Consider the following 57,671-nt stretch of genomic DNA (forward strand, 5'->3'; position numbering starts at 1 on the left):
GTTTGTTGAGCTTCTTTTTTCGCTTTTACTCTGGCAATAGCTGCAGCAACAGCAGCTTTGCGCGGATCGACTTCTTCAGCTTCAGCGCTTTCAACAGAGGTTTCAACCGTTGTTGTTTCCGCTTGAGCTTGTTGTGCTTTTTTGGCTTTTACACGAGCCAACGCCGCCGCAACAGCAGCTTTGCGCGGATCGACTTCTTCGGCTTCAGTGCTTTCAACAGAGGCTTCAGCCGTTGTTGTTTCCGCTTGAGCTTGTTGTGCTTTTTTGGCTTTTACACGAGCTAATGCTGCGGCAACAGCAGCTTTGCGCGGATCGACTTCTTCGGCTTCAGTGCTTTCGACAGAGGCTTCAACCGTTGTTGTTGCTTGAGTTTGTTGAGCTTTTTTGGCTTTTACACGAGCCAACGCCGCGGCAACAGCAGCTTTGCGCGGATCAGCGTCTTCGCTGTCACTTACTATATTATTATTTGAGGCTTCTAATGCTTTTTGCTGCGCTAATTTAGCTGCTTGTTTGGCTCTGACTTCTTCTTTTCGTTTTCTACGTGCGGCGATAGCGGCTGTGTTATCGGGCTCTTCACCGGCCTTCACAGAAATAATTTTACCGATATTCTGTTTTTCTTTTACGCGAGAGAGCGCAGATTGAACTTCGTTATGTTCATTATCATCAAGTTTAACGGCAGCACGTTGATGTCTTGCTTCACGTTCAAGTTTCTCACGCTCCATACGTAATTTTTTTGCTTCAAAACGCGCTTTAGCTTCAGCAGCACGTTTGGCTTCTGCATCAATTTCACGTATCTCAGCCTTTTCTTGCCGATAGTATTGAACTAGCGGGATATTACTTGGACAAACAAACGCACAAGCACCACATTCAATACAATCAAATAAATTATGTTGTTGTGCCTTCTCATGCTCTTTACCTTTACTGAACCAGTAAAGTTGTTGAGGTAATAAACCACTAGGGCAGGCATCTACACAATGACCACAGCGGATACATGCCTCTTCAAGGTTATCTGTATCCATTTCTTCAACTGAAGGGATTAGTAGGCAGTTAGTTATCTTGACAACTGGGGCATTTAAGTCAGGTAAGGTAAAGCCCATTAATGGTCCCCCCATAATCACCATTTGTTCAGAGCCTGCAACAAAACCAGCTTGTTTCAACAATGAATAAATAGGGGTCCCTAAACGTACCCAGAAGTTACCGGGTGTTTTGGCTCCATTACCAGTGACCGTGACAACACGTTCAATTAAAGGCTCATCATCAATAATGGCACGTTTGATGGCAACCACAGTACCAACGTTTTGCATCAAAACACCAATATCAGATGAACGACCACCTGATGGCACTTCTTTACCCGTTAAGATCTTGGTCAGTTGTTTAGCACCGCCAGAGGGATATTTTGTGGGAATGACACGAATAAAAATTCGTTTCTCATCAGGTACGGCATTTAATGCCTGTTTCAATGCTTCAATAGCTTCAGGTTTGTTATCTTCAATACCAATTAACACTTCATCAGGACAGAGAAGGTGAAGTAATACCTGACAACCAGCAATCACTTCATCAGCATGCTCTTGCATTAAGCGATCATCTGCCGTGATATAAGGTTCACATTCTGCTGCATTGACAATCAGCGTGTTAACTAGATCACCACCGCCTTTTAATTTTGAAGCCGTTGGAAATCCAGCTCCGCCTAATCCAGCAATACCCGCTTCATGGATACGAGAGAGTAACGTCTCTTTACTTTGTGATTGGTAATCAGTAAGAGGGAATTGTTCACGCCATTCATCTTTACCGTCAGATTGAATTCTTACGGCAATTTCAGGTAACCCTGAAGGGTGAGCGCTTGGAAAGGGTTCTATAGCAGTGACAGTACCAGAGATAGACGCATGAACAGGGAGTGTTCTGCCAACACCTTTAGTCAAAGGCTGGCCTTTTAAAACATGTTCACCCACGCTAACACAAAGTTGGCCTGGTACACCTAAGTGTTGATGAATAGGGACAATCACTTCATCAGGCAATTGTGCTATACGCATTGGTGTGCGACTTGACTGTAATTTCATTTCAGGAGGATGAATACCGCCTTTAAAATCCCAGATTTTATCTTTTTTAAATAACGAAAAGAGATTAAACATGAGCATTATCCTCCGTCTTTAATGACGGTTCATCTTCAGGTGTTTCTTCAGGCTCTGCTGGAATATTCTTAACAGGGATGGTATTTAAATCCCATTTCCAATTTGAAGTTGTTACTTTGACTGGTACTAAGGTAATGCAGTCAGTAGGACAAGGTGGAACACATAAGTCACATCCAGTACATAAGTCTTCAATAACTGTATGCATTGCGCGCGTTGCACCTACAATGGCATCAACAGGACAAGCTTGAATACACTTAGTACATCCAATGCAATTATCTTCATCAATTAAGGCGACTTTTCTAACGGGATTTAATGCTTCTTCGTCACCATCTAGCGGTTGAGGTTCAACACCCATTAATTCTGCGATTTTTAACATCACTTGTTCGCCACCCGGCGCACAACGGTTAATCATCTCACCATTGTTTGCAACTGCGTCGGCATAAGGGCGACAACCAGGATGTCCACATTGCCCACATTGACTCTGTGGCAAAATAGCATCTATTTTTTCAACAATAGGATCTTCTTCCACTTTAAAGCGACGCGCGGAATAGCCCAAAATTAGCCCAAAGATAAGACCTAGCGCACCAAGTACACCAATTGCTATCCATAAAGAATTCATTACAGTTTCACCAAACCACTAAAACCCATAAAGGCGAGAGACATTAAACCTGCGGTAATTAAACCAATTGATGCACCTTTAAATGGAGCAGGGACATTTGCCACTGCTAATCTTTCTCTAATGGCGGCAAATAATACCATCACAAGAGAAAAACCTACTGCTGCACCAAAACCATAAACTGCCGACTGCATAAACGTATGTGCTTGATTGATATTTAATAACGCAACACCTAAGACAGCACAGTTTGTAGTAATTAAAGGTAAGAAGATCCCCAGTAAGCGATAGAGTGTTGGGCTTGTTTTTCTTACAACCATTTCAGTGAATTGTACAACTACTGCAATAACTAAAATAAAGCTCAGTGTGCGTAAATAAAGTAAGTCCAAAGGAACTAAAATAAAGTTATCCATCAGCCATGAACTAATAGAGGCGAGAGTCATAACAAAGGTCGTCGCAAATCCCATACCGATCGCGGTTTCTAATTTTTTTGATACACCCATAAATGGGCATAAACCTAGGAATTTGACGAGTACAAAGTTATTCACCAATACGGTGCCGACGAATAGAAGCAAGTAATCAGTCATTGTTATGCCAAAATTGTTAAACAGAGAAACAAAAAGCCTCCTGAAATAAAGAGGCTAAACAAGCGTATATAATATCAAGGGTGAAGATATGAAGTTATCGAACTTGTGTGAAAGTTTCACGAACACGTTTAGAGTACTTGATATAAGGCACAAAGCAGACAGTCGAGAAAACAGACCATAGAAGAGATTTTAACGCTGTTTGATCATCTACAGGCGCAAAGCCAAAGCTTTTGATCGCTAATAGTAAGTTGATAAGCAACCATAAAATAAATAAACGTGGAAAATTTTTAGCACGATAAAAAAACTGGCGTAGTAGATATACCGTAAAACCAAACATTACCCACGAGGTTAACGCAGAGAGATACCAACTTGATATTAAATGGAAAGGAAGCTGGTGGAGGAGCGAAAAATCTGCAAAATATTTAAGAACGTAGAGAACAGACATCAAACCTGAGCCAACAATTGATAAGATCATATAAGCCAATGGCGCAAGTAGCCATCCAGTTATAGGCGCCTTTCCTGAAAGGTTATTCTGCGTGTTTGCTTTGAGATCAAATTTCATTAATTAATTATTCCTACTCGTATGTATAGAACTAAACGGGATATTATCACAAACTTTGTTATTATTTATTTAGCTACAAAAGTGAAAGTGATTTTTATTAATAAAAAAGCAGATAAAAATAGGATAGGGTTATGGCAATTAAACTCAATGTTGGGATTATCGGATATGGCTATGCAAGTAAAACCTTTCATGCTCCGCTAATAACAACAACCGAAGGTTTAAATCTTAGTGCAATTTCAAGCTCTGATGAAAATAAAGTTAAACAAGATTTTCCTCACATTACCGTTTATGCAGACCCCAAAGCACTTATTAATGATCCCTCAATAGACTTAATCATTATTCCAACGCCGAATAATACTCACTATTCACTGGCTTCACAGGCTCTAGAAAAAGGTAAACATGTTATTGTTGATAAACCGTTTACATTGACACTGGAAGAAGCTGAAAAATTAACTCAGCAAGCAACAGATGCCGGTAAACTCCTCTCTGTTTTTCATAATCGTCGTTGGGATTCTGGTTTCTTAACCGTTAAAAAAATTTTAGCTGATAAAACACTCGGTGATATCAGTGCCTATGAAGCGCATTTTGATCGGTTTCGCCCAACCGTACGTCAACGTTGGAGAGAAGATGCCGGAATCGGTGGCGGGCTTTGGTATGATTTAGCGCCTCATGTTCTTGATCAAGCCGTTTGCCTATTTGGTGAGCCTAAAGCAATTACTGCAGATATTGCTCAATTACGTCCTAATGCAAAAAATGCCGATTATTTTCATGCATTACTAGAATATGACAATCTTAGAGTCGTTCTTCATGCTTCTATGTTAGTTGCGTCTCCAACACCTATTTTTGCTATTCATGGGACAAAAGGAAGTTATGTTAAGTATGGTTTAGATACTCAAGAAGATGCTTTAAAAGCCGGTTATCTTCCAAATCAAACTTATAATTGGGGAATGGATAGTCAAGATGGTGAATTAACAACACTGTCAGAGTCTGGTGAATTAGAAACAACCACACTCACTACACTTTCTGGTGATTATCCTGCTTATTATCAACAAATTTATCGTGCAATTACATTAGGTGAAGAAAACCCTGTTACGCCAATACAAGCAACGGCGATTATGCGTTTGATTGAAGCGGGCGAAATTTCAAATCGGTTAAAACAAACTATTACGCTATAAACTAAAGGGAGCGCTAAATCTAATGTCTTGGTGGCAAAAATTAAAACTTGATCCTTTTCTCATGATAATGATTTGTGTGGTGACACTCGCAACGCTACTACCCGCACAAGGGGATATTAAAGTCCTATTTCAATATCTAACAACAGGCGCCATTGCACTGCTTTTCTTTTTGCATGGTGCAAAGCTTTCTAGAGAGGCAATACTGGCAGGGCTTGGGCATTGGCGATTACATTTAACTGTCTTTGCTAGCACTTTTATTCTTTTCCCTATTTTGGGGCTAGGGTTACAAGTGATTGTGCCTGAATGGATGTCACCGACAGTCTATATGGGTTTTTTATACCTTTGTGCTCTTCCTGCAACTGTTCAATCAGCCATTGCTTTTACTTCTGTGGCTGGGGGAAATGTAGCCGCAGCTATTTGTAGTGCATCAGCATCGAGTATTTTAGGCGTTTTTCTTTCACCTGTGCTGGTGGGTTTTTTAATGCAAACGCAAGGCTCAGCAGATGATTTTGATACTGCTGGAGCAATCCAGTCGATTTTACTGCAATTAATGGTGCCTTTTATTATTGGTCACTTATCTCGCCCTTTAATTGGTCGTTGGGTTGATAATCATAAAAAATTAGTCAATAGAACGGATCGCTCGTCTATTCTGCTGGTGGTCTATGTGGCATTTAGTGAAGCGGTGGTTGAAGGAATTTGGCATAAAATCGACGGTTGGTCACTATTAACGATTGCGATAGTGAGTTGTATCTTGCTAGCAATTGTCATTTTTGTGAATGTATACAGTGCAAGGTTGCTTGGTTTTAATAAAGCGGATGAGATCACCATTGTTTTTTGTGGCTCCAAAAAGAGTTTAGCAAATGGTGTACCAATGGCGAACGTGCTATTTCCTGCGGCTACGGTGGGGATAATGTTATTGCCATTAATGATATTTCATCAGATCCAATTAATGGTTTGTGCTGTATTAGCACAGCGTTACGCTAATCGAAATAAAGAAGCTGAAAATAAGTGATTAAATTTTAGTTTTAAAGGAATTCTTACAAAAGCATCGATTTAATAAATAATCGGTGCTTTTTTGTTATTGTAGTTTTTCTTGATTATTTTCTTCAGACAAGGAGATCCGCTTTGATTTAAAAGGAAGGGGTAAACCAAGAACAGTATAAATTAAAAAGACGAATCCCATATTTAAATAATCTTCTTTATTATTTTTTACAATAATATTTGGCGCACATTCACTAGGTTCTAACTGTGCATTAATATTATACTTTCCCTGATACAGCTCGCTGAGTATTGTCTTTGCTTTCTCAAAATCTTTATGATTAACCAATAATTTTACACCGCCAATTGCTTGAGCATAGACTTGGTTATTCCAAACAATATTCTCATCTAAAAGAATAGCATCAATACCTTCAGATTGGAGAAGTCCTGCTTCAATTGATGCATCAATCGGTGATAAGTATTGAGCTAATAATTTATAATGGCCTCTTGTTGGGTGAATGTTCCACATAGTTCTTCCTTAATGATAAATAACCCCTTGTGAAAATTAATTTTAGTCTAAGAGTCATTAATAATCCCATCTATTTTTAATGAATATAAAAAAACCATCTGATTAACAGATGGCTTTGATGGGAAAATCATTAAATATTAACGTGAGCTTACTTTTTTAATTAATGCATCACGTTCAGTTTGGCTAATAAACGCCATTTTCAAACCATTAATTTGAGTTTGGCGAATTTGCTCTGGTGTTAATCCCGCCGCAGGTGCTGCAACGTTATATTCATGTTTTAATTCAATGCCTTCAACCGCAGGATCGTCTGTATTAAGCGATGCAATAATACCATGCTCTAAGAAGGTTTTTAGAGGATGTTCTGCTAATGAATTGATAGTGCTGGTTTGAATATTCGAGGTTAAGCAAGACTCAATACCAATTTGATGCTCTGCAAGGTAATCCATTAAACGAGGATCTTCAATAGCCTTAACACCATGACCGATACGACTTGCGCCTAATTCTTTAATTGCGTGCCAGATGCTTTCAGCACCCGCAGCTTCACCAGCATGAACTGTAATATTCCATCCTGTGTCACGAGCACGATTAAAATGAGGTTGGAATAAGTGACCTGGAAAACCTAATTCATCACCCGCTAAATCAAGTGCGGTAATTCTATCCTGATGTTTCAATAATCCATTTAATTCTTGTTGGCAAGCATCTTCACCAAAAGTACGGCTTAAAATGCCGATTAAACGAATATCTACATCGTGGGATTGCAGTGCGCTTTGTACACCATCAACAATAGCTTCCACGACACCTTCAACTGGTAACTGGTGTTTCATTGCCATGTAATAAGGTGAGAATCGTAGCTCAGCGTAATCAATACCCGCATTAACCACATCCACCACGTTTTCATAAGCAACACGATGACACGCATCTAAGTCTGCTAAAACTGCCACTCCCCAATCTAATTTTTGTAAGAAGCTCACAAGACTTGGCTCATTTTTTGTAATTTGTACATGAGGACGCAAAGCTTCTAATTCATAAGCGGGAAGCGCAATATTGTGTTTTTTTGCTAAATCTAAAATAGTTTGTGGGCGGATATTACCATCTAAATGACGATGTAAATCGGTTAAAGGCAACTGTGTGTCAATCACGTGTTATTTTCCTTTTTAATAGAAATAATGAAAATCTATCGTTTATAGTGATTTTCTTATAATTGGGTAAATATAAATGAGTTGCAGATTATTATGACTGATTTTTATTTTATTCACTAACAAATAAACATAAATTGGTTATTTCTGAAGCTAAAAACGACTGTTTTCTCAGTGTTAAGTTAAAAAGTAAAAAATAAAAAATAGGGCTGTCTATTTATTAACTACAATATTCAATGTAATTGACGTGTATTATCAAACTAACTGATACATTGATTTTTAATCTAAAAATAGACTTGTCATTATAACTGAAATATCCTATCAATTGTTTTGATAGATCTATAAAAGATAGATGAACAGAAAAAACAGTCAAGATATCGATTTTTTTTGCTTCATTATTCAATAGATTACCTGTTTTATATTTTTTATTAGCTGAAATATTTAAAATATTTTCTCATAAAAATATAATATTAAAATTTAGTTATATTTAAATTTATCTTGCTTTAATTAATTAAAATTAAAATTAAAATTAAAATTAAAATTAAAATTAAAATAAACAATAAAATATCCATATTATTAAATGAGTGATAAAGAAAATAGAATTAAAGCTATAATGTTTTCTCGTTAAATGAAATAATTTAATTGAATGAAGTCATTTAATTATGATTTTTTAATAAAAACCTATTATTTAAAATTAAGGCTAATAATTATGAATGAGAATTCTGATTTAAATTTTGAAAAAAGAAATAATAAAATTAAAAATTTGCTGGCTTAAAGCTTACTTCCTCCTTCATCAGAAAATCATCTTACTTATGGTTCACAAGTTGTCACTGGCGATGGGACAATTGCATTGGATTTAGTTGTTGTTATTGATACAAGTGGTTCAATGTCTGATGAATCCTCTGATTTAAGCAAAGAAGTTGATGCTGCAATACAAGAGGCATCAGAAAAATGCCCATCAAAACTTCGGGTAACATTTTTAGGTATAGAAGGTACATGGGATGACACTAAATTTGATCAATCAGCCAGTGATTATTTAAAAGCATTGGGTGTTCCTGACAATCGTTTACAGGCAAGAAAGCCGTTTAAAGAGGCTGATGGTCGTGACCATGCGGGTAATAAAGAGGATTTATGCCGTGCGGTGATTGATTTAAATAAGCACTTTGATTGGCGTGATGGTGCGCGTCGTGCCATTTTTGTGTTGGGCGATGAAGGCATGGAAGGTGGTGGCGGTGTTCTTACTAATGCTGCTGTGATAAAGAATAATGAAGCGATTGCTGTTGCCCAGCACGAAAAAGTGAAAGTGTATACCTGCCAAGGCACGCCTGACGATAAAATGACTAATTTAGATCGCTTCCCAAGTGTTGCTGATAGAGACAATATCACAAAAGAGTATGTACGCTTAGCGAAGAAAACAGGAGGGCGTTCTTATATCTACACAACAGGTATTGCTAAGTTTTCATTAGTATTGCAAGAGATCCTCTGTGATAGCTTAATACCGCCTAATATTCCTAAACCTCATGAGAAAGATACCAATTGTAGCCACGTCTGTGAGCAATTAACCTCGATTATTTCAACAGTAAATACACTTGCAGGAATAATTAATAAAACCATTGATTCTTGCTGTAAAGATGAATGGGGCAATCACCACCTCCCGGCTAAAGATTGTGATTGTTAATTAAAGATAGAATAAAAAAACACCCCAGAGCTATTCACAATGGGGTGTTCTATTTACGCTTCTAATAGAAACTTAATTAATGGACTTATTCTGCTGGTTGCTGCTCAGGAATTAAGATTTCTTGTTCTTCGATAATCGCTGGATCTTCAGTCATCTCTTCTTGATAACCTTCTTCTGAATAATCAGAATCATCGTAATCGTAAGATGATGCACCCATGCCGAATAACATGGCAGCTAAACCTAACATTTGAGGAGCTTGGGTCACTTCCATAAATTCATCAAAAGTATAAGTTTTACCATTCATGGTAAATTTATCAGCAGCATAGTTCAGTTTCAGGCTTAATGCTTTACCGTCTTGTGCAAGTAGCATTAGTGGTAATGCATCTTTCTCATCTTGAGAAATTTGATTGATATTTTGCTGTAATTCAGTTTTTAACTGTTCAATATCAGCCGCTGTTGCTGTTTCTATTTCTTTTTTCTCTTCATCGGTTAATGCTGTTTCTTGGTAACGAGCCGCATCAAGGTATTGAGTGGTGTTACGGAACTCAGCTAACATTGGAAGAGATAAATCAATATTGAAATCGATGTTTTTAAACAGATAGTTAAACAACTCTGCTGGTGATTTCTCTTGGCTTTCTAATACTTTAACGTTAAATGCATTTAAGTCTAAGTTAAAGTTTAGTTTACTTGCACCGTTTTTATTGGTTAAAGATGCTTCATCGATACGGAAAACTAAGCCTTTCTCCAGTACATCACGAACGGCTTTTTCTACTATTTCTGAATTATCGTAATGGTATTTATTCCAAGGTAATAACGAGTTGTTATAAACTTTGGTTAACAGCAACATTGCATCAGTATCAGCTTTATCAATGGAATAGCCGAATTTACCTGCACCAAATTCGAGTCCAGCAACATTCAGTGACTTAAAGTAATAAGTTTGAGAAATGTTAAAGAGCTTATCTTTGATATCACTTTTGGTTGTCAGAGAAAAATCTTTCAGTGAGAAATCAGATGCTTTGTCTTTACTCGTATGCGCGATTTCAGCAAAGCTTAATAACTGTTCATTAAATAAGTATTGATCGTTATTAACTTTTGTTCCTGAAACAGAACCCGCGATATTTTTAATTGTGAAAGTTTCTTCACCTTCTTTAGTCACAACAACTTGATCACCTTTTACGGCGGTAGTGAAGTTGGTTGCGTTTTTGTCTGATGAGAATTCAACAGTAATAGGTGTCGTTTTAACTGTGCCATCGTTTTCAGCAAAATCGATAGGATTTAGTTTAGCTTCACCTGATACTGCACCATCAAAAGCCAAAGATGTATGCATATCAAAAAGAGATTTATCTTTAGTCAGCTTGAATAATTCTTTAGTTGTATCATTGTTGACCAACGTATTATTCACGGCTGCTAATTTTGGTGCTAAATTAAATTTAGCCAAATCAGAAAGAGGGAATGGACCGTGATCAATATCAGTAGTAAAGATAATTTCTTCTACTTTTTTATCCTGGTCTTCAACGACTTCACTAGCATCTTTTGAAATCACGACAGCAAAGTCTGCATTAGAGGTGAACACCCCTTTTTTATAGTCACGAATTTCAAGTTTAATATCAGCGCCAAATTGAGCATTTTTAGCAAGTTGCGCTAACTGGACATTAGCTAGTTTCGTTTCTTCCTGTAAGCGACTTTCAATTTTGCTGCCCATGTACCACGAGGCACCAGTCCAAACAACACCCAGTGCGACGATAACACCAACAGCGACAAGCGATTTCTTCATAATTCTAGTCCATCCTCTGTGTACATCTGGCGATGTACGTTATAAAGGCTGTTTTGTAACCCTTAAACAACCCGATAAATTGGTGATAAAATTTACTAAATTTAAATATAGATAATCCACATATATACATCTCCACCTATATTAACTGTAAATATAGATTTAGTGGAATAAAATCGCAATCAGAACTTACTTAGTTACTCGCTAACATAATGAGTTTAAAGCAAAATAGATATGATTTATAAGATAATTCAAATAATCATTAAAACTCTCTTTTTTTACTCATTTTTTGATTTAGCCAATATTTAATTGTGATGTGATTCTATTTATGATGAATAATAAAGTCTCATAATAAGTATGGATATAAATATGAAAGCTTAAATAATAACATTGGCAATAAAATAAGATTGCTAACCGTACTTTTCCCAAAAAATCAACAGATTTCATTCTGTTATAAATTTCATAAGCTCGCTTTAGCTCTCATATTTATTATTCTGTTTATGGCATGATACTGGTATCCGAGTTATTTACTAGAAAGTGATTCGGAATTAATCAATTATTCTGTGTACTTAAGGAGATTGAAATGGCAGCCACTCGCATTGAAAAAGACTCAATGGGACAAATCGAAGTACCAGCTGACCAGTTATGGGGAGCTCAAACGCAGCGTTCTCTTGAACACTTCCGTATTTCAGTTGAGAAAATGCCTGTTGCACTTATCCATGCGCTTGCTATCACGAAGAAAGCAGCCGCAGGTGTTAACATGGATTTAGGTTTATTACCAAAAGAGCGCGCTGATGCAATTATCGCAGCCGCAGATGAAGTGCTTGCAGGTAAACACCCAACTGAATTCCCATTAGCAATCTGGCAGACCGGTTCTGGCACTCAATCAAACATGAATATGAATGAAGTGTTAGCTAACCGTGGTAGTGAGATACTTGGTGGTATCCGTGGCATGGAGCGCAAAATCCATCCGAATGATGATGTTAATAAAAGTCAAAGTTCAAATGATGTGTTCCCAACTGCCATGCATGTCGCTGCTGTTATTGCATTACGTCAGGATTTACTGCCAGAATTAAAATCACTGCTGAAAGTATTCAAAGAGAAAGCAGAAGCTTTCCATGACATCGTTAAAATTGGTCGTACTCACCTGCAAGATGCGACACCACTGACATTAGGCCAAGAGATATCTGGTTGGGCTGCTATGCTTGAGCACAACATCAAACATATCGATGATTCTGTTCCTCATGTTTGCGAGTTAGCACTAGGTGGTACAGCTGTTGGAACAGGTTTAAATACGCACCCCGAATATGCTGTTCGTGTGGCTAAACGTATCGCTGAATTATCAGGTCAACCATTTGTAACGGCACCTAATAAATTTGAAGCGTTAGCAACTTGTGATGCATTAGTTCATTCACATGGTGCATTAAAAGGTTTGGCTTCTTCATTAATGAAGATTGCTAATGACGTGCGTTGGTTAGCATCTGGCCCTCGTTGTGGTATTGGCGAAATTGCTATTCCAGAAAATGAGCCAGGCAGTTCAATCATGCCAGGTAAAGTTAACCCAACACAGTGTGAAGCATTAACAATGTTATGTGCTCAAGTAATGGGTAATGACGTTGCTATTAATATTGGTGGTGCGTCAGGTAACTTTGAACTGAACGTTTATCGTCCAATGATCATCGATAACTTCTTACAATCAGTCCGTTTACTGGCTGATGGTATGCGTAGTTTCAATGAGCATTGTGCAATTGGTATTGAACCAAACCGTGAACGTATCAATAAACTACTGCATGAATCATTAATGCTAGTGACTGCATTAAATACGCATATTGGCTACGATAAAGCAGCTGAAATTGCGAAGAAAGCGCATAAAGAAGGCTTAACGCTGAAAGAGTCTGCGCTGAAACTGAACTACCTTACATCGGAAGAATTCGATAGCTGGGTTCGTCCAGAAGATATGGTTGGTAGCATGAAAAAATAAGTGTCTTTAACACTTATTTATACCGATATTAAATCCCGCTTTTATGGCGGGATTTTTAGATCGTTTTGGGATAACAATAATGAATGAAGAAATTATTTTTACTGCAACCGAAGTAAATTGTTACGTTGAAGATGATGTCACTATTATTGGAATAGGGGATGATCCTGTTTCACCTGAGCACTTTGTTATTCTTTCAAGATTTGATGAGGAAGACGAAGATGTTGATAATTCAATCGGTTTAATGACACATTTATCTGATATAGAAGCTATTAATAGCCTTGAATGTATTACATTAACACGAGAGAAAATTATTTTCGTGTTAAAAAATAATCCCGTGATCTCCATTGATTTGAAAATCGAAAATAATCAATTTGCTCACCTTAATGATTATCTTATACAAATTCTTAAAGGAAGTTCAATTAAGCTCATTAACTAACTTTTTAATTGGTTATACTTCAAGATATAAATGCATTCTTGGAATAATCAGTTGTAATTTCTTAGCTTTAGGGCGATGGCGAATTTGAATGTTATCAGCATCATAATCAGGGAGTTCGCCAATTATCGGTTTAAAATCGCTCTCTTTATCAATATAGAAAGCCAACAAAGGTAATGGACAAGCATATTGTACTTGTTTTTGAAGCTCCGAATACCAAACACGAGCAATAGGTTGTACTTTTACGGGGCGCTTTATTTTTAATTTTGCATTTTCAGGTAATTTGGAAAGAGTGATTATCTCCTTATCAATACGTTCTGCCCATTGTTCACTGGTATATGGTGGAACCGCACGATTAGCTTCACGACTTTTCTCTAATTGAGCCAGTACATCATTGCGCGTTAAATTTTTAATAATATTTTTATTTGCCCAACCAAAACGTACAGTATCAGGATCAGACAACAAGGTGAGGGTGCGATAAGCATTTAGCGTAATTAGACCTTTTAACTGATTATGAACAAAATCAAAACGCTCTTCTTTAGAAATCCCTGATTCTTTAGTCACGATATCAGAAAGCTGTTTTTTTAATGAGTTAATACGCCCAATGTCTTCTTTTACTGACTTAAACTCAATATTGCTGGTACTAAAGCAGAGCACACCTGGTAAACGAATTGCACGCTTACTGCTGATATGTGGTGCATTATCATAAATAAACAGGTTGGCCATTAGTTTTAAGGTAAGTTCAAGAGCTTCTTCATTATAACTAGGTGACACTGTCACGCGAATAACATCATCATGTTCTTCTTCTTTAGTTACATCGGGTAATTCAAATACAGCAGAAGGTAATAATGTTAGTTTTCGCAGCTTTTCTGTCAGATTATTTATCTCGAATTCTAACTGCTTAAAACAGAGATTAAATTGTTCTATTAAATCATATTTATTCATCTCAATACTCTTATTTAGTTACAACATACAATTAGCCTTTATTTAAAACAATACATCAGCTTCAGTGGAAAGTACATCGTTTAACAGGGGAGAAATAACAAAAATGCGCTATACTGTGTTTATATACAGTATAGCGCAAAAAGGGCATTTTTTATAATGTTTTTCTTAGAAAGAGAGTTTATGAGTGTTTAGTATGCTGAAATTGTCTTTATTTTGTTCTTTCATTGTGTTTTGTACATCATATTGTTGTGCTATAGCATCACATTCTGGCTTTGATGATGGGCAGCTTTCAGTAAATGCATTCACCATAGAAGCGAAGAAGACCATTGATACGATTTAATTAGAGTCATATTTATTCATCCTTTTCAAAATAGGTACGTTAATATATTAAGAAAAGAGTGAAAAACTGACAATTTTAAAGATAATGATGCTTCTTTTGCATTTTATAACAACAGATTTTGTTTATTGAGCAACCTTATTAAGATGAAGTGCAATTAATAAGGCCGCTAACATTAAAACCGCAATAAATAACCCAACACCTAGCCAACCAAAACTTACCCAGAATAAACCACCGACTGTACCAGCAAGGCTTGATCCAGCATAGTAGGTAAAGAGATAAAGTGAAGAAGCCTGAGCACGTCCTCGTTTTGCACGACGCCCAATCCAACTACTTGCTACTGCATGAGCTGCGAAAAAACCCGTTGTTAAGATAAGCATACCGACGAAAATAACAGGCAACGATTCAATTAAGGTAATCAATATGCCTATTAACATCATCGAGATACCTGCAATAAATACTTTACCTAAACCATATTTAGTGGTTAGTAATCCTGCTTTAGATGCACTATAAGTGCCACTTAAATATACTATAGAAATCAAACCTACCGTTGTTTGGCTTAATGAATAGGGGGCGTCTAATAAACGATAGCCAATGTAGTTAAATAAAGTGACAAATCCGCCCATTAATAAACCACCTTCAATAAATAACAGGGGTAATCCTTTATCTCTAAAATGCAGTTTTGTGGTAATAAGAAGGTTGCGTGGTTTTAATGCAGTTGGTCTAAAGTGTTTTGAAGCTGGTAATATCTTCCAGAAAGTAATTGCTGCAAAAAGGGCAAAAATACCGAGAATAACGACAGATAAACGCCAAGAGTAATAATCACTTAATACCCCAGTAATAACACGACCACTCATACCACCAATAGAGTTACCGCTAATATATAAGCCCATTGATAGCGCTAAATAGGCAGGATGGATCTCTTCGCTTAAATAAGTCATCGCCACTGCAGCAACACCACTCAACGAAAGCCCCACTAAGGCACGAGTAATTAAGATGCCAGTCCAACTATTCATTGTTGCACTCAATAATGTAAAAAATGCGGCACAAAACAATGCAATAACCATGACATTTTTACGCCCAAAAGCGTCTGAAAGTGGGCCAGTGATTAATAAACCACATGCCATTAATGCGGTTGAAAGTGAGAGCGCTAGACTGCTGGTTGCGGGGCTGACAGAAAATTCGTTAGATAACACTGGCAATATGGGCTGCACAAAATAGAGTAAGGCAAATGTCGCTAAACCAACCATAAAAAATGACACTGTCACTTTTATATACAGTGCATCATCACGTTGAATATAGTGTTTAGGGTTAGATTGGCGATGAGCTGGCTTTTCTATACACGATGTATCGTCTGAAATATCAGTGCCTAAGCTCATGCTTTTACTGTCTATTTCGTGAGTATCCATATTGATTAAACTTCCATTACTTAAATTTGATTTATGTCAATGTTAGAAATATTTGATTTTTTTGTCTAATATATTAATTATTAGAAATAAGACTTTTAAAGTATCAATGCTAAAGTGAGAGACATATGAACATTGAATTGAGGCATTTACGTTATTTTATCGCTGTAGCGGAAGAGCTTCATTTTGGTAAAGCTGCAGAAAGATTGAATATTTCTCAACCACCGCTGAGTCAACAAATACAAGCACTTGAAAGTGAAATAGGCGCCAGGCTTTTAGAACGAACTAATCGTTCTGTTGCACTAACACCAGCAGGGCAAATGTTTTTAAAAGAGTCTTATCAAATTATGGCGCAGGTCAACGCAGCTGCAACACGTGCAGCTAGAATGGAAAAAGGTGAGTTAGGTGAAATATCTATAGGTTTTACATCAACGACACCTTTTATGCACTTAGTAACGTTGAGTTTAAGGCAATTTAGAGAAAATTATCCTGAAGTCGGTATTCATATGCATCAGATGAATACAAAGCAACAAATTTCACCATTGCTTACAGGGCGTATTGATCTGGGTATTATGCGAAACACCACATTACCCGAAAATTTGCACCACCAGCTATTGTTTCGAGAGCCTTTCATTTTAGCTGTTTATGAAGGGCACCCATTACTTGCTTACAAGGAAACAGGCGTTAATATTCAAGATATTGGGCAGTATCCTTTTGTTTTTTTTGAACGAGATGTAGGTACAGCTCTTTATGATGAAATTATTCAATTACTGAGTTTGTCAGGAATTACGCCAACTATTGCACAAGAAGCCGGTGAAGCCATGACGATTTTAGGGTTAGTTGCAGCAGGATTAGGTATCTCAATTGTGACTAAATCTTTTACTCGAATGAAAGTTGATGGTGTGCATTATTTGCACTTCGCTAATTCACAGGCATTTTCTGAAGTTTGGTTGGTTTCACATAAGAAACGGACAATACCCGCAGCGGCGAATCGATTAACGCAATTGTTGTTAAAAAATATCTTAGAACACCAAATATCTTGATTTATCTGTGTTTTTGATCACGCTTTTTATGTAAGTATTGTACAATTATCACAAATTGACGACATAATCGGTAATGAATTATTTAGAGCCTCGAATTAATTATGGCTTCTTAATTAAGGATGACACTCAATGGGGAACCAACCTAGCCACATCGATCACGTGAAACAGTTTAATCTTGGCACAGTCTTTCGTTTGATTGATGAACATGGCCCCATTTCTCGTATTTCACTGTCAAAAAAAGCAGAACTAGCTCCTGCAAGTATTACCAAAATTACGCGAGAATTAGTTGAGGCACATCTTATTCATGAAACAGAGTTTCCAGATGTGGGATTTCGTGGCCGACCTGCAGTAGGATTAAAATTAGAAAGCCAAGGGTGGCAATTTCTCTGTATCCGAGTCAATAAAGGTAATTTACTTTTTAGTTTAAGAGAGCTAGACAGTAAACTTGTTACTGAAGATACGTTTGATTTTCCTAAAGAGAACAGTGATAACTTTCTTACTCACTTTTTACTTGCTATTGATAAATTTTTCGAACGCTATCAATCACATGTTGAAAGATTGACCGCCATTAGTATTACAATGAATGCGATTATTGATCCCATTAGTGGGGTTATTCATAGTTCCCCTTATTACGATATTAAAGATGTTCCTCTTGCCGATAAGATCCATGAAAAAACAGGTGTTTCTGTTTTCTTACAGCATAGTGTCACTGCATGGACAATGGCCGAATCTTTATATGGCGCGGCAAAAAATAATTCAGATGTTTTGCAAATTGTCATTGACGACATTGTAGGTGCTGGCGTAATTAGTAACGGGAGGACATTACATTCTCACAGTCACAGTGCGGTTGAAATTGGGCACACTAAAGTTATCGACTCTGAAAATAGTTGTTATTGTGGGGCGAAGGGATGTTTAGAAACTGAAATTGCTATTCCTCAATTAATTAAAAAAGCGCAATTATTAGCGCAAGAGGATCCTACCTCGTTGCTAAACAAATATCCTATTACTATTGAAACATTGTGTGATGCAATATTAGTTGGAGATAAACAAGCTCTTGAAGTCGTGCATTTAGTTGCGCAGCGATTAAGTTTTATTCTTTCCGTGATGATTAATATCTTTAATCCACAAAAAATATTAATTGGTTCGCCTCTTTGTCGAGCTAAATCCATTCTTTTTCCATTGATTTTAAATCATGTTCAAAATCAGTCCATGCCTCGTTACGTACAATCATTAATTATTGAAGAAACAGAATTAAGAAATAAAGGTACTTTACCCGCAGCCTCATTAGTTAAAGAAGCTTTATACAACGGTTCTTTGTTAATAGAGTTGATGCAAGGCTAAATGAAGTGCAAAAAATCGTAACAGAAGTGTTTTTCAAGCGTAAATACCTCAATTGATCATTAACGAATTCTCTATTTTCGAGCAATTAACTAAAAAATTGAGCTATCTCAAGCCATCAGAAACAGTGTTACCCTAAACTCTAATCTCTGTCATTTTTTATGAACCTGATTTATCTGTCATAACGGAAGTAAATTATATGTTAACACGCTTTTTTGTTACGGGGACAGATACCAACGTGGGTAAAACTGTTGTGACCCGAGCACTTCTTCAGTCATTAAATCGTGGCGGGTCAACGGCAGTGGGTTATAAGCCTATTGCAACAGAATTACATGAAACAGCTGATGGTGAGCGTAATCGTGATGCAATGATTATTCATAATTCATCGCCAGTTGAAGTTCGCTACGACGAAATTAATCCTATTTTACTTGATAATTGTTATGTTAGCGAAAATGAAATTGATTTTAATAAGATTTCAAATGAGCTCGATAATTTAAGTAAAAAAGCAGAGTGTGTTGTTATCGAAGGTAATGGCGGTTGGCGTTATCTACTCGATGATAATACCTTTTATTCTGATTGGGTGGTAAAAGAACAAATTCCAGTCGTTTTGGTTGTTGGTATTCAACCAGGCTGTGTTAATCACTCAATATTAACAGCACAATCTATTATCAACGATGGTTTGAAATTAGTCGGTTGGGTTGCTAACAGAATAAATCCAGGATTACCTTATTATGCGAAAATTGTGGAAAGGCTGTCTCAGCATATTCCTGCACCGCTGATTGGTGAAATCCCGTATTTATTACGTCCTGAAGAACGTGATCTCTCTTGTTACCTTGATTTAAGTCAGTTAGAAATCGCTGTACCTGCTTAAGAGAGAATATAAATAAGTAACGAAGTGGATTGAGTTGCCTGTTTTTTAACGGAGCCAAACTTGTTACTTTTAAACGCCTGATGAGTAAATCCATTGGGTGTTTTTGTTTTTTCTAAACTTTGCTTAAAACTGGAATAATGATGAAAAAATGACAAAGTTAAAGCAAATATGGAACAACAAACCGAATAAAATAATTTTAAATCAGCAAGATACTCATTTATATTGAGTGATAAAGAAAAGGGCGCAATTATTAGCGCCCTTTTTTAAGTTAGCGGTGAATTAATGGCGAGTATAGATGATCTTCTTAGTGTCATTCTCGCAAGTGCCTACCACTTTACCCTCTGTTTGTGCAACTTGGTCGTTTTCAACGACAGTTAAAGTAAAGTTAGCAGCGGGCACACCGTTATTAACGATTTTTTGTTGAATAGATTCAACGACTTCATCACAACCTGCATTTGCTGCTAAAGGGGCAAATGCTACGAGGGTTGCTATTACTGCAAAGATATATTTCTTCATATTACATTTTCCTTGTTTTACAACGCAAAACATCACTGTTTTACACGATTTTCTTGTGGATTAACAGGGCGCCCAGTATTACTGTCTAAACAACGGCGGGTTTCAGGCTCCCAATAAGCGTAGATATTTGCACTTTTCAGACAAGCATCTCGCTCATCAATGGCTTTATCTACTTTATTAAATTCAATTTTTTCTCGCTGATTGACTTGGGTACGAAGTTCACGCTTTTGATCCCAGTCTTCTTTCAGTTGTCGAGCTTGTTCTTTATCTAAGACATTGTCATAGCCATTACCATTAATGGTTACATTGGTAGAGGCGGCAATAGAAGAAAAAGAAGACACAGATAAACCAAGAAATAAGGTGAACAATAAAGTTCTTACCGTTGGTTTCTTAGTTAGTGTATTGATCATAGTTGCTATCCTCTAAAGTTATGTCGCTATTACTGTCAATGACTATTATATCTTAATAATTATAGTTGATGCCTTAATAAAAAATGAGTTTTCAGTGCGTTTAGTTTTGACGATGAACACTTAATCCGGCAAATGATTGGCTAACAGGCATCATTTCTAAGGTATTAATATTAACATGAGCAGGTAACGTTGCTGTCCAATACACGGCTTCTGCAACATCTTCAGGAGTTAATGCGTTTGCATTTGCATACGTTTGTTCAACTTTATCACTATCACCTTTAAAGCGAACTAATGAGAACTCCGTACCACCAACAAGGCCAGGTTCAATATCGGTCACGCGGACTTTTTTACCTTGGAGATCAGCACGTAATCCTAAACTAAATTGCTTAACAAACGCTTTAGTGGCGCCATAAACATTACCACCCATATAAGGCCAAGAAGCTGCTGTTGAGCTGATATTAATAACATGGCCTTTATTTCTTTCTACCATAAAAGGAAGAATAGCACGGGTGACATGAACCAGACCTTTATTATTTGTCTCGATCATCGTATCCCAATCATCGAGACTGGCTTTATCGGCGGTATTTAAACCCAACGCTAAACCAGCGTTATTCACTAACACATCGATTTCACGCCATTTCTCAGGCAATTGAGTGTAAACCTCACTGACAGATTTTTTATCTGTCACATCTAACTGTAATGGATAAAATTGCTCACCTAGCTCTTTATGCAAGTTATTCAGTTTATCTAAACGACGAGCAGTACCAATAACTTTGTGTCCATGGCTGATAAAATGACGAGCAATAGCTTCACCAAAGCCAGCAGAGGCACCCGTGATAAAAATAATCATTTAATTACCCTCGATAGTTATAATAATTGAAAGTAAAAGGCTATCACTAAAAAGAGTCAAGTTTAAAAGTAAGGATTGTGATAAATCAGCCTAAAACAAGGTTCTTTTATGATGTGAAAGATTTTTATCTTTAATAGTAACCTGTATTTTTGTTTTTAACTGACAGGACATGAGGTAATTATTTAGTCGATTTTTTATTAAAAATAAAGGAGGCAAAGCGCATGCTTTGTATCACGGAAAAACAAATAAACTAAGTAAAAACATAATGATAATAATAATGATACTGCCAATGACGGCAATTACCAATGTGGGTGATAAAAGAAAAAAGAAGTAACACAAAATAAGGGTCACTACGATATAAATCAAATCGCTAAACGACTTATATAGAACGACGACAGTTTTTTTCAATTGAGAGAGGAACGATTTATTCATATCACACAAAAATAAATGCTGATTATCTTAATGTTACAAGTTACTAGACTGAGCTGAAAAATATAAACCCAGTCTAGCAGAATAGGGAACTAACGGTTATTTTTTACCAACTTGATGACCAATAACGCCACCTAAGACGCCGCCACCAATAGTACCCAATGCGCTACCATCAGTTAAAATCGCACCACCGATAGCACCAGCACCGGCTCCAATTGCTGTATTACGGTCGCGTTTTGTCATGCTAGAACAACCCGCAAGAGAAAAAAGCAGAACAGAAGCGACACATAGTGTTCCAATCTTTTTTAACGTGATATTCATTTTTATAAACTCCAAAATAAAGGACAATATAAAGATATCGCTATCGTATTTATACGAGCATCAGAATATTCGGGAACATAAGGAGGGAAAAGTCTTAAAGTGAGTCATTATTGATAACACATATTTTAAATGCATTTTATAAAAATAAATTTTATTATCTCTAGTATTATTTGATGTTCAGAATAAAGCATCAATGTATTATGTCATTTACATGAGTTAACATAATAATATGATATTGATAAATAAAGTAAAAATACTCTCTTCACAGTTTGCATCGGGCTATTTTGGTGTTGTATTAGGGATGATTGGTACAGGAATGGCATGGCGCTATGCCGATAAAGAGCATAATTATCCAGCTTATATTGGTGAAATATTTATTGGTGTAGGTTGTTTGGTTTGGTTAACACTTACGCTATTTTTGTTTAGTAAGTGGCTATTTCATCGACAAAGTATTCTTGAAGAAATTAAACATCCTGTTACAAGTGGATTTACTAGCTTATTTCCCGCAACGACAGTTTTAGTATCGATCGGATTAAGTCCATATTTATCCTTATTTTCTCTGGTGTTATTTAGTGTTGGAGCAATTGCTCAGCTTGGGTATTCTAGTTGGCTTGTTGGTTATCAATGGAAGGGTGAATATCCTAAAATGGCGACCACACCAGTCTTATATTTACCAACTGTCGCTAATAACTTTATCTGTGCCATGGCATGTGGTGCATTTGGTTTTAATGATTTGGGTATTTTATTTTTTGGGCTGGCGTATTTTCGTGGCTAAGTTTAGAACCCGCTATTTTAAAAAGAATACGCAGTGAAGGATTAATGGATGAAAAATTACGGCTATCATTTGGTATTCAATTAGCACCCGCCTTGGTTGCCTGTAGTGCTTATTTGGCTATTAATGACAATCATATTGATTTCTTCGCAAAAATGTTATTAGGTTATGGACTATTACAACTCTTATTTATGATGAGATTAATTCCTTGGTTTGTAAAACAACCGTTTTCATTGCCATTTTGGAGTTTCTCTTTCGGTGTTTCAGCATTAGCAAAAGCCTCATTAAATATGAGTATGACATCTAATAGCCATTTTATGCAGTTATTATCAATAGCTTTATTTGTTTTTGCTAATACTATTATTTTATTACTTATTTTTCATTCATTATTATGGATTTTTAAAGGATTAAAACAATTATACAATCCTTCTAAAGTGGTATGAATATTATATAAAAAAGAGAAGAGCCTAAATGAAAAGCTAGGCTCTTTTTGTTTAATACTGAAAATAATTAAAAAAGCAAGTTAGAAAGCTAATATTATCACGCATTATCCCAATAAATAGCATCAAACGGATATGTAGGTAACGACAACGCTGTTGCAAGTTGCTTAGATAATGTTGTTTTTCCTGCTCTAGCGGGCCCATAATACAAATCTTCATTTCTTTTTCAATAAGTTGCTTTAAGATAGAAATAGCATAAAGGGAAATAGAGCCAATAACGATGAAAAGAAAGTTAATTAAAAGAAATAAACGCTGGCTGATGGAGAAATATCATCTTTCACAACAACTATTTGCACCATTATCGGTTATTTTAAAAGACAATAAATTAGAGTCACAAGCAAATCGATATTACCGCTTATGGCGACGTGGCTTAATCAAAGAAGATTGGCGCCATGCCATTTTTGATAGAGATGTTGTGACAGTACCTCAACTACGCCTTGATGGCCGGGTTATTTATTACGAGAGAATTTATAACAAAGAGTTAGTACCATTAGAATATCAAGATCAATGGAAAGCATTTTGAAATAGATAAAGCTAACTTATTGCTAACTATTTATAGATTAGAAAGGAGCGAGAAGGGAGATTTGGGTTAAATATGAATAAAGTAAAACAACAATACTACCAGCAACAGCAAGCTCTTATTGATGATATACAAAAGGGTATTGCTTTAAATAGAGACTTATTAGTATTAAGGGAGTTACTTTTATCCTATAAGTACAATGGAATGACTCAAAATATAATGCAAGATTGTTTAAATCAATTAAGAGCTATAGAAGATGAAAATACTATTTTAGACTTACTCGATTTTGTCGAAGGTTTCTGTTCCTTAGATTGGAAAATATATCCCTGAAGGTTAAGAGTTGATTGTTGATCTTATTTTTCCGATTAAGGAACCATTTGCAATGGCAATTATGGCATTAACGTGGATAAAGTTGATCCTACCAGCGTTTTATAACCAGTTAGTTAATCAACACATAAATAAGCATTAATCTACATTGCTGTAGGTTAATGCTTTTTAGTGTTTCTTTTTAAGAATTAAAATGCTTGGCGGAAAATCTCAATGATCTCTTTTTCATTACCTTTACGAGGATTAGAGAATGCATTACCGTCTTTAAGTGCCATTTCAGCCATATATGGGAAATCAGACTCTTTCACACCTAACTCACCTAAATGTTGCGGAATACCAATATCCGCAGAGAGGCGAGCGATAGCTGCAATAGCACGTTCAGCTGCATCCATTATGGATAATCCTGTGATATTTTCCCCCATAAATTCAGCAATATCTGCAAATTTTTCTGGATTAGCAATCAGGTTATAACGTAATACATGTGGTAATAGCACCGCATTAGCTACGCCATGAGGCATATCATATAAACCACCTAATTGGTGAGCCATTGCATGAACGTAACCAAGGTTAGCGTTATTAAATGCCATTCCTGCTAAAAGTGAAGCATAAGCCATATTTTCACGGGCTTTTAGGTTTGTACCCAAGGCTACCGCTTGACGCAAGTTACGAGAAATCAAACGGATTGCTTGAATAGCTGATGCATCGGTGACAGGGTTAGCATCTTTAGAGATATAAGCTTCAACCGCATGAGTTAACGCATCCATACCTGTTGCCGCAGTCAGTCCAGCAGGTTTACCGATCATTAACAGAGGATCGTTAATAGAAACAGAAGGGAGGTTGCGCCAGCTCACAATAACGAATTTGACTTTAGTTTTGGTATTAGTCAGAACACAGTGACGAGTGACTTCACTCGCTGTGCCAGCAGTGGTATTTACGGCAATAATAGGTGGCAGAGGATTTGTTAGTGTTTCAATGCCTGCATAATTGTAAAGATCACCTTCATGAGTGGCTGCAATACCGATACCTTTACCACAGTCATGTGGACTACCACCACCCACTGTAATTATCATGTCACATTGTTCCTTGCGGAACATTGCAAGACCTTCGAGTACATTAGTGTCTTTTGGGTTAGGTTCTGTGCCATCAAATACGACAACATCAATACCCGCTTCTTTTAGATAACCAATAGTTTTATCTACGGCGCCATCTTTTAATGCTCGTAGACCTTTATCCGTTACCAGCAGGGCTTTTTTACCCCCCAATAATTTGCAACGTTCGCCAACAACAGAGATAGCACCTGGACCAAAAAAGTTAACATTCGGTACCAAGTAATCAAACATACGATAGCTCATGATAAACCTTCCAATATCAGATTATTATTCAGATAAATTAAAGTATTAGAACATTTTCACTGCATTAGTTATTAAGTCAAGAGAGGTGCTTATCAATAAGATGAATCGATTCATTTAACCTTGGTTCATTTGATATAAGTCAACAGGATATGCTTTCTTTGAAAAAGGCGAATTCGATCTAATATCTGCTAGATTTTCTAAATATCTTGGAAAAAAAAGAAATATAAGCAGTAATATTAGAAACTTTAAGCTAAAACCAAATAACTTGAGGTACTTGAGGTATAAGTGAAAAGGAATGCTGAGACGATAAAATAAACACCCGCAAGCAGGTGTTTTATTATGTTATATTTGGTAAGCGTAGTTTATTCGTCGAAGTACCAATATCCTTGATTGATAAATTCGGTTAATTCTGCAACAAAGGCTGGAACCATCAGTGCATCACCGAGTTCATTGGCCCCAACTTCCGTAAACTGGCACAGCGCATCTGCGCCTTTCGTTTCTTTGGTAGCCCAAGCTTCTGTATTTACAAAAAAATTATCTTCGATGCGTAGGACACGCAGTCCGCTTAATCGGATCAGTTTTTCACCATCATTCAGTGCATTCAATACTTCTTCTGGCTGATATGGCGGTTCAGCGGGAGCAATATCCAGCTCATGGCGTGGTGTGGTTGCAAAACGACCTAACCATTGTTCAAAATCACTAGGCTTATTGATCATCTCAATCATCATGGCACGCAGGCGTTCAACTTCGTGAGCTTCCATTTTTCCTGCATTGTCGCGTACTGCCAGATTAGGATCGCCATAATTTATTCCACCTAGATCTTGTTCCAGTGCGTAGTCTGCAAAACTGCTCAGCAAATCACGACCATTTGGTCCACGAAAGCCGACAGAATAGTTCATGGTATCTTCGAAAGTGAAGCCATCATGAGGGAATCCAGGTGGAATATATAGAATATCTCCTGGTGCCATTTCTACATCAATAATTGGTTCAAATGGATCAACATGCAGTAATGCAGGATGCGGGCAGAACTGACGCATTGGCAGGGCATCACCTACACGCCAGCGGCGACGACCCATTCCTTGAATGATGAAAACATCATAGTTATCAATATGTGGTCCGACACCACCTCCGGGTACTGAATAGGAGATCATCAGATCATCAAGACGCCATTCAGGTAATACGCGAAATGGTTTCACCAACTCAGCGGACGGCATATGCCAATGGTTGACCGCCTGTACCAGCAGTGACCATCCTTCTTCACCTAATTCGCTGTAGTCTTCAAACGGTCCATGGCTTGCCTGCCATTTGTTGTCAGTGAGGCTGACAAGACGACTGTCAACTTCTGGTTCCATTGCCAAACCGGCTAATTCATCTGGAGTGATAGGATCGACAAAATTAGGAAATGCATTTTTTAATACAACAGGTTTTTTTTGCCAGTATTTTTCTAAAAATTCAGGCCAATTAAGATTCAATTTGTTAACCATGTGACCACATCTGTATAAAGGAATAAGCTGGTAATTATAGAAGTAATGCGCGGTCATATTTTTGTTTGGCATCAAATGCCAGTCAATAACACTAGCGATGGAAGTTTGATTTAGAAAATGAAAAAATCAAAGGTCATTGGATTGCTCCCTGATAAGCCATTTCCCCATGACCATCAGCAACTAATATGCTTGATGGTCGGAGACAAAGGATAGCTAAAACAATTCGTCATCAAAATGTGTAGTCTTCATGAGCTTTCTTTAGGGTAGCACAAGCTAACTGAATTGTTTTTTCTTGTGTTTTTGAACCGAAATTTTTAATGTCATTTTCGATATCTCTATGTAAGACATTTTCAACTGGATAAAGATCAAAGATATAAGTTCTTATTTCTTTAAGCCATGACACGATATCTTCATTTTTAAGATGCTCATTTTTATCAATAGCAGCCATAAAATTTTCATACTGTTGATAGAGATGTTTATATGTGTATGATGCTTGATAGTTGTCCATAGAATATCCTTTATTTGATTAACACAATCAACCAGCCTAAAACAGAGATTTTAGTGCCTACCCGTATTTAGATACTAAGGTTCGCATAATGTGTGACGCTATGTTACAAAAGGGTTCTGAGCCATTCCGGTAGAATGGTGTTGGGGTTTACCGGAATGGTGAGGGTTCGTCTTTATATATAGCGTGCATTGTGCGAATCAGTCTATTCACTAAATATTAATTCAACAATATTGATTGTCTGCTCTATTTTTTCACTCTCAGATATTTGTTGTTTTTTAGTTGCTTTTTCTATTTCACTTAAATAATGCTTATACTTCATATCTATTGTTTTAAATCCTTGAGATACAGAACTTATTTTAGCTGGCTTTGTAGCCATTTTTATTATTTCATCAAGTACCATGTCGAGATATTCATGCATATTTTCAACTAATCTATGCGCTGCCATTGGAGTTGTTCCTGTATGTATAATTTTATTTCTTGCTCTATAAATCCTTTTAATTTGCCAAGTGAGTCTTTTATCATGCCTTTTGATTGCATCTAGTATATTTAATGGATTTAAAACCAATTTTTCAATATGTAAGAACCTTTGCTCTAAAAGAGGATAATTATTAAGTTCTTCTTTAAACTTTTTAATAAATTCTTGTTTTTCACTTGAAGCCAATGCCATTAACAGTGATTTTGCCATGTTATTATTTTCATTAAACGGTTTTATTAGTTTTGTAAATTTACTTTTATTCCACCGATTTAAGTCATGACTTAAAGATCTTACTAAACCTTCCATGTAAACAATATTTAAAAAAGGTGTTATTGTATTTATTATATGATCAATTGTGTTATCCTTTTCTTTTTTTAATTCATCAGGAACTAATGATTCAATAGCAACCCATAAATTTAATATTTGGTTTTCTACTGAATTTGTTCGTAGTGCCATTGAATGTAGTTGTACACATCTAATAAATTTCTGAAAGGACCCTGAAGACATGCTAAAACCGTCAGCAAACTCATCAAATTTTTTACCTGCCGCTGTCATTTTAAGATCTCTACATAAATGCATAGGGTTTATCGTTACGCTGATAACCTTATGATTTCCATCACCATATGATATGTAGTTTTCAAGTTCCCATGAAGGTTCTTGTTTATGATGATATATAGATAGTAAAGTTGCTGCTAGTTTAAGCATATCTTCGGCTGATTTTCTAGCACTATAATAATCAAAAGATTTATCTTTTACACTGACTATAACTCTCTCATTATTCACATTGAAAAAAATATCATTTTTCAATTCTTCTGGAATGCGTTCTAATACTTCGATATCTAAATGTTTAATACTTTTCTTGATATTTAAAAAAGACTTATCTACTTTAAAATACACTATAAATTCAATTTCATCATTAGGAATTTTTTTTAAAAATTGTTTAATTTCATCATTAGATTCTATTTTTTTTTCATAAAAATGCTCAATCATAATCTCAGTTAAGTACTCTTTGCTTACACCTCGAAGTGTCAAGTGTGTCACTAACAATCTAGTGAATTCTCTTATACTATCAGGATTGTATTCTGAATAAATACATGAAATTAATTCTTCTTTTAATTTATTCTCATATTTATTATTTTTTAATTGCAAATTTAATAGTTCTAATACTGTTTTTTTATCATTTATTCCGCGCGATGTACTTTTTAATTGTTCTATAAATGTATTTAATGGTAATGTTAATAAACTTGTTGCAATTTTATCTTTTTTTAAACTCTCTATTAATTCATCAATTATATGGGTTATATGAGCCTGATTTATACAACCATTTTCAATATCATCTATTGTCATTAAAGCTTCAAAACAAAGAGATGGTACATGCATAATTGAAGGTTTGTATGTGCTATGAGTATAGTCAAACAATAACTCTTCTAGTAACTGAACAAAATATGATAAGGATTTTAAGTTTTCAGGGTTTACCCACTTACTTTGAGCTCTATATTGCATTGCGTTAAATACCTATTTATAACTATTTTCACAAAAACCCCCGTCATGTACTACGGGGGTAGTCTCAGGTTTATATCAAGGTTTTCACACGAATGACTAAAAAACAACCACAATGATTAATCATTTACAACAAAAACCTTTACTAAATTTAATATAACATATTCTTATGTATTAGGTGGCGTTAGGCATCATATTTCTAATTTTCGAACATAAATAGTAAGTAAAAATATATAATAATAAGAAAAGGCGACTCAAAGGGGATTTATGGCAACGCTCAATATAAAAGCGACTTTTCAGTGCGATATCGAAAAGTTATGGCGAGTGATTACCTCGACAGAAAATTATCAATGGCGAAGTGATTTACTCAGTATTGAAGTGATAAACGATCATAAATTTATTGAACATACCAAAGATGGCTTTGCGACCACATTTACGGTAACAGCTAAAGTACCATATCAACGATGGGCGTTTGATATGGAGAATGACAATATCAAAGGTCATTGGATTGGTGTTTTTACTTCTGATAATGGCGTCACTGAAATCGACTTTACGGAAGTCGTGATATCTAAAAAGATATTATTAAAACCGTTTGTGAAGTGGTATTTGAAGAAAAGACAAAGAACCTATATTCGAGACTTAGAAAAAGCATTGGCAAATAAGCCTTAAGTTAAGAATGAATCAACACAATCAACCAGACCAAATCAGAGATTTCAGCACCTTCCCATATTTAGATACCAAAGTTCGCATAATGTATATTATGTTAAATTGACTATGGTAATAAATAACTTCATATCCCAGCGTCACTTCTCAGTAAATCAACAAATACAACAGCAAAGCCGAGCGCCTACTCAGTTTTGCTGTTTCGAACTACTCGTTAACTATCACTCGTAACTTAACACCTGTAACGTCATCGATGTAGGCTTCAGTTGAACCCAGAATAATGAGTTGCTCACGTGTCATAACTTTTTTTGAAACCGCGGGTTGTACCACAGAGATACCCAATTGGAAGGTTGAATATCTTGCAACTCTTGCAAAATGAATTAGATCTTCATACTTACCCTTGTCTATTCTTGATGCTAACCCTTTGGCAAGACGTCTCTTTTCTCTCTCTATAAGACGAAGAATAAGTTGTTCTTTATTAGAAAACCATCTGATACTTTTAACTGCTTGCCCCACAACTTGATATATATCATCCACTCTAGCTCCTGGTTTTGCCACCCCGCCCGTTTTAGAACAATACTTACAATGGTACAAATGAATAACTAACTCCGTGTCATTGATATTTCTAATTGCAACAATATCAGCCACTTCACCTGAACCATCATCATCAAATATAAAATCGTAATCATGATAAATTTTTTTAATAGTATAATATTGTATGGATTGGGCTAGTTTTGCTGGTGTCTGTGACTCAACAGATATATCCACACCTGTCCATTTCCAGTCTTCAACATTATCAATCGAGTACAAATATTCATAATCCTCATGAGGAAGGACTCTCAAGCCACCATCGATAAATGAAGTGTCTTCCAAAAATAGAATTGGAGGGTACTCATTAAAAAAATCTGTTAGTAGCAAGCTCTGCTCACCGAATTTTATCTTCAAATTATCGTTTGAATTAAATCGAACCTCTCCTTTGGCTGTGAATGTTCCTGTAATGCTAGAGATAAAATCTTTTGTCTTCAGATCCAGAGTAAACGATTTTTTATCCAAGGGCTGGGTATTGGCTAATAAAAGTTCGCAATATAAAAGACTCTCTTCCCATTTATTGGAGGTTATAATTATTTTTTGTTCGTTTTTTCTCAGTATTTCATTTGGCCATTCAACAGTTATTATTTTTAAACTCGGTAATTCATCAATTTCATCCATGCGCATTGCAGTAGTAAGCACCGTATTTGTATCAATGGTGTTATCTAGTATTTTTGCTGCCAATTTATCACACCATAATACCCATTTCTCTATAGAATCACTGTCCATCGACCATATTTTCCCTTTATGGGAACCACCAATAGTTACTAAAACTCCATCTTCATAACCTTTCCCAAATATATTAGACTTTGTGGCTCTTTTAGCTTCAACGTCTGGGATTTGCTCGTTGATTTCTGTTCCCGTGTGCATGGTGTAACGTAAACCTTTTCTATTTTTATTCAAGCCTACATTCTGTAACTTAAGTCTTTTTAGACCATGGAAAGTTCTAAATATTCTTTCACCTTGAATGCGTGTTGCATTTGGAGCAATAATTTTAACCAATTTTGTCACTAATCCATCTTTAGCTGATGAATGGATGAACAATAAGTTTCTTTTTTTGTTGTAATAAGCGATATACAAATCCCAAGACTCATCGAATAACTCCCTTGAATCTGTCCATCCGACAGGTGTAAAAGATTTTACTGAAAATACAAGCAAGTTCTCTTCATCATTAATGTTAGAATCAAAAATATTAAATTTATTATTTTTGCTATTTAAAATTTTTTCAGGATACCAGTTGGATAACTGCATATTATAAATCACAGTACTGATATTTGGCGTCAAACCTAGCTCAAGTAATTTACCTGGATTTGAAAATCTAGATTTAAATAATTCATAATCTTTTTCATCTTGTATTTTTCGTGAGCTGATATCACTTATAAGACTATTCCAGTCAGAATCTTCTCTGTATAGTTCATCCAGACTTTCACCAACATCAACATTAGCTATATTAGCAACAAATTTAGCATCGCCAACGCCTACTGTATTTCGTGTAAATCGGCCTGTGAATTGAAGCATAACATTTATGCTCTTATGTGGATCATGAATTGCAGAGATCTTTAGTTGTGGTAAATCAAAACCTTCCCCAAGCATATTTACACAGACAATGACTCGATGCTTACAAGATTTTATATCTTCGATTACATTCTTTCGCTTCTTAGTAGTATTGTTTATGATAATTGGTTTTAAATCAGAGTGTTTTTCATAATAAGCGAAAACCTCTTTTGCTCGAGGTATTGTAGAAGCCCGCGCCATGATTATATGATTAAGTCCATTAGCAAGATCTTTTCGTAGCAAACTTATGGCTTTTTCCGCGATTGCTTTATCTGCGTTTTCTTCAATAAACTCTCTTACAGGATGAAACTCTATAGGTTTAAAATACTTATCTTCCTGAGCCTTTTTTAAGGGGTAATTAAAAATTATTTTCCCCTCTATCCTTGAACCATCAGTTCTAAATGGAGTTGCTGTGAATTGAAAAATTTTATTCCTTTGAAATTGTTTTTTTACCCTCGCCCAAGTGACTGCTGTTACATGATGCGCCTCATCAACAATAAGATGTGAGCATTCTTTAGTTAATTTTGAAATCCCATCGTCAGAAAAATGACTTAGAGCAGTGGCAGAAGCAACAATAACATTCGCATTAATGATTTCATTTAACTCCTCATCTTCCTTTATTCCATGGTTGATCATTGCAACTTTAGGATTCTCGGTAGAAGAATTAATTAGACCAAATTTACGTGGGAGTTCATATTCCAATAATTTTTTTGAGATTTGAGTTCTTAATGCATCTGATGGTACAACAACAAGAGTTTTATTGAATTTACCCGCAATGATTATTGAAAGAATGGTTTCTGTTTTCCCTGTCCCTGTGGGCATAACGATTGTTGCTGAGGATTTACTATCAGATCGCTCATGTCCTAACGCTGCATAAATTCCACCAATCTGAGGCGGGCGTAATCCTTTTTTATTACCATCCGCGCTCTCCTCCTTAAATATAAAGTCATTATTCTTCCAAGTATTTAGTATCTTCTGGGGAGTTAAATCACTTTCCGTTAATGGAATCCATGAAATAGTGCTTCTTCCAACTTTCCTTACATATGGCTTAACCATAATATAATTTCCTTGTGATATGTTGAAAATATTGATTAGTTCTTAATCAGTAAGGTGGATAGTTAATCACTTTTCTGTTCTTTTATATAAGATCTTTAATGGTTGAAATATTCTAATTTATCCTGTTTACAATGATAGTATTACACAATTCCGTATATTAAGTATTAATCCCCCATGATATTGCAAATACCTCACTTAAGGTTACCAGCGACAATGAGAAGAATACCAGCTAAACATCTTTATAAATTGAAGCTGTATTAAAATTTAGTGGAAATTGCTCGTTTGTGTTCACTATTTCTGGAAATACCCTAAATTCCAATCTAATTAATGAATCATCACTAAAAGAATAAGTTTCAAATATGTATTATAAATACTGAAAAAAAGAATATTTACTTAAGTGTAACTATATTATCACCTTACTAGTCGGATTTGTTTAATTCTATTATTACCCCTCTAAAAAACACAAAAAAATACGCCTGTGTCAGTTAGTTCCTATGTTCAACCTAGTTTAACTCCATTACGCTAACATTATATTTAATGTGAATATAAATATTTACAAATAGAAATTGAATATTTTTATTTATACTATGCGAGGATGAATATGAGAATTGCACTACCCTTAATATTGAGTTCAGTACTCTTGCTCTCTGGTTGTTCGGCTTTTCTTTATAGCTTAGGCAACAATCCAGAGATGTCACTGAGTAATATAAAATTGATGGAAAATACAACAAAACTGACAGTGCCAACTATACCGCCAGGAACCAGAGATGGTGAATATTTACGTTATTATCCGGATGGGAAACTTAAATATAAATCATGGGTAACCAAAGGTTGTTTTGATCGTTACGTCAATGCTTATAATGATAACGGTAAATTAAAAATGGTCATACCGCTGAAGAATTGTGAAGTTAACGGTGTAGTGAAAAGTTATCAGGCTAACGGCAACATATACAGTGAAATAGCTATGCGTGATGGCTTACCGTATGGTGCCTTCAAATATTATCATAATACACCTAAAAATAATGTTAATTTGCAGGGATATATGGAGAATAGCGCTCTTATTGGTGTCATAACTCAATATGATGAAAACGGAAAAGTAATTAATAAAGGTCAAGTATTAGATGGTAAGATTAAAATCTTAAAATAACCTGATGTGAGTTACCGGCTTTTGTTATTTCTGAAAGTCGGTTTTTGTTTCATTATTCAAATACGCGTTATTTCTTTTTTATATTAAAGTAGAACATCAACGCTTTATAACCTTTCTCGGTGATAGTTACTTCTCTATATCCTTGATGTCGTGTTAACCATGCTTGAGCTTCTGCATAATGAAAAAAAGCCGTACCAATTTTCCCACCTAAATGAAAACGACGTTCACTCCAATCCAAGCATGGACAGCAAATATTGCGTGAATGCTTTGCTTGAAATTCAATACCTATATTTTTAAATCGCTCAACACCTAGCGTTGTAATAGCATGGCCATCTTCTGTTATCCATTTTTGCTGACAAAGTGAATCATAAATATTAACGGCTACTTCACCTGCTAAATGATTATAACAAGTTCTTGCTTTCCTTAGATTTTTCGGTGTTGTAATTTTTGCTTGTGAAATATTTTCAGTTGAAAAATTCATTAAATTTTCAATAACTTTTGCAATATCATCGTTAGCTAATCGGAAATAACGGTATTTACCTTGGGATATCACAGAAATCAGACCAGCATTCAGTAATTTGGACAAATGACTACTGGCTGTAGAGGCAGAAATATCAGCTACAACCCCCAGTTCAGTAGCTGTCCACGCCCTTCCATCCATCAATGCACAAAGTATTTTGACTCTAGAAATATCAGATATTGCCGCACCCACAGCGGCTATTGCTGACTCTACAGTGTGTTGATATTCTGATTTCATCTTTGATTTAGCCATTTAAAACTTAAGCTCTTTGGTAGCATGTATGCCATTAATGGTGTAATAGCGTTATTGTAGCAAGGTCGGGAGTCTATTTAATTACAGACTTTCTGCATCAAATGAATATTCACGTGCCAAAGAAGCAATGCTAATTTTGTAAAAATCGAAAATAGACTCTCGACCTTCTTGTTGCGCATTTTTATGTAAAATATTTTTCTTCCATTGCAAAACAGCTTCTTCATTTTCCCACCAAGAAAGTGACAATAATTTTCCTTCGGTTGATAAACTTTGAAACCGCTCTATTGAAATAAATCCCTCAATATCCGTTAGTAATGGCTTTAAACCAGCCGCTAAAGATAAATAACGATCCTGTTTTCCTGGTTTAATTTTGACTTCAAATATCACGGCAATCATTAGTGTTCTCCTTTATTTGGTGATGATAAGTATATTGATTAAAAATAGACAACACTTCGATATTTGTTGAAATGAGAGCAATATCTATTTTAAAAATAAAGTAGAAAGAGACTATGACCATCTTCTGATAAAACTAAATCTTCTGATGCAGTTGACACAATTTATTCCCATAAGAGGAATAGTAAATATAATAGTTTTTCATTTTATACTTTTTTGTTCCTTCTCTCAGTCGCGATATCAAATGCCAAACTCCGTAAATTAGGGGTATGGTTTATTAATGCGCGATGCGTTGATGCTTGGCTAATAAAAGCAAAACTTTCCCCCCAAGGGTGTTGATAACGGTCACGTACGATAGGTGCGCGCCAATATTGCAATAACCCTTCCAAAGGCAAATGATCGTCTCCGACGGTTAATGCCTGAGTGACTAAGTGTGGAAACTCACGTTTGATCTCTTTCGCTTGTAAGTACCAGCGTTCTCTTCCATAAATGGCAGCTTTTAATGTGATATTATTATCACTTAAATACCATACTTGGGGCACGGCTTGTTCATCTGCGTTAATTCCTGAAACTGCATCAGTAAAGCGTTTAGCACACTGTAAATTTTGTACCAACGCTTCTCTTACTCGTTGATTTTGTGCTGAACTGATCGATGTTTTATAAGGGCCTAAGCGATAATGCTCCCAACATGCTTCATCATAGATATCAAAATCACTTAACGTTCTGCCGTAGCTATCTATTACCACAGGATCAGGTGGCAATAATTGGTATACAAAAGGACAACCGCAAACATCATCAGAGGAAAACCCATGAAGATAGCGGCTTCCTGCGTAATAACCCGTTTCCATCATGGATAATGCTTGAAATGTACCGTGCCAAGGTGGGCCAAAAGCATACCATTTAGCCACTAATGCTCTATTTTCTGGCGTGGTATGGCGTAACCAATAGCGTATTGCGAGATTAGATGCAGATTGTGCAATAAAAATAAAAGGCTGGTTCTCACCAAAAATAGTTTTCAGTCGATTAATTTCTCTATCAATAGCATCCACCAGCAATCGATGATCAGCTCGCCAGTCATGGGCAAGGAAAAACAGATCTTGCCCTTCACGATAACCTAATGCTGTTTCAAGCACATCTTTAAGCTCTTGAGTGACAAGTGTGCTCACTAAATAAGGAACAATCGAAAATGCGTGCAATTGCTCGGTGGCTAATACGCGAGGTGAATACTGAGCGTTGGGATGTTCATATTCATAATCACTTTCTGTAAAAACACTACGATGATCACCCCAAATAAAGGCCTGCTTTTGTCTATCAAAAAGCTTAGTTCCTAAAATTCCCGGTAAATAGATAATAGGAAGATTCGGTACTTTATCATCAAGTTTCGCTTTACGAATTTGAGCCGCAATAAGCTGAGCACGTATTAATGACCATCCTCTATTGAGTGGCATATTTTTAGCGTCCTTTTAATGGAATAAGCGTGATAGGCACATTTTCGCTACCAAAATGAGTTTTTTCGGCTTCAGTAACAGGGAAATGAGCACGATCGTAAACCTCAAACAGTTGGCAAGGTTCATTTTTGTGATGATAAAGGCAGATCCCCTCTGCTTTAGGACTACTTTTGGACAGCATAAAGCGATGGCAATTGTTGGTGCTGATTGGGCCAACAGGCTCACCTTGTTTTGTAATAAATTGATAGTAAATAGGTGACTCATTTTTTTGTTCAATATGGCAAGCCTGAACAGGGCCACGGAATGGATGTGTAATACAGATAAAACCATCAGGGATATGTGCTGATAATTTATCAGTGTTAGATCCTGCCCAAGGCAAAATAATAGAAGGCTGAAAATGACAATGAGGACATTGCCCATTATCTAAGTGAGATTGTGCAATTAACCCACTTCGCTTAACTAATAAGGTATGGCATTCAGGACAATAAGAGTTTGCGCTGTCTGTATCAAACACATTTCCGACGTAAACATAGCGTATACCTTCGTTTAAGGCTTGCTGGCGAGCTTGTTCTAAAAAAGGAATTGATGTGCGTTCAACGTGTCGATATTGGTAATCAGGATGGAAACGAACATAGTGCAAAGGAATATCTGCATCAAGATATTTAAGCATCCAATCCGTGACTTTTTTCGCTTCCTCCAATGAGTCATTACGTCCTGTCACACATAAGTTAGAGACTTCAAGATGCGGACTATTTGCGGATTTGCGTGCATCATAAACTTGTTTAATACCGTCAAGAACGGGCTGTAACCGCCCTCCTGTATGTTTACGATAAAAACTATCTTGCATTGATTTTAATGAAATACTAAAGATATCCATTACACCTAGTAATTCATCAATACCTTTCTCACTGATATAAAATGCACTTTTATAGAGATTTTTTAAGCCATGTTCGCGAGCAAGCTTCGCCGTATCCATAACAAATTCATGCCAAACAATTGGATCATTATAAGTCCACGACAAAACTCGGATATTATGTTTTAACGCATAATTGACCACATCCTCTGGACTGTAATACGCCACATTGCTGTCTTGCACATAACGAGCTTGGCTTGTACTCCAATTTTGGCAAAAATCACAACGTAGCATACAGCCAATATTACCTAACGATAAGATACGTTCACCCGGTGCATAATGATATACCGCTTCGGTTTCTATCGACTCTTGTGTCATCGGAACAGATTTACCGTAGTTTAACGTGACTAAACTACCATTCTCATTGCGTCTTAGTTTACAAGTTCCTGTACGGCCTAAATTAATTTTACAGGCTCGTGGGCAAAGCTCGCACTGAATACGATTGTTTGAAATTGGGTGCCATAAGCGCGCAGGATGCCCTGTTTGTTGCCATTGCTTCATTCTTACCATGAGTTATTCCTTCTTATCATTACAATGATGGTTATTTCCACGAAGCGGCAAAGTGGTTTTTTGTCGGCTACCTGTTTGCCAGTATTTCAAGACATGACGTAGTGACCAGCTAAAAGGATGGCCTTTTGCCGGTGTATTAATTAAATAATGGCATTCGCCTTGTGGCGTTAAATGGGCGATCAGTTTAAAACCAGGGCCAAACGTATATGGCTTAGTTTTAATGGTGTCGCTATTCCCTATTTGAGATTGCGTTAAAAAGTCTGCATTTTGTCGTGTCGCGTGAACAGTTTCACGATTGCCACCTTGATAGAGATAACGTCCAGTTAATAGACGATTAAGCCATAAGGGCTTTTTGATACTATGCTGGAATTCAACATAAGGGCGTTCCATTTTTTGGCTAGCGATTAACGCACTGGCATAGGTTTCACGAATTAATATGGGGATCTCTTTTTCTTCAAACAGCCAATCTTGAAGATGGTATTGCAGAATATTAAGAATACTCCAGCGACAACTTGGCCAAAAATCCGTATACAGAGCACGTGATCCTCTTTTTAATACCTTGCCTAATACCTTGTCAGTAAGATGTTGAGTCCACACATCAAAAAATCGTGAGGCATTTAATTGCTGAGTATCGCCATCCCACTGCGAAAGGATTTTATCTTCAGGCACATAAGGGAGCAAAAAAGCGAGTGCTTGTTGGGCAAAAACATCTTTTTTATCGTCTTGGATTTGGCAAAACGTCTCAACAGTATGTTTTTTTGTTTGTTGAATAAGCGCTTCAATACGCAACGCTCTTGTCGGTGGATGCCAGCGATTAGATAGTGCAGGTTTCCCATTAAAAAGAGACTCGCTATATTGATTGGCATAAAGAACATATCCCCGTTCAGGGTTATATTCGGCGGGTAAATCATCAAAAGGAACATAACCTTGCCACTGATGTAATGGCTCCGTTAGGGTCAATACTAAACTGCCAATTTCACGATCACGCTTAGGAATATATCCCATACTCTGTAAGCCAATATCGCCGTAAATATCGGCATATCCCACCATCATAGGGGAATTTTTTACATGCTTTAAAGCCTCTCGAAATGATGTCCAGTTATGGCATTTTGCAAGCTGATAAAAAGTAATATCGCCACTTGGATCATCTAAGGCAGGCCAGCGTAAAAATAGACCATAGCCCGCTTTTTCAGACATTAAGCGACCTTGTGAATAATCATAAGTGACGAAAGTATGTTGACGCTTTGAGGTTAAACCAATGGTATGTGTTCTTTTGGTTAATGCCTCCCATCCATTGATGGTTTCAACCTTCTCATTTTTTAAATCAATACGCCCCCAAAATAAATCTTGGTTATCTGCCATAATACCGACCATTCCCCAAGCTGCATGGGAATTACGTCCCACAATAATGCCTGGTGAACCAGGGAAATGTGAACCCATTACGCTTAATCCTTCATCGCTTTCTAAGCGACATAACAGATTAAAACTAGGGTTAACATGTCCCATATGCGGATCGGCTGCTAATATCGGTTTACCCGATGCGGTAAACGAACCATTCACTGCAATCACGTTAGAACCCGTATCAGGCGAGGCTAATCCTAAGTGCTGTAGGCCTTTTAGCCCTTCTTTAAACGTTGCAATTACTTCAGGGTAATATTCCCCCTGTTCATTTAAAGGTAATGGTGGAATTTGATTGCCTTCAAAACTAAAGGTAGATAAAAGTTGTTGATGTTGAGATGTTGTAAGCCGATTTGCTAAGCGGGTATTAAATAACTCATATTGCCATGCTGAGTTAATAAAGTATTTCAATTGCCCTAAGAGGTAGCTATCTGTCGTGGTGAATTTTTCAGGTTGGTAACGCAATAATAAGCATTCTATAGGTCTGATTTTTAAATCACTAATGGCTTGGTTTATACCTGCAATATACGCAGTGATATGTTGAAACTGTGTCGCCTGCCAGCTATCCTTCGGTGCATTTTTATCGTTAAGCTCTGCAATTTTGGCTAACTCGACTAATCCTAATCTACGTTGAAAAATATCTGTTCTAAGCGCACCATTTCCCATTATTTCACTTAAGCGACCACTAGCAACTCGACGAGATAAGTCGAGTTGCCACAAACGTAAATAGGCTGCGCCATAGCCTTGCCCATAAAAAACCGCATTATCCGTATCACCTTTTATACTTAGCAGTTGCTCCGTTTCTAGTGACAACGTCACGTTACCCCATTGTGAAGTGAGCGACCTTGGCTTCATTTTGGCTCCTTATTCATCAATGTGCATTGGTTAGCAACGCTTTGGGCATAATCCTTAAAGTCATTTAATGGTTCTGCTGCTGTCCATCCTAATCGTTGCTCTGCCTTATAAGATGAATAGGTATAAGTGCTTCCATCCATAATACGTAGTGCTTCACAAGAAAGTGGCATGGTAAGACCTAGCATAGATAATTTATCCATCAACCATGCTAATGGCCACAAACTACGGCGATCTTTTGCAGGTAGTGGTGGTGTTTTTTGTATTTCACTTAACAGTGTGAAAATTTCAGGCATAGAAAAAACATCACCTGTAAACAGAACCGTTTCTTGTGGTTTATCTAAGGCCAGTAATCGCAATAATCCATCACATAGTTTTTCAACATGGCAAAGTTGAAAGGTACTGTTTGTGCTGATTTGAAAAGGAATTTTTTTATTGAAAAAAGCAGATAACGTCTGTGCTAAAACGCTATTGTCACCTTCACCAAATACACCACCACAAATCGCAATTTTAATTGGCATTCCTTGTTGCTGGTGACGCTCGACTAATGCGTGAGCGATTTGCTTAGTTTCTTCATAATAACTGCGAAAATAACCATTGTGACGATGAGTCTCATCAAGTAATAACCCCTTTGTTTCCCCTAATGCTGCCGTTGTGCTGGTATATAAAACCTGAGAGATTTGTGCTTTTTTGGCTTCATTCAGTAAATTCAATGTGCCAGTGACATTGGTTTGATACATTTTTTGATGTTCTGAACGTGTCGGTGCAATGCCTACTCGATAATCAGCAGCTAAATGAATAATGATATCTTGTCCACTCAACGCTTCTCGGTAGGTATTCGGTTGCAATAAATCGCCTTTCACCACCTTAGTACCGCTTGGTAATGCTGGACGATAAGAGTGATTTTTATGAGTTTCGCGACATAGTATCGTTAATTCATCACCAAGTTCTGCAAGTTTGGGCAATAAGTAAGAGCCAATAAATCCACTAGCACCTGTGATAAATATTTTCCGTTTATTCAATGTTGTTATCCTTCTTTACTCACAAAGAACACCAGTGAAGACAATATAAAAAAGCCGTCATGCGTTGCTGTCATTGGGCGAGAATGCATTGTGCCAATGGGGCAATAACGAGTGAAACAGTAATTTTGTAGTGAAAGTGAAGAGAGAGAACCGTGATAAGCCAGTGTTTGTAAGCGTGCAAACCACTCTTTTTGGGCTAATTGCAAATGATGTTCCACAGAGCCAACAACCAATTGAAAGCCAAAGTTGAGCCAATATTGAGGCATAAATCGGGTGTGATAAGTGACTGCCCAACCTGATTTTGCATCATAACGTGTTGGTTTTTCATTATTGAGTAGCTCACGAGACAATGAATACTCATGGGCTTGTGCCATTTGTTGAAGTTTTAAAGCCTTTGGTAATGGCGGTAATGTGGGTAATACGATAGAAAGTTGCTGATAGAGTTGTTCTGCACAAGTTTTATTCTCTAATAAAATAAAACGTGGGGAACTACAAACCTGTTGCCTAAACAAGCACACATCATTTAACACCAAAGAAATATCAGGTAATGAATCTTCCAAAATAGCCATTCCACTTATTTTGGGGCCCAATTCAATCAATTTAATATGTGCTGGTGTTATTTGGCGATAATGCTGAATGAGTGCATCACTACCCGCTAATAAAATGGCTTCAACACCTTCAAGAACAAGCTCATCATTTTGATTTTCACTCGACCAATTTAGAATTTCACACTGTTTTTCATTTAATCCTAAATATGCCCGTAATGAATAAAGCCATTGTGTGGATAATCGTGCTTTTATTCTGATGGGGCTACCAATTAAATAGCCTGCAAGTAAGGCTTCTAATGTACCAAGGGGATCTTTTTCAGAGACGACAATTAATAATTTATTGGGCGCACGCCAATTTTTATTTCCTAACTCATTAGCCACTTTTTGTGCTAGAGCATCGCTATAAGCCCATTGTTTTAAACGTTCAAGGCAGAATTTTTGCGTTAAGATATCATCAGAAAATAACCAGTTTTCATTAAGGCAGTGTATTAAACACAGTTTAATGTTTGCTAAACGAACAAGTATAGCTTCTATCATTTTATCTGTGCAGCACAAGTGCCCTCTGGTGAAGTTGCTCTTCCAATATAATGAATATAGGGTAAAGAATGACCACAAGCGCATTGTGTTCCCCATATTCCTAAATCTTGGGTTAACAGACGTTGAGAAGGAAGAGAATCAAAAAAAGGATTTTCAAGTTGAATAAATCCTGTTTTACCTTCTGGTGCCCGATCACCTGTTTCATCAATAATGGCAAAACGAGAATAAGCTGGAATGTGAAAATGCCCTTCACTGCAACTAATGTAGTGTAGAGGATGCTCTGTCATGCCATAAATATCACGAATATCAACATTAGGAGCGTGTAAGGTTTCTTTTAATCCTTGGATAATATCTGGTCGTTCAAGTCGCTTTGTCATCCCTTTCCATCCCCCACCCGTTAAGCCTTTAATCGGTGATAACAGCGTGAAGGGTTCTGGTCGGCTTAAACATAAGTGTTCAAAAAAAAGGGTTAACCCAAGAATATAAATAGGAGCCGGATCGTTCGCCCAACGTTGTAATGTTGACCATGCGAGTTTTGTATCAAATTGGCCTTGTTCTGATACCGTAAAAACAAGCTCTTTAATCGGTGCACATTGGGTGAATTTTAAGAAAGCAGTGGCAAAACCAGCATGATCGCCAGATTGAGGATCAGGTGATAACATCAGAAAATGGGCTGGGTTTGTGGATATTAGGCTATTGTGACAGAAAATCTGTATCATTGCCGTTTCAATGCGCTTTAGGCTGTTCTCATCAAAGAAAACTTGTGTTTTCCCTTGTTGTCCCGTTCCTGAACTATTTAGCCAAATACCATTACGATGTGTTGGCGTCGCTAAATCCATGGTTTTAAATAAATTAACGGGGATAACCGGTTGAGGCATTTTTTCCCACAGCGATTGATAATTAGCATTATGTTGGCGATGCCAGATATCTGCTTCATCCATAGATGCAGTAAAAAGAGCATCATCAAAACTATCAACAGCATAAGGTTGAGTAAGATTAACTAAGCTATCAATTTTATGACGCTGTTTTTCTGACATGATGTATCCTTACATTGATAAAGGTTATATCAACATAGTCAGCAATTATTTTTACTTATTGAATGTAATTATTCTTAAAATAGGAAAGATGTGATTATATTTCACTATTCTTATGTTTTATATCACATTGTTTTATCTAGATTGAATAATCATTATTTGATAAATAGGTATTTCCGCTTAAAAATAAAGAGAACACCTTAAAAATAAAAGTGTTCTTTCTTATGGATTATGATGAGTGAATTGCTATTTTGCGTAAAAATAGCTGAGCTTATCCATTAGCTTTTCACGAACGTTATTGGAAATAAAACTAGCATTAAGAGCATCGATATTACATTGCTGAAAGTTTTTAAAGCATTACAAGATGCAAATTTTTTGACTTTTATTTGCCAACAATTAAGCAAAAAACTTTATCAATCATCGTTAAAACACTCTCAATCATCCTATTCTTCAGAATTTAAGTTACGCCGATATTTATTTTTTAAAACTCAGCAAGAAGGACTCTCTTTTCAATTAGAAAAAAGAGATCCATTAGCGGCAATACTGGGGATTTCAACCAGACAATTAAACCGCGCTTTAGCACATTTAGTGAGTATTAAAACGATTATATTAAAGAACAAATCAATAACGGTATTAGATTGTGAATGCTTATCCTACATTGATAGCTCCAAATGAATAGATTGTAAATGATAGGTATTTAATTAAATATCAATCAATTACCTCATTTCTATCTTGTTCATTTTTTTTGTTCCCTTAAAGCAAATGTTTTAAATGGTAATGAAATAAACTTAAGCTACAATTTAATAAACCTGCTGGAATAAATATAAAAAACTCACCTTCATATCTTTAATTTATTTTAAAAATAAATAGTTATCTGTATTACGAATAAAGCACGGTACGCTCACGCCTTTTATTTAACAAAGGGTTAATTCCTTTTAAATAGGAAATCAAAAATCATGAATAAAACTTTCGCGTCTGAAATATTTATCAATGGTGAGATCCATACTCTTGATAGAGAAAATCCTATTGCTCAAGCGATAGCTATCTATCAAGGTAAATTTCTTTTTATTGGCTCAAATGATGAAGCGATGCAGTTTCAAAATGCAGAAACAAAAATCATTGATCTAGAAAACCACGTTATTATTCCTGGGCTTAATGACTCACACCTGCACCTCATTCGTGGTGGATTAAACTACAATCTAGAATTACGGTGGGAAGGCGTGCCCTCTTTGTCTATTGCCCTTGATATGTTAAAGGCTCAAGCTCAAGTGACACCGTCACCACAATGGGTACGTGTTGTTGGTGGCTGGAGCGAGTTTCAATTTGCAGAGCGTCGTATGCCAACGCTAGACGAAATTAATGCGGTTTCTCCTGATACGCCAGTTTTTGTATTACACCTCTATGACAGTGCATTGTTAAATAAAGCGGCACTGCGTGCGATTGGTTATACCAAAGAGACACCAAACCCACCGGGTGGTGAAATTCAGCGTGATGAACATGGCAACCCTACCGGATTGTTGATAGCAAAACCTAACGCTATGTTGCTCTATTCTGCATTAGCAAAAGGCCCTAAATTACCTCTTGAATATCAAGTCAATTCAACTCGCCAATTTATGAGAGAATTGAATCGTCTTGGTGTAACTAGCGCCATTGATGCAGGGGGTGGTTTTCAAAATTATCCAGAAGATTATCAAGTTGTTGATGAGCTCGCTAAGAATAATCAATTAACTATTCGTATTGCTTATAACTTATTTACCCAAAGGCCAAAACAAGAATTTGAAGATTTCCAACAATGGACATCAATGGTATCACCCGGTGATGGTAGTGATTTTTATCGTCATAACGGCGCAGGTGAAATGTTGGTTTTTTCTGCGGCTGATTTTGAAGATTTTTTACAGCCAAGACCTGATCTTCCTGAAAATATGGAAGCTGAATTAGAAAAAGTGATCCGTCACTTAGTTGAACATCGCTGGCCATTTCGTTTACACGCCACTTATAACGGATCCATTAGCCGAATGTTAGATGTCTTTGAAAAAGTAAATAAAGATATTCCTTTCGATGGACTACATTGGTTTTTCGATCATGCTGAAACCATCAGTGAGAAAAATATTGAACGTGTTAAAGCGCTTGGCGGTGGATTAGCAATTCAACATCGTATGGCATTCCAAGGTGAATATTTTGCACAACGCTATGGCACAAAAGCACTAAAACAAACACCGCCTGTCGCCAAAATGCTAAATGCACAAGTTCCTGTTGGATTAGGTACAGATGCAACTCGTGTTGCTAGTTACAATCCGTGGACAGCGCTTTATTGGTTAGTTTCGGGGCGTACTGTGGGTGGTATGCAAATGTATGATGGTGATAATCGTTTAGACAGAGATACTGCCTTAATGCTTTGGACTATGGGGAGTTCATGGTTCTCTAATGAACAAGGTAAAAAAGGTCAAATTAAAGCAGGTCAACTTGCCGACTTTATCGCTCTTTCTGCTGATTATTTTCGAGTACCAGAAAACGAGATCAAAGCGATTGAATCACTTTTAACGGTAGTGGATGGCAAGATCGTGTATGCAAATGGTGCATTCTCATCGTTAACACCGCCATCTATTCCGGTATTGCCGGATTGGTCGCCTGTGATCAAAGTCCCAGGTCATTATTCTTACTTACAACAAGAGACAAAAGCAGCGGTTTTAAATCAGTTACATCAATGCTGTGGTGCATGTCATGTTCATGGACATCAACATGATATCGCTCGTCAATCATCTATTCCTGTTTCAGATGATAATGCATTTTGGGGCGCTTTAGGTTGCTCTTGCTTTGCATTTTAATATTTTATAATAACGATGGTCGGTAATTATTTACTGGTCATCTCAAATAAAGAGAGATGAGACTATGGCAACGCAACGTACTTCCGCGTGGTCGCCCTTACGTAATCGTATTTTTTTCGTATTATGGATGGCAACGCTATTTTCTAATATTGGGACTTGGATGAATGATGTGGGTGCCGGTTGGTTGATGACAAACCTAAGCCCTGATCCCGTTATGATTGCGGCTATTCAAGCCATGACAACATTACCTGTTTTCTTATTGGCACTCCCAGCTGGAGCCATTGCTGATATTTTTGATAAACGAAAATTGCTTATTTTCGTCAATATTTTGATGCTCTGTGCCGCTTCATTATTAGCGGTTCTTGTGTATTTCGACGTTATCAGTATTGGCTGGTTATTATTAATTACCTTTGTTTTGGGTTCTGGCGCGGCATTTTTAGGCCCTGCATGGCAAGCGATTGTACCAAGTATTGTCGAGCCCCATGAATTAAAGTCAGGTATTGCTTTAAACAGTATGGGAATTAATATCAGCCGTGCAATAGGCCCCGCACTTGCTGGTATTTTGATTTCTCAAGTTGGCCTTTATTTACCCTTTTTACTTAATGCCTTGAGCTTTATCGCCATTATTCTTGCTGTCTGGTGGTGGGAAGGTGAGAAAAAAGAAGAGGAAAAACTCCCCGCTGAATCTGTTGTTGCCGCGATGATCTCCGGTTTACGCTATGCGCGTTATAGCCCTGCGCTGATCAAAACGATTATAAGAGCGGCCAGCTTTTTTATTTTTGCGAGTGCTTATTGGGCAATGTTACCGCTAGTCGCCCGAGTTTCACTACACGGTGATGCGACATTATATGGATTACTAACAACTAGCATTGGTATTGGTGCTGTGATTGGCGCATTTAGTTTATCAACATTGCGTGAAAAATTGAGTACCAGCACATTGATTGCTATTGGCACCGTGGGTACAGCATTGGTGTTATTTATTTTCGCCAGTGCGACTTCAAAATATCTTGCTATTTTCGCGAGTATGCTCGCTGGATTTAGCTGGATAATCACCCTTTCCACATTAATGGTCTCTGCACAGACAGCCTTGCCTAATTGGGTTCGTGCGAGAGGTCTAGCACTTTATTTAACGGTGTTTTCAGGCTCGATGGCATTAGGCTCTCTTGTTTGGGGACAAATCGCTTCGCATACTTCAGTAACGATAGCTTTGCTGTGCGCAACGGTTGGGATTATTTTAGTTTGGTTATGTGTTTTGCGTGTCAAATTAGAACATGACAACATCAACTTACAGCATTCAGAACACTTTATTCTTGATGATGGACTTATTGAGATCACAACGGATAAAGGCCCTGTGTTAATTACTGTAAATTATCAAATTGAAGCAATTCACAGTGAGCAATTTCTCAGTTTAATGAATCGGCTAAAAACAGTTCGTTTAAGAGATGGCGGTTATTCATGGGGATTGTTTGTTTCATCTGATGCTATTACGGAAAATAACACTCAATCTTATATGGAAACGTTTATGGTGGCTTCTTGGGCTGAACATCTTCGTCAACATGATCGCGCGACAATGGATGATAAACAATTGCAACAACAATTAGATAAAATAATCAGTGCCAAAAAAGTAACACACGCTTTTTCTGCTTTTTCACCAAAAAAATAACCACATTAACCATTCATACATCTTATTTGTATTTATTTCGATCAATAAGGTGTGTGAGTGGTTTTATGTTTTCTATCCTTTCATTGCCTCTCATCCTACTTTCTTGTACTCTGCACCGCTTCTTACCTTGAAATTAATAATACGTATTTGAGAAAATCATGACAGGACATATTTCTAAAGATCCGCTACATGGCGTCACTCTTGAAATGCAAGTAAATGCGCTGGTGGCTAAATATGGTTGGGCTAAATTAGGTCAACTTATCAAGATTAACTGCTTTAGAAGTGATCCTAGCGTGAAATCAAGTTTGAAATTCTTGCGTAGAACCCCTTGGGCACGTGCTGAAGTAGAAGCGCTTTACCTAGATTCTCTTGAAGCCGATATTGATGATGTGATTGAAGTTATCGATAGTCCTGATTGTGATCCGTGGGCGAATAGTAGAAAGCGATAAGTGTTTTATTTTATTGTTATATTTTCTCACTCATCCCTAAATTCTTTCGGTGTCATACCAAATTCTTTTTTAAAGATAGAATAAAAATATTGCAATGACGGATAGCCACACATCACGGATATTTCTTGTATCGCAAGTGTTGTGGTGGCTAATAAATTTTGAGCACGTTTGAGTTTTTCTTCATAAATAACCGTATGAATTGTCTTGCCAATTTCCTTTTTAAACCGTTGCTCTAAATTAGAACGCGACATATTAACTGCATCTAAAACTTGTTCTGTTTTTATCCCTTTACAGGCATTGTAATAAATATAATGCATAGCTTGAACAACGGTGGGATCGTTAAATGAGTGAAAATCAGTTGAGCGCCGTTCAACAATTTTAACGGGGGGAACTAATATTCTTTGCTGTTTATCTGTTACATGCCCATCTAGGGTTTGATGTAATAATTTTGCGGCTAAATATCCCATTTGCCGTGAACCTTGCACAACAGAAGATAATGCAATACGGGATAAATAGCGTGTCATATCTTCATCATCGATTCCGATAATGCTTATTTCTTCAGGTACATTAATGTTTAAATTGTCGCATACTTGTAATAAATGACGCGCCCTTGCGTCGGTGACAGCAATAATTCCTGTTTGTGGTGGTAAAGTTTGTATCCAATCAGATAAACGATTTTGCGCGTGTTGCCAATTTTCTTGTGTAATATCCATGCCGTTATAAACAATACCTGAATACTTTTCACTGGTGACTAATTGGCGAAAAGCGTGCTCTCGTTCATTAGACCAATGAGGGTGATCTTTGGCGGGTAGACCATAAAAAGCAAAATGCTTAAGCCCTTTCTGTTTTAAATGTAAAAAGGCTTGTTGAACTAATTCATAATTATCGGTGGCGATATAAGGTACGGGAGGATAATTTTTTTCTTGATGATAAGATCCACCTACACCAATTACTGCTAACGATGATTGGCTTAAATGCTTAGCAATAATTGGATCGTCAAAATCTGCAATAATCCCGTCACAGACCCAGTGGTTAATATTATCCAGTCGAGTACGGAAATCCTCTTCAATAAAGACATCCCAATGGCACTGTGAGGCCTGAAGATATTCTCCAACCCCCTCAACCACTTGACGGTCATACACTTTATTAGCATTGAATAACAACACAATACGAAAGTATGTATCTTTTTTCATTTTCGTTTACCTATTCCCCCAAGGCTGGCATTAAACCATAGCTTTAATTTTGTAAGAACTTGCTTTCATCGCTATGTGATTACTATCACACAAGCCAAATTTCGTAATAGCAAAGTAAAAAATAGGAATAACCAATGTTAAGAACAACGAGTATTTTGTTTTTAAACACGATTGCCGAGGAGATTTTTCATGTATCAGAATAACTTTAATAAATTAATTTCTAGGCAAAATACCTATAGCGCAAAATGGTGTAATAGTAACGCCAATGTTATTCCATTATCTGTTGCAGATATGGAAATTGCTGCGCCTGATTTTATTACAAACAAACTTGCTGAATTTAATCACAAGGGAATTTATGGCTATACCGATCTTAGCCATGATTGGAATAACGTTGCCGCTAATTGGTTTAAAAGCCAATATCAATGGATAGTTGCCCCTGAGACGATTGTGTTTTGTCCTCGCGTTATACAAGCCGTTTCACTTTATATCCAGAATTTCACACAAATAGGCGATAAAGTCACAACGCTATCTCCAGCTTATCACCCTATTAGCAATGCTGTTTGTGTAAATAACCGCGAGCTATTAGAAAGCCCGTTAATTTATCGGGATGGGTATTATGAAGTTGATTTTGATGATCTTGAAAGTAAGTTTAAACAGTCCGTCTGTTTTATGTTGCTTTCACCTCATAACCCAACAGGTACGGTATGGCAAAAAGATGATTTATTAAAAATTGCACAGCTCGCACAAAAATATCAGGTCTTTATTATTTCTGATGATGTGCACGCAGATTTTGTTTTTGATGATGCTCTCTATCATCCTATTTCATCTTTAAACACCTATGTAGAACAGCACTCTTTTATTTGTACATCTCCAGCGAAAACCTTCAATTTAGCGGGGCTAGAGATAGCGAATATTGTGATTGCTAACCCCGAGTATCGTGAAAAATTCAAACAGTGCTTAATTGCTGCGGGTATTCATAATCCTGGTTATTTCTCAGTTCCCGCTTTTTTACAAGCCTATACCTTACAAGGTCAACAATGGGTTGGTGAATTAAAAACGTACCTTGCTGATAACCGACGTTGGGTAAAAGAACAATGTGAACGTCACTTTCCCGATTGGGTTGTCACACAAAGTCATGGCACCTACATGCTATGGATTAATTACCAAAAAATGCAATTAACTGAAGAACAACTAAAACATTGGTTTGTTTCATTAGCCGAAGTGGAAATGAGTTGGGGGCGTGGTTTTGGTGCGGTTGGGGATGGTTTTTTCCGCATTAATATCGCGACACCTCGTTCAATATTAGAAACCGTTTTCACTCGGCTTATTCGTACCTTACCTCACGCCAGTTTGGAATAAATTACAATGAAAACGCAAACGATAAACAGCCCAAGAACACCTACGCTTCTTGAATCGCTCTTTCCTATTCTCACTATGGTGGTGTTATTAGGAGGAGGCTACGCCGCTTTTGATTTACCACCAGAACCATTAATGGTGCTTTCGACCGTTGTGGCTGCACTGTTAGTAAAACGGTTGGGATATCGCTATGAGGAGATCTTAACTGCTATCTCACAAAAGATTGCTAAAACTATGCCAGCATTGCTGATTTTAATCAGTGTGGGCTTGTTAATAGGCACATGGATGATTGGTGGCACCATTCCTTTGATGATCTATTACGGTTTAAAAATGATCAGCCCAGAAATGCTATATGTTACAGCATTACTGGTCACGTCATTGGTGTCGGTCTGTACGGGAACATCATGGGGTTCAGCAGGAACCATAGGTGTTGCATTTATGGGTGTTGCCGTAGGTATGGATGCAAACCTTGCAGCAACAGCCGGTGCCGTAGTCGCGGGAGCCTATTTTGGTGACAAGCTTTCACCGTTATCAGGTGATACTAACCTTGCCGCAATGGCAGCAAGGATCGACCTTTATCAACATATTTGGCACTTACTTTATACCACACTGCCTTCGTTGATTTTAACGGCGATTGTGATGACTGTTTATGGCATGAATGGCGATTTAGCGGGTCAAGGTGTGCCAGAAAAAGTGACATTAATAACAAATGGTCTTGAGAATGTTTATAACTTCAACCTTATTCTTCTCATTCCAGTATTAGTGATTTTATATGGTTCAGTAACAAAAAAACCCACTATCCCAGTGATGTTAGCTTCTGCTGCAATTGCAATGCTAAATGCTTATCTTATTCAAGGTTTTGGTTTACATGATATCGTAAAAAGTGCGGTTGATGGCTTCAATGTCTCGATGATCCAAGGTAAAGAAGTTCCTGAATTGTTAGGTAATTTGCTAAATCGTGGTGGCATGAACTCCATGATGAGTACTCTGCTTATCTGTTTCTGCGCCCTCTCTTTTGCTGGTACTTTATCGTTAAGTGGCGCGTTAGAAGTCATTGTCCATGCCCTATTAAAAATGGTGCATTCAACAGGCTCTATGATCATGGCCACAATTGCTTGCGGACTAACCATGATTGGCGTGACCTGTAATGGACAAATCTCAATCCTTATTCCTATCGAAATGTTACGTGGTGCCTATATTGAACGAGGATTACATCCTAAAAACCTGGCACGTACTGTAGAAGACTCTGCCACTATCTTTGAACCTATTTTACCGTGGACTGCCGCAGGCGCTTATATGGCGGGTACGTTAGGTGTTGCAACCTTAAGTTACTTACCTTGGGCTGTATTGTGCTGGAGTGGCATCTTCTTTGCCATGCTGTGGGGTTTTACGGGCTTTGGCATTGCCAAATTAACACCAGAAGAGCAGGAAGAAATGACTGCCGAGCTTGGATCACATTCAGAATTACAACTTGATACTAAATAAGGACGGTTCCATGTCTTACTTTGATAAAATTGAACAAATTCAATATGAAGGCACAACAAGCGATAACCCATTAGCGTTTCGTTACTATGATCCTGATGAAATTATTTTGGGTAAACGAATGGAAGATCACCTAAGATTTGCAGCTTGTTATTGGCATAACTTCTGCTGGAATGGTTCTGATATGTTCGGTATCGGTACTTTTGATAGACCATGGCAAACACCAGGTGAAGCATTAGAGCAAGCAAAACGTAAAGCAGATGTGGCCTTTGAATTCTTTCATAAGCTTAATGTTCCTTTCTATTGTTTTCATGATGTTGATGTGATTTCTGAAGGGAATAACATCAATGAATATGTTTCTAATATGGTGGCGATCACCGACGTATTAGCGAAAAAACAAGAAGAAACAAACGTTAAATTATTATGGGGAACTGCGAACTGCTTCACTAACCCTCGCTATGGCGCAGGTGCAGCAACAAACCCTGATCCTGATGTTTTTGCATGGGCTGCAACACAAGTGTGTGAAGCGATGAAAGCGACAAAAACACTGGGTGGTGAAAACTATGTATTATGGGGGGGACGTGAAGGTTATGAAACCCTGCTAAATACCGATTTACGTCAAGAAAGAGAGCAAATTGGTCGCTTTATGCAGATGGTGGTAGAGCATAAACACAAAATTGGTTTCCAAGGTACATTACTGATTGAGCCAAAACCTCAAGAGCCAACAAAACATCAGTATGATTATGACACGGCAACCGTTTATGGCTTCTTAAAACAGTTTGGTCTTGAAAAAGAAGTGAAAGTAAACATTGAAGCAAACCACGCAACATTAGCAGGCCATAGCTTCCACCATGAAATTGCTACTGCAATTGCGTTAGGCATTTTAGGCTCTGTTGATGCTAACCGTGGTGATCCTCAATTAGGTTGGGATACAGACCAATTCCCAAATAGCGTAGAAGAAAATGCACTGGTCATATATGAAATTCTTAAATCAGGTGGCTTTACGACAGGTGGATTAAACTTTGATGCTAAGGTTCGTCGCCAAAGCAATGATAAATATGACCTATTCTACGGACATATTTCAGGAATGGATACAATGGCAATGGCATTACGTATTGCGGCAAAAATGATCCAAGATGGTGGCCTTGATAAATTCACGGCACAGCGCTATTCAGGTTGGAGTGCTGAATTTGGCCAAAATATCCTACAAGGTAAATTAAGCCTTGAAGATGTGGCGAAACATGCACAAAGCAATACCTTAGCGCCACAGTTACAAAGTGGACGCCAAGAAATGTTAGAAAGCTTAGTGAATCGCTATATTTTTGGATAATCGCATCATAATGCTAATAACACAGCGGATTTTCCGCTGTGTTTATTAATTAGATAAACATCATGAGGTAACTTCATGTATTTAGGGCTAGATTTAGGCACATCAAGCGTTAAAGCGATCATCATGAATGAAAGTGGTGACGTTGTCACAAGTTATTCGGTTGCTTTAGCAATATCACGCCCTCACCCTCAATGGTCAGAACAAGATCCACAGCAATGGTGGCAAGCAACGGAAGAAGCTATTCTCCAGCTTGGACACAGTTATCCGATGGAACAAATAGAGGCAATTGGATTAAGCGGACAAATGCATGGTGCTGTTTTGCTTGATGCTCAACAAGCGGTTCTACGCCCTGCGATATTATGGAACGATGGTCGTAGTTTTAAACAGTGCCAAGCACTTGAAACACAATTTCCCCAGTTTAAAAAAATCACTGGTAATTTAGTGATGCCAGGGTTTACGGCACCTAAATTACAGTGGGTTTCTGAAAATGAACCCGATATTTTTCAACGTATTGCACATATTTTATTACCAAAAGATTTTTTGCGCTGGAAGATGAGTGGTAATTTTGCCAGTGATATGTCAGATGCGGCAGGTACGCTTTGGTTGGATATGCAAAAGCGTGATTGGAGTGATGAACTTTTAGGTGCAACAGGATTAACTCGCCGACAGATGCCAACATTGTTTGAAGGTAATCAAATCACCGGTTACCTATTAGCTGATGTGGCTAAAAAATGGCATATGAAGCAAGTACCTATTATTGCTGGTGGCGGTGATAATGCCGCGGGGGCAATCGGTGTTGGGGTTTATCAACCCGGTCAAGCAATGCTCTCTTTAGGTACATCAGGGGTTTATTTTGTGGTAAGTGAGCGGTTTCTACAAAATAGCGATAATGCAGTGCACAGTTTTTGTCACGCATTACCCAATACATGGCATTTAATGTCAGTGATGTTAAGTGCGGCATCATGTCTTGATTGGGTGTGTCAATTGACAGGAGTTGAGAGTGTGAGTGCGATGTTTGAAGACATTAAAAACGCCACTTTTGCGGATAGCCCTCTACTCTTTTTACCTTATCTTTCAGGGGAACGAACACCTTATAACAACCCTGATGCCAAAGGCGTATTTTGGGGATTAACCCATGAACATCAACGAGCTGATTTATGTCAAGCTGTTCTTGAAGGTGTGAGTTTTGCATTACGACAAGGGATTGAAGTTGCTGATAATGCAGGGCAATTAGCTGATAGCATTACGTTAATTGGCGGTGGTGCCAGAAGTGAATATTGGCGACAGCTGCTTGCAGATATTACAGGGAAAAATCTCGATTATCGTCAAGGTGGTGATGTTGGCCCTGCGCTTGGTGCAGCAAGACTTGCACAATTAGCAGTAAATCCCGCTCATTCATCACAAGTTATTCTTTCTCAACCTAAGCTTGAAAAACGTCATATACCCAATTTAGAAAAACATAAAACATACGAGAAAAAATATCATGCTTTTAAAAAGCTATATTCATTAATTAATACAATGGAAATATAGCAATATTGCGTCAATATCAGGGAAATACCTAAAGCCACTCAATAAAGAGTGGTTTTATCTCTTCTTATTTAGAGATATGGCTACAGAAAAAATAAAATAGTTAATTGAAAAAAACAATCTTTAAAGTAATTCCTTGCTAGTAATTGAGCTTACTAGCAAGGCAAAAAATTAACGATAGCCACTACGATGGTTTTTGGCTGACCAACTATAAGTTTCATCACTAGGGGCTAATTTCTGTTTTTTCTTGAGGGCTTGTGCTTTTTTGGTAGCTTTTTCAACTTCGAGGGAGATTTCGGTAATAATGGAATCTTTGGTTCTGTTCATTTCAGCATTAGTTAATTCACGTCCGAACTTCTTTTTTTCTTGAGCTATTCGGGTTCTTACTCGCATTTGTTGGGCATCTGTCATTTCTTGGAGTGTCAGTTTCTTCATTCTATTACCCTACCTATGTTGAGTGAGGAGATATTAATATAACATTATTAAGGTACCTCTCCATCATTATATTTAAAATTGGGGTAATTAATCTCTTATTTCATTAAAAATGCATTACGCCTGAATAAGTGCGTAATGCATAAACAAAAAAATTAAACTAATTGAAGAAATGCAGCTTTAAATCCATCAATATCTTGTTGTGTTGTTGCCCAAGAAGTACAAAGGCGTAAACAACTCAAGTTAGGATCTTCAAGTAATACACGATGAAAAACAAATTGTTGAGTTAATTTTTCCGCAATCGCATTTGGTAGAATAACAAAAACTTGGTTAGATTCTGGCGGTGCTAAAAATTCAAAACCTTGTACAGTGAAAAATTCAGTTAATTGTGATGCCATTTCATTAAGGTGTTTACCTAATTTAAAATAGAGATCATCTTTAAATAAAGCTTCAAATTGCGCCCCTAATAACCACCCTTTTGCCTGTAATCCCCCTTTCTGTTTTAAGCTAAAACGAAAGTCTGATTTTAATGCGGGATGACAAATTACTAAGGTTTCAGCTGACATAGCACCAATTTTTGTGCCACCAATATAGAACGCATCGGTTAAACTTGCGATATCTTCAATGGTTAAGTCACTTTGTGCAGACATAAGCCCTGTCGCTAAACGAGCACCATCAAGGTATAACCACAAATTATGTTCGTTACAAAAATCGCGGAGTGCTTGTAGTTCTGCTTTGCGATAAACCGTACCAATTTCGGTGGCATTGGTAATATAAACCAGCTTAGGTTGAACCCAATGTTCATCGTTATGTTCAGCAAGAATAGGTTTTAACAGTGCCGGGGATAATTTACCATCAGCCGAAAATGTGGTGATAACTTTATGCCCTGTTGCTTCAATAGCACCGGTTTCATGTGTTGCAATATGTCCAGTACTCACAGAAATAACAGCTTGGTGTGGACGTAAAAAATGAGAAATCGCGGTTAAATTGGTGATGGTTCCACCATTAAAAAAGTGAATATCCACATCAGGCTGTTGAATACGCTGTTTAATGAGTTCAGCGGCTTGGTGACAAAGTGTATCCATGCCATATCCATCATAGCGTTGACCCACTGTATCAGTGATTGCTTTCATGACCGCGGGATGTGCAATTTCATTATAATCATTTTGGAAGCGGTACATGTGTTCTCCTATCGAATGTTGTGTTTTTTATTGTGTTTTATAAATAAAAACGCTCCACATCTAATCAATACACCGATTAAATGTAAAGCGCTTTAATATCTTGAAAAAGTAAGTTATTTAAAGCAGACCTCACCCCAACGGGCTAATCCTGCGGTAACCGATCCAAAATCATTCCCTTTCACAATAGGGATATTAGGTAATTGTTGTTCTATTGCTTGGCATAAAATCGGTGAACGCGCTGAACCACCTGTCATAAAGATAGCGTCCGGTTTTATTCCCCCTTGTTGAACTGCATCATTAACTAATTCAATCATTTTACTTT

The 57,671-nt window shown here is 37.0% G+C and carries 49 protein-coding genes and 2 pseudogenes (1 of these 51 only partly in view); 21 read left to right on the forward strand and 30 right to left on the reverse strand.

Features of this window, described 5'->3' with window-relative positions:
• From rsxC to ABN080_RS02775, 4 genes are all read right to left on the reverse strand, one after another.
• On the reverse strand, positions 1-2,129 hold a 2,129-nt coding region (gene rsxC / locus ABN080_RS02760; protein WP_349440278.1), incomplete at its 3' end, for an electron transport complex subunit RsxC.
• A complete protein-coding gene (gene rsxB, locus ABN080_RS02765) occupies positions 2,122-2,748 on the reverse strand; it encodes an electron transport complex subunit RsxB (protein WP_036937055.1) in 627 nt (208 codons plus the stop codon). The genes rsxC and rsxB, both read right to left, overlap by 8 nt.
• Positions 2,748-3,329 carry an electron transport complex subunit RsxA gene (gene rsxA, locus ABN080_RS02770; protein WP_006536930.1) on the reverse strand — a complete coding sequence of 194 codons (582 nt, stop codon included), beginning with the start codon at positions 3,327-3,329 and terminating at the stop codon, positions 2,748-2,750. The genes rsxB and rsxA overlap by 1 nt, the downstream gene beginning before the upstream one ends.
• A gap of 94 nt (positions 3,330-3,423) precedes the next feature.
• Positions 3,424-3,891, reverse strand: coding sequence for a DUF2569 domain-containing protein (locus ABN080_RS02775; protein ID WP_349440279.1), 468 nt, complete (start codon positions 3,889-3,891; stop codon positions 3,424-3,426).
• Positions 3,892-4,022: 131 nt separating this feature from the next.
• On the opposite strand from ABN080_RS02775, the gene ABN080_RS02780 reads away from it, so the two are divergent.
• Both ABN080_RS02780 and ABN080_RS02785 read left to right on the forward strand, forming a co-directional pair.
• Positions 4,023-5,066, forward strand: coding sequence for an oxidoreductase (locus tag ABN080_RS02780; protein ID WP_349440280.1), 1,044 nt, complete (start codon positions 4,023-4,025; stop codon positions 5,064-5,066).
• A 22-nt stretch (positions 5,067-5,088) separates the two neighbouring features.
• Complete coding sequence (locus tag ABN080_RS02785; RefSeq protein ID WP_349440281.1) at positions 5,089-6,078, forward strand: bile acid:sodium symporter family protein; 990 nt, start codon at positions 5,089-5,091, stop codon at positions 6,076-6,078.
• A 66-nt stretch (positions 6,079-6,144) separates the two neighbouring features.
• On the opposite strand, the gene ABN080_RS02790 is transcribed toward ABN080_RS02785, so the two are convergent.
• Both ABN080_RS02790 and add read right to left on the reverse strand, forming a co-directional pair.
• Positions 6,145-6,573 carry a putative signal transducing protein gene (locus ABN080_RS02790; protein WP_196553096.1) on the reverse strand — a complete coding sequence of 143 codons (429 nt, stop codon included), beginning with the start codon at positions 6,571-6,573 and terminating at the stop codon, positions 6,145-6,147.
• 137 nt (positions 6,574-6,710) lie between these two features.
• Positions 6,711-7,712 carry an adenosine deaminase gene (gene add / locus ABN080_RS02795; RefSeq protein WP_196553095.1) on the reverse strand — a complete coding sequence of 334 codons (1,002 nt, stop codon included), beginning with the start codon at positions 7,710-7,712 and terminating at the stop codon, positions 6,711-6,713.
• 775 nt (positions 7,713-8,487) lie between these two features.
• Between add and ABN080_RS02800 the strand changes: the two are divergent.
• Positions 8,488-9,387 (forward strand): annotated as a pseudogene (locus tag ABN080_RS02800) (vWA domain-containing protein); the annotation flags it as partial.
• 85 nt (positions 9,388-9,472) lie between these two features.
• On the opposite strand, the gene ABN080_RS02805 reads toward ABN080_RS02800, so the two are convergent.
• Entirely contained in the window at positions 9,473-11,161 is a 1,689-nt protein-coding gene (locus ABN080_RS02805) for a YdgA family protein (RefSeq protein WP_349440282.1), read from the reverse strand.
• 580 nt (positions 11,162-11,741) lie between these two features.
• Between ABN080_RS02805 and fumC the strand changes: the two genes are divergently transcribed.
• Together fumC and ABN080_RS02815 are read left to right on the forward strand one after the other, a co-directional pair.
• Complete coding sequence (gene fumC / locus ABN080_RS02810; RefSeq protein ID WP_166541292.1) at positions 11,742-13,139, forward strand: class II fumarate hydratase; 1,398 nt, start codon at positions 11,742-11,744, stop codon at positions 13,137-13,139.
• 79 nt (positions 13,140-13,218) lie between these two features.
• Entirely contained in the window at positions 13,219-13,575 is a 357-nt protein-coding gene (locus ABN080_RS02815; protein WP_349440283.1) for a hypothetical protein, read from the forward strand.
• Positions 13,576-13,587: 12 nt separating this feature from the next.
• Here ABN080_RS02815 and tus read toward each other — a convergent pair whose 3' ends face one another.
• Positions 13,588-14,517, reverse strand: coding sequence for a DNA replication terminus site-binding protein (tus, locus tag ABN080_RS02820; protein WP_349440284.1), 930 nt, complete (start codon positions 14,515-14,517; stop codon positions 13,588-13,590).
• Positions 14,518-14,979: 462 nt separating this feature from the next.
• A complete protein-coding gene (locus ABN080_RS02825) occupies positions 14,980-16,263 on the reverse strand; it encodes an MFS transporter (protein WP_196553090.1) in 1,284 nt (427 codons plus the stop codon).
• A 125-nt stretch (positions 16,264-16,388) separates the two neighbouring features.
• On the opposite strand from ABN080_RS02825, the gene ABN080_RS02830 reads away from it, so the two are divergent.
• From ABN080_RS02830 to bioD, 3 genes are all read left to right on the forward strand, one after another.
• Entirely contained in the window at positions 16,389-17,303 is a 915-nt protein-coding gene (locus ABN080_RS02830; RefSeq protein ID WP_349440285.1) for a LysR family transcriptional regulator, read from the forward strand.
• 129 nt (positions 17,304-17,432) lie between these two features.
• Entirely contained in the window at positions 17,433-18,644 is a 1,212-nt protein-coding gene (gene mlc / locus ABN080_RS02835) for a sugar metabolism global transcriptional regulator Mlc (RefSeq protein WP_349440286.1), read from the forward strand.
• A 196-nt stretch (positions 18,645-18,840) separates the two neighbouring features.
• Positions 18,841-19,512 (forward strand): dethiobiotin synthase, encoded by a 672-nt coding sequence (gene bioD / locus ABN080_RS02840; RefSeq protein ID WP_072068031.1) that lies wholly within the window; start codon positions 18,841-18,843, stop codon positions 19,510-19,512.
• Positions 19,513-19,791: 279 nt separating this feature from the next.
• Here bioD and ABN080_RS02845 read toward each other — a convergent pair whose 3' ends face one another.
• The 4 genes from ABN080_RS02845 to osmB form a co-directional block, all read right to left on the reverse strand.
• On the reverse strand, positions 19,792-20,028 hold the full coding sequence (locus ABN080_RS02845) for a DUF1161 domain-containing protein (protein ID WP_349440287.1): 237 nt from the start codon (positions 20,026-20,028) through the stop codon (positions 19,792-19,794).
• 32 nt (positions 20,029-20,060) lie between these two features.
• Positions 20,061-20,438 (reverse strand): DUF1283 family protein, encoded by a 378-nt coding sequence (locus ABN080_RS02850; protein ID WP_349440288.1) that lies wholly within the window; start codon positions 20,436-20,438, stop codon positions 20,061-20,063.
• Between the two features lie 100 nt (positions 20,439-20,538).
• On the reverse strand, positions 20,539-21,288 hold the full coding sequence (gene ydfG, locus ABN080_RS02855; protein ID WP_349440289.1) for a bifunctional NADP-dependent 3-hydroxy acid dehydrogenase/3-hydroxypropionate dehydrogenase YdfG: 750 nt from the start codon (positions 21,286-21,288) through the stop codon (positions 20,539-20,541).
• A 528-nt stretch (positions 21,289-21,816) separates the two neighbouring features.
• On the reverse strand, positions 21,817-22,038 hold the full coding sequence (gene osmB / locus ABN080_RS02860) for an osmotically-inducible lipoprotein OsmB (protein WP_006536908.1): 222 nt from the start codon (positions 22,036-22,038) through the stop codon (positions 21,817-21,819).
• A gap of 316 nt (positions 22,039-22,354) precedes the next feature.
• Between osmB and tehA the strand changes: the two are divergent.
• The 3 genes and pseudogenes from tehA to ABN080_RS02875 all read left to right on the forward strand — a co-directional run bounded on the left by tehA (position 22,355) and on the right by ABN080_RS02875 (position 24,160).
• A pseudogene (gene tehA / locus ABN080_RS02865) lies at positions 22,355-23,253 on the forward strand (dicarboxylate transporter/tellurite-resistance protein TehA).
• Between the two features lie 277 nt (positions 23,254-23,530).
• Entirely contained in the window at positions 23,531-23,833 is a 303-nt protein-coding gene (locus tag ABN080_RS02870; RefSeq protein ID WP_072068038.1) for a hypothetical protein, read from the forward strand.
• A gap of 72 nt (positions 23,834-23,905) precedes the next feature.
• A complete protein-coding gene (locus ABN080_RS02875; protein ID WP_349440290.1) occupies positions 23,906-24,160 on the forward strand; it encodes a hypothetical protein in 255 nt (84 codons plus the stop codon).
• A gap of 185 nt (positions 24,161-24,345) precedes the next feature.
• On the opposite strand, the gene dhaT is transcribed toward ABN080_RS02875, so the two are convergent.
• The 4 genes from dhaT to ABN080_RS02895 form a co-directional block, all read right to left on the reverse strand.
• Entirely contained in the window at positions 24,346-25,509 is a 1,164-nt protein-coding gene (gene dhaT / locus ABN080_RS02880) for a 1,3-propanediol dehydrogenase (protein WP_349440291.1), read from the reverse strand.
• Between the two features lie 362 nt (positions 25,510-25,871).
• On the reverse strand, positions 25,872-26,993 hold the full coding sequence (locus ABN080_RS02885) for a ribosomal protein uL16 3-hydroxylase (RefSeq protein WP_349440292.1): 1,122 nt from the start codon (positions 26,991-26,993) through the stop codon (positions 25,872-25,874).
• Positions 26,994-27,222: 229 nt separating this feature from the next.
• Positions 27,223-27,501, reverse strand: coding sequence for a hypothetical protein (locus ABN080_RS02890; protein ID WP_349440293.1), 279 nt, complete (start codon positions 27,499-27,501; stop codon positions 27,223-27,225).
• A 202-nt stretch (positions 27,502-27,703) separates the two neighbouring features.
• On the reverse strand, positions 27,704-29,479 hold the full coding sequence (locus ABN080_RS02895; RefSeq protein ID WP_349440294.1) for a hypothetical protein: 1,776 nt from the start codon (positions 29,477-29,479) through the stop codon (positions 27,704-27,706).
• 264 nt (positions 29,480-29,743) lie between these two features.
• On the opposite strand from ABN080_RS02895, the gene ABN080_RS02900 reads away from it, so the two are divergent.
• The gene (locus ABN080_RS02900; RefSeq protein WP_349440295.1) at positions 29,744-30,145 is read left to right on the forward strand and encodes an SRPBCC family protein; all 402 of its coding nucleotides are present in this window, start codon (positions 29,744-29,746) and stop codon (positions 30,143-30,145) included.
• A 201-nt stretch (positions 30,146-30,346) separates the two neighbouring features.
• Here ABN080_RS02900 and ABN080_RS02905 read toward each other — a convergent pair whose 3' ends face one another.
• The gene (locus ABN080_RS02905) at positions 30,347-33,337 is read right to left on the reverse strand and encodes a DEAD/DEAH box helicase (RefSeq protein WP_349440296.1); all 2,991 of its coding nucleotides are present in this window, start codon (positions 33,335-33,337) and stop codon (positions 30,347-30,349) included.
• A gap of 601 nt (positions 33,338-33,938) precedes the next feature.
• Between ABN080_RS02905 and ABN080_RS02910 the strand changes: the two genes are divergently transcribed.
• Positions 33,939-34,484, forward strand: a complete 546-nt coding sequence (locus ABN080_RS02910; protein WP_196553076.1) for a toxin-antitoxin system YwqK family antitoxin — start codon at positions 33,939-33,941, stop codon at positions 34,482-34,484.
• Positions 34,485-34,551: 67 nt separating this feature from the next.
• Here the strand turns inward: ABN080_RS02910 and ABN080_RS02915 are convergent, their stop codons facing one another.
• The 8 genes from ABN080_RS02915 to ABN080_RS02950 form a co-directional block, all read right to left on the reverse strand.
• Entirely contained in the window at positions 34,552-35,256 is a 705-nt protein-coding gene (locus ABN080_RS02915; RefSeq protein WP_349440297.1) for an ArsR/SmtB family transcription factor, read from the reverse strand.
• 81 nt (positions 35,257-35,337) lie between these two features.
• The gene (locus ABN080_RS02920; RefSeq protein WP_349440298.1) at positions 35,338-35,652 is read right to left on the reverse strand and encodes an antibiotic biosynthesis monooxygenase family protein; all 315 of its coding nucleotides are present in this window, start codon (positions 35,650-35,652) and stop codon (positions 35,338-35,340) included.
• 203 nt (positions 35,653-35,855) lie between these two features.
• The gene (locus ABN080_RS02925; RefSeq protein ID WP_349440299.1) at positions 35,856-37,097 is read right to left on the reverse strand and encodes a lipase/acyltransferase domain-containing protein; all 1,242 of its coding nucleotides are present in this window, start codon (positions 37,095-37,097) and stop codon (positions 35,856-35,858) included.
• A gap of 4 nt (positions 37,098-37,101) precedes the next feature.
• Entirely contained in the window at positions 37,102-38,520 is a 1,419-nt protein-coding gene (amrS, locus tag ABN080_RS02930; protein ID WP_349440300.1) for an AmmeMemoRadiSam system radical SAM enzyme, read from the reverse strand.
• Positions 38,521-38,523: 3 nt separating this feature from the next.
• Positions 38,524-40,773, reverse strand: coding sequence for a penicillin acylase family protein (locus ABN080_RS02935; protein ID WP_349440301.1), 2,250 nt, complete (start codon positions 40,771-40,773; stop codon positions 38,524-38,526).
• Positions 40,770-41,792 carry an NAD-dependent epimerase/dehydratase family protein gene (locus ABN080_RS02940; RefSeq protein ID WP_349440302.1) on the reverse strand — a complete coding sequence of 341 codons (1,023 nt, stop codon included), beginning with the start codon at positions 41,790-41,792 and terminating at the stop codon, positions 40,770-40,772. Before ABN080_RS02940 ends, ABN080_RS02935 begins: the two co-directional genes overlap by 4 nt.
• Before the next feature lie 5 nt (positions 41,793-41,797).
• Complete coding sequence (locus ABN080_RS02945) at positions 41,798-42,877, reverse strand: acyl-CoA reductase (protein WP_349440303.1); 1,080 nt, start codon at positions 42,875-42,877, stop codon at positions 41,798-41,800.
• Positions 42,874-43,914 (reverse strand): LuxE/PaaK family acyltransferase, encoded by a 1,041-nt coding sequence (locus tag ABN080_RS02950; RefSeq protein ID WP_349440304.1) that lies wholly within the window; start codon positions 43,912-43,914, stop codon positions 42,874-42,876. The genes ABN080_RS02945 and ABN080_RS02950 overlap by 4 nt, the downstream gene beginning before the upstream one ends.
• Positions 43,915-44,247: 333 nt before the next feature.
• On the opposite strand from ABN080_RS02950, the gene ABN080_RS02955 reads away from it, so the two are divergent.
• The 4 genes from ABN080_RS02955 to ABN080_RS02970 all read left to right on the forward strand — a co-directional run bounded on the left by ABN080_RS02955 (position 44,248) and on the right by ABN080_RS02970 (position 48,848).
• Positions 44,248-44,586 carry a cyclic nucleotide-binding domain-containing protein gene (locus ABN080_RS02955; RefSeq protein ID WP_349440305.1) on the forward strand — a complete coding sequence of 113 codons (339 nt, stop codon included), beginning with the start codon at positions 44,248-44,250 and terminating at the stop codon, positions 44,584-44,586.
• A gap of 281 nt (positions 44,587-44,867) precedes the next feature.
• Positions 44,868-46,736, forward strand: coding sequence for an amidohydrolase family protein (locus ABN080_RS02960; protein ID WP_196553067.1), 1,869 nt, complete (start codon positions 44,868-44,870; stop codon positions 46,734-46,736).
• 64 nt (positions 46,737-46,800) lie between these two features.
• Positions 46,801-48,399, forward strand: coding sequence for an MFS transporter (locus ABN080_RS02965; RefSeq protein ID WP_072068052.1), 1,599 nt, complete (start codon positions 46,801-46,803; stop codon positions 48,397-48,399).
• A gap of 158 nt (positions 48,400-48,557) precedes the next feature.
• Positions 48,558-48,848, forward strand: a complete 291-nt coding sequence (locus ABN080_RS02970) for a VF530 family protein (protein WP_072068053.1) — start codon at positions 48,558-48,560, stop codon at positions 48,846-48,848.
• Between the two features lie 26 nt (positions 48,849-48,874).
• Here ABN080_RS02970 and ABN080_RS02975 read toward each other — a convergent pair whose 3' ends face one another.
• Positions 48,875-50,041 carry a XylR family transcriptional regulator gene (locus ABN080_RS02975; protein ID WP_349440306.1) on the reverse strand — a complete coding sequence of 389 codons (1,167 nt, stop codon included), beginning with the start codon at positions 50,039-50,041 and terminating at the stop codon, positions 48,875-48,877.
• Between the two features lie 189 nt (positions 50,042-50,230).
• On the opposite strand from ABN080_RS02975, the gene ABN080_RS02980 reads away from it, so the two are divergent.
• The 4 genes from ABN080_RS02980 (at position 50,231) to xylB (ending at position 55,739) form a co-directional block, all read left to right on the forward strand.
• Positions 50,231-51,400, forward strand: a complete 1,170-nt coding sequence (locus ABN080_RS02980) for a MalY/PatB family protein (protein ID WP_349440307.1) — start codon at positions 50,231-50,233, stop codon at positions 51,398-51,400.
• Between the two features lie 6 nt (positions 51,401-51,406).
• Positions 51,407-52,882 carry a Na+/H+ antiporter NhaC gene (gene nhaC / locus ABN080_RS02985; RefSeq protein WP_196553062.1) on the forward strand — a complete coding sequence of 492 codons (1,476 nt, stop codon included), beginning with the start codon at positions 51,407-51,409 and terminating at the stop codon, positions 52,880-52,882.
• A 10-nt stretch (positions 52,883-52,892) separates the two neighbouring features.
• A complete protein-coding gene (gene xylA / locus ABN080_RS02990) occupies positions 52,893-54,209 on the forward strand; it encodes a xylose isomerase (RefSeq protein WP_349440308.1) in 1,317 nt (438 codons plus the stop codon).
• Between the two features lie 75 nt (positions 54,210-54,284).
• Positions 54,285-55,739: a xylulokinase gene (gene xylB, locus ABN080_RS02995; protein ID WP_349440309.1), complete on the forward strand. Its 1,455-nt coding sequence runs from the start codon at positions 54,285-54,287 to the stop codon at positions 55,737-55,739.
• A 168-nt stretch (positions 55,740-55,907) separates the two neighbouring features.
• Here the strand turns inward: xylB and ABN080_RS03000 are convergent, their stop codons facing one another.
• The 3 genes from ABN080_RS03000 to yegD form a co-directional block, all read right to left on the reverse strand.
• On the reverse strand, positions 55,908-56,171 hold the full coding sequence (locus ABN080_RS03000) for a YjbD family protein (RefSeq protein ID WP_069369172.1): 264 nt from the start codon (positions 56,169-56,171) through the stop codon (positions 55,908-55,910).
• Between the two features lie 152 nt (positions 56,172-56,323).
• Positions 56,324-57,349, reverse strand: coding sequence for a threonine aldolase family protein (locus ABN080_RS03005; protein WP_349440310.1), 1,026 nt, complete (start codon positions 57,347-57,349; stop codon positions 56,324-56,326).
• Positions 57,350-57,462: 113 nt separating this feature from the next.
• Positions 57,463-57,671 carry the 3' portion of a molecular chaperone gene (gene yegD / locus ABN080_RS03010; protein WP_109408252.1) on the reverse strand. 1,144 nt of this gene lie beyond the right edge of the window, so 209 of the gene's 1,353 nt are visible here — the last part of the coding sequence; its start codon lies beyond the right edge, outside the window — the gene reads right to left on this strand; the stop codon is at positions 57,463-57,465.

Origin of the sequence: Proteus sp. fly-1089 (assembly GCF_040138965.1) — a bacterium.
Lineage (GTDB): Bacteria > Pseudomonadota > Gammaproteobacteria > Enterobacterales > Enterobacteriaceae > Proteus > Proteus vulgaris_B.

Coding starts and splice junctions, on each gene's coding strand:
- rsxA (WP_006536930.1), bottom strand. CDS start 3,329: ATGACTGATTACTTGCTTCTATTCGTCGGCACCGTATTGGTGAATAAC.
- ABN080_RS02910 (WP_196553076.1), top strand. CDS start 33,939: ATGAGAATTGCACTACCCTTAATATTGAGTTCAGTACTCTTGCTCTCT.
- ABN080_RS02975 (WP_349440306.1), bottom strand. CDS start 50,041: ATGAAAAAAGATACATACTTTCGTATTGTGTTGTTATTCAATGCTAAT.
- ABN080_RS02775 (WP_349440279.1), bottom strand. CDS start 3,891: ATGAAATTTGATCTCAAAGCAAACACGCAGAATAACCTTTCAGGAAAG.
- ABN080_RS02875 (WP_349440290.1), top strand. CDS start 23,906: ATGAATAAAGTAAAACAACAATACTACCAGCAACAGCAAGCTCTTATT.
- ABN080_RS02905 (WP_349440296.1), bottom strand. CDS start 33,337: ATGGTTAAGCCATATGTAAGGAAAGTTGGAAGAAGCACTATTTCATGG.
- ABN080_RS02970 (WP_072068053.1), top strand. CDS start 48,558: ATGACAGGACATATTTCTAAAGATCCGCTACATGGCGTCACTCTTGAA.
- ABN080_RS02950 (WP_349440304.1), bottom strand. CDS start 43,914: ATGTCAGAAAAACAGCGTCATAAAATTGATAGCTTAGTTAATCTTACT.
- xylB (WP_349440309.1), top strand. CDS start 54,285: ATGTATTTAGGGCTAGATTTAGGCACATCAAGCGTTAAAGCGATCATC.
- ABN080_RS02945 (WP_349440303.1), bottom strand. CDS start 42,877: ATGATAGAAGCTATACTTGTTCGTTTAGCAAACATTAAACTGTGTTTA.
- ABN080_RS02845 (WP_349440287.1), bottom strand. CDS start 20,028: ATGAAGAAATATATCTTTGCAGTAATAGCAACCCTCGTAGCATTTGCC.
- ABN080_RS02850 (WP_349440288.1), bottom strand. CDS start 20,438: ATGATCAATACACTAACTAAGAAACCAACGGTAAGAACTTTATTGTTC.
- fumC (WP_166541292.1), top strand. CDS start 11,742: ATGGCAGCCACTCGCATTGAAAAAGACTCAATGGGACAAATCGAAGTA.
- bioD (WP_072068031.1), top strand. CDS start 18,841: ATGTTAACACGCTTTTTTGTTACGGGGACAGATACCAACGTGGGTAAA.
- ABN080_RS02900 (WP_349440295.1), top strand. CDS start 29,744: ATGGCAACGCTCAATATAAAAGCGACTTTTCAGTGCGATATCGAAAAG.
- ABN080_RS03005 (WP_349440310.1), bottom strand. CDS start 57,349: ATGTACCGCTTCCAAAATGATTATAATGAAATTGCACATCCCGCGGTC.
- ABN080_RS02790 (WP_196553096.1), bottom strand. CDS start 6,573: ATGTGGAACATTCACCCAACAAGAGGCCATTATAAATTATTAGCTCAA.
- ABN080_RS02780 (WP_349440280.1), top strand. CDS start 4,023: ATGGCAATTAAACTCAATGTTGGGATTATCGGATATGGCTATGCAAGT.
- ABN080_RS03000 (WP_069369172.1), bottom strand. CDS start 56,171: ATGAAGAAACTGACACTCCAAGAAATGACAGATGCCCAACAAATGCGA.
- ABN080_RS02785 (WP_349440281.1), top strand. CDS start 5,089: ATGTCTTGGTGGCAAAAATTAAAACTTGATCCTTTTCTCATGATAATG.
- dhaT (WP_349440291.1), bottom strand. CDS start 25,509: ATGAGCTATCGTATGTTTGATTACTTGGTACCGAATGTTAACTTTTTT.
- amrS (WP_349440300.1), bottom strand. CDS start 38,520: ATGGTAAGAATGAAGCAATGGCAACAAACAGGGCATCCTGCGCGCTTA.
- ABN080_RS02980 (WP_349440307.1), top strand. CDS start 50,231: ATGTATCAGAATAACTTTAATAAATTAATTTCTAGGCAAAATACCTAT.
- mlc (WP_349440286.1), top strand. CDS start 17,433: ATGGGGAACCAACCTAGCCACATCGATCACGTGAAACAGTTTAATCTT.
- ABN080_RS02925 (WP_349440299.1), bottom strand. CDS start 37,097: ATGCCACTCAATAGAGGATGGTCATTAATACGTGCTCAGCTTATTGCG.
- ABN080_RS02965 (WP_072068052.1), top strand. CDS start 46,801: ATGGCAACGCAACGTACTTCCGCGTGGTCGCCCTTACGTAATCGTATT.
- nhaC (WP_196553062.1), top strand. CDS start 51,407: ATGAAAACGCAAACGATAAACAGCCCAAGAACACCTACGCTTCTTGAA.
- ABN080_RS02895 (WP_349440294.1), bottom strand. CDS start 29,479: ATGCAATATAGAGCTCAAAGTAAGTGGGTAAACCCTGAAAACTTAAAA.
- osmB (WP_006536908.1), bottom strand. CDS start 22,038: ATGAATATCACGTTAAAAAAGATTGGAACACTATGTGTCGCTTCTGTT.
- ABN080_RS02830 (WP_349440285.1), top strand. CDS start 16,389: ATGAACATTGAATTGAGGCATTTACGTTATTTTATCGCTGTAGCGGAA.
- rsxB (WP_036937055.1), bottom strand. CDS start 2,748: ATGAATTCTTTATGGATAGCAATTGGTGTACTTGGTGCGCTAGGTCTT.
- tus (WP_349440284.1), bottom strand. CDS start 14,517: ATGAATAAATATGATTTAATAGAACAATTTAATCTCTGTTTTAAGCAG.
- ABN080_RS02960 (WP_196553067.1), top strand. CDS start 44,868: ATGAATAAAACTTTCGCGTCTGAAATATTTATCAATGGTGAGATCCAT.
- ydfG (WP_349440289.1), bottom strand. CDS start 21,288: ATGATTATTTTTATCACGGGTGCCTCTGCTGGCTTTGGTGAAGCTATT.
- ABN080_RS02805 (WP_349440282.1), bottom strand. CDS start 11,161: ATGAAGAAATCGCTTGTCGCTGTTGGTGTTATCGTCGCACTGGGTGTT.
- ABN080_RS02870 (WP_072068038.1), top strand. CDS start 23,531: ATGAAAAGAAAGTTAATTAAAAGAAATAAACGCTGGCTGATGGAGAAA.
- ABN080_RS02885 (WP_349440292.1), bottom strand. CDS start 26,993: ATGGTTAACAAATTGAATCTTAATTGGCCTGAATTTTTAGAAAAATAC.
- ABN080_RS02920 (WP_349440298.1), bottom strand. CDS start 35,652: ATGATTGCCGTGATATTTGAAGTCAAAATTAAACCAGGAAAACAGGAT.
- xylA (WP_349440308.1), top strand. CDS start 52,893: ATGTCTTACTTTGATAAAATTGAACAAATTCAATATGAAGGCACAACA.
- ABN080_RS02815 (WP_349440283.1), top strand. CDS start 13,219: ATGAATGAAGAAATTATTTTTACTGCAACCGAAGTAAATTGTTACGTT.
- ABN080_RS02935 (WP_349440301.1), bottom strand. CDS start 40,773: ATGAAGCCAAGGTCGCTCACTTCACAATGGGGTAACGTGACGTTGTCA.
- ABN080_RS02890 (WP_349440293.1), bottom strand. CDS start 27,501: ATGGACAACTATCAAGCATCATACACATATAAACATCTCTATCAACAG.
- ABN080_RS02825 (WP_196553090.1), bottom strand. CDS start 16,263: ATGGATACTCACGAAATAGACAGTAAAAGCATGAGCTTAGGCACTGAT.
- ABN080_RS02915 (WP_349440297.1), bottom strand. CDS start 35,256: ATGGCTAAATCAAAGATGAAATCAGAATATCAACACACTGTAGAGTCA.